The organism is Neptunomonas sp. ABH4_499 (assembly GCF_056160565.1).
Window position 1 is genome coordinate 1 of sequence record NZ_JBSWXK010000019.1, and the last position, 57,671, is coordinate 57,671.

General features: G+C 49.3%; 52 protein-coding genes, 1 pseudogene and 1 riboswitch (1 of these 54 running past the window's edge). Of the genes and pseudogenes, 12 read left to right on the forward strand and 41 right to left on the reverse strand.

Annotated features, from left to right (window positions below):
* Window positions 1-363: 363 nt before the first annotated feature.
* From ACXAF9_RS15835 to ACXAF9_RS15905, 15 genes are all read right to left on the reverse strand, one after another.
* Window positions 364-825, reverse strand: a complete 462-nt coding sequence (locus ACXAF9_RS15835) for a hypothetical protein (RefSeq protein WP_475075712.1) — start codon at window positions 823-825, stop codon at window positions 364-366.
* The gene (locus tag ACXAF9_RS15840; RefSeq protein WP_001088242.1) at window positions 818-1,345 is read right to left on the reverse strand and encodes a type II toxin-antitoxin system MqsA family antitoxin; all 528 of its coding nucleotides are present in this window, start codon (window positions 1,343-1,345) and stop codon (window positions 818-820) included. Before ACXAF9_RS15840 ends, ACXAF9_RS15835 begins: the two co-directional genes overlap by 8 nt.
* Window positions 1,346-1,354: 9 nt before the next feature.
* Window positions 1,355-1,786 carry a hypothetical protein gene (locus tag ACXAF9_RS15845; protein WP_475075714.1) on the reverse strand — a complete coding sequence of 144 codons (432 nt, stop codon included), beginning with the start codon at window positions 1,784-1,786 and terminating at the stop codon, window positions 1,355-1,357.
* Between the two features lie 38 nt (window positions 1,787-1,824).
* On the reverse strand, window positions 1,825-4,386 hold the full coding sequence (locus tag ACXAF9_RS15850; protein ID WP_475075716.1) for a DUF2357 domain-containing protein: 2,562 nt from the start codon (window positions 4,384-4,386) through the stop codon (window positions 1,825-1,827).
* An 85-nt stretch (window positions 4,387-4,471) separates the two neighbouring features.
* A complete protein-coding gene (locus ACXAF9_RS15855) occupies window positions 4,472-6,235 on the reverse strand; it encodes an McrB family protein (protein ID WP_475075718.1) in 1,764 nt (587 codons plus the stop codon).
* Window positions 6,236-6,240: 5 nt separating this feature from the next.
* Entirely contained in the window at window positions 6,241-7,494 is a 1,254-nt protein-coding gene (locus ACXAF9_RS15860) for a DNA cytosine methyltransferase (RefSeq protein WP_095481610.1), read from the reverse strand.
* A complete protein-coding gene (locus tag ACXAF9_RS15865; protein ID WP_475075723.1) occupies window positions 7,484-7,816 on the reverse strand; it encodes an HVO_A0114 family putative DNA-binding protein in 333 nt (110 codons plus the stop codon). The genes ACXAF9_RS15860 and ACXAF9_RS15865 overlap by 11 nt, the downstream gene beginning before the upstream one ends.
* A gap of 32 nt (window positions 7,817-7,848) precedes the next feature.
* Window positions 7,849-8,148, reverse strand: coding sequence for a hypothetical protein (locus ACXAF9_RS15870; protein WP_475075726.1), 300 nt, complete (start codon window positions 8,146-8,148; stop codon window positions 7,849-7,851).
* A gap of 209 nt (window positions 8,149-8,357) precedes the next feature.
* Entirely contained in the window at window positions 8,358-8,831 is a 474-nt protein-coding gene (locus ACXAF9_RS15875) for a hypothetical protein (protein ID WP_475075731.1), read from the reverse strand.
* A gap of 275 nt (window positions 8,832-9,106) precedes the next feature.
* The gene (locus ACXAF9_RS15880) at window positions 9,107-9,622 is read right to left on the reverse strand and encodes an MFS transporter (RefSeq protein ID WP_475075734.1); all 516 of its coding nucleotides are present in this window, start codon (window positions 9,620-9,622) and stop codon (window positions 9,107-9,109) included.
* Entirely contained in the window at window positions 9,562-10,275 is a 714-nt protein-coding gene (locus tag ACXAF9_RS15885) for an MFS transporter (protein WP_475075736.1), read from the reverse strand. The genes ACXAF9_RS15880 and ACXAF9_RS15885 overlap by 61 nt, the downstream gene beginning before the upstream one ends.
* Before the next feature lie 147 nt (window positions 10,276-10,422).
* Entirely contained in the window at window positions 10,423-11,736 is a 1,314-nt protein-coding gene (locus ACXAF9_RS15890) for a Na+/H+ antiporter NhaC family protein (protein WP_475075740.1), read from the reverse strand.
* Window positions 11,737-12,002: 266 nt separating this feature from the next.
* Window positions 12,003-12,797, reverse strand: a complete 795-nt coding sequence (locus tag ACXAF9_RS15895) for a glycerol dehydrogenase (protein ID WP_475075744.1) — start codon at window positions 12,795-12,797, stop codon at window positions 12,003-12,005.
* Window positions 12,798-13,133: 336 nt separating this feature from the next.
* Window positions 13,134-14,552, reverse strand: a complete 1,419-nt coding sequence (locus ACXAF9_RS15900) for an aspartate ammonia-lyase (RefSeq protein WP_475075746.1) — start codon at window positions 14,550-14,552, stop codon at window positions 13,134-13,136.
* Window positions 14,553-14,676: 124 nt separating this feature from the next.
* Window positions 14,677-16,155 carry an alanine/glycine:cation symporter family protein gene (locus ACXAF9_RS15905; protein WP_475075748.1) on the reverse strand — a complete coding sequence of 493 codons (1,479 nt, stop codon included), beginning with the start codon at window positions 16,153-16,155 and terminating at the stop codon, window positions 14,677-14,679.
* 210 nt (window positions 16,156-16,365) lie between these two features.
* Here ACXAF9_RS15905 and ACXAF9_RS15910 point away from each other — a divergent pair, with 210 nt between their 5' ends.
* A complete protein-coding gene (locus tag ACXAF9_RS15910; protein WP_475075751.1) occupies window positions 16,366-17,181 on the forward strand; it encodes a helix-turn-helix transcriptional regulator in 816 nt (271 codons plus the stop codon).
* Window positions 17,182-17,219: 38 nt separating this feature from the next.
* Here ACXAF9_RS15910 and ACXAF9_RS15915 read toward each other — a convergent pair whose 3' ends face one another.
* From ACXAF9_RS15915 to ACXAF9_RS15970, 12 genes and pseudogenes are all read right to left on the reverse strand, one after another.
* Window positions 17,220-17,696, reverse strand: a complete 477-nt coding sequence (locus ACXAF9_RS15915; RefSeq protein ID WP_475075753.1) for a 6,7-dimethyl-8-ribityllumazine synthase — start codon at window positions 17,694-17,696, stop codon at window positions 17,220-17,222.
* A gap of 118 nt (window positions 17,697-17,814) precedes the next feature.
* A riboswitch (FMN riboswitch) is annotated at window positions 17,815-17,953 on the reverse strand.
* A 127-nt stretch (window positions 17,954-18,080) separates the two neighbouring features.
* Window positions 18,081-18,662, reverse strand: coding sequence for a hypothetical protein (locus ACXAF9_RS15920; protein ID WP_475075755.1), 582 nt, complete (start codon window positions 18,660-18,662; stop codon window positions 18,081-18,083).
* A 178-nt stretch (window positions 18,663-18,840) separates the two neighbouring features.
* Window positions 18,841-19,398, reverse strand: coding sequence for an ankyrin repeat domain-containing protein (locus tag ACXAF9_RS15925; RefSeq protein WP_475075757.1), 558 nt, complete (start codon window positions 19,396-19,398; stop codon window positions 18,841-18,843).
* Window positions 19,395-19,631, reverse strand: a complete 237-nt coding sequence (locus ACXAF9_RS15930; protein ID WP_475075759.1) for a hypothetical protein — start codon at window positions 19,629-19,631, stop codon at window positions 19,395-19,397. The genes ACXAF9_RS15925 and ACXAF9_RS15930 overlap by 4 nt, the downstream gene beginning before the upstream one ends.
* Window positions 19,632-19,920: 289 nt before the next feature.
* A complete protein-coding gene (gene gntR / locus ACXAF9_RS15935) occupies window positions 19,921-20,922 on the reverse strand; it encodes a gluconate operon transcriptional repressor GntR (RefSeq protein ID WP_475075763.1) in 1,002 nt (333 codons plus the stop codon).
* A 46-nt stretch (window positions 20,923-20,968) separates the two neighbouring features.
* Window positions 20,969-21,460, reverse strand: coding sequence for a gluconokinase (locus ACXAF9_RS15940; protein ID WP_475075766.1), 492 nt, complete (start codon window positions 21,458-21,460; stop codon window positions 20,969-20,971).
* Between the two features lie 9 nt (window positions 21,461-21,469).
* A pseudogene (locus ACXAF9_RS15945) lies at window positions 21,470-22,134 on the reverse strand (TRAP transporter large permease subunit); the annotation flags it as partial.
* Complete coding sequence (dctP, locus tag ACXAF9_RS15950) at window positions 22,122-22,676, reverse strand: TRAP transporter substrate-binding protein DctP (protein WP_475075769.1); 555 nt, start codon at window positions 22,674-22,676, stop codon at window positions 22,122-22,124. The pseudogene ACXAF9_RS15945 and the gene dctP, both read right to left, overlap by 13 nt.
* Window positions 22,624-22,794: a hypothetical protein gene (locus ACXAF9_RS15955; protein WP_475075771.1), complete on the reverse strand. Its 171-nt coding sequence runs from the start codon at window positions 22,792-22,794 to the stop codon at window positions 22,624-22,626. The genes dctP and ACXAF9_RS15955 overlap by 53 nt, the downstream gene beginning before the upstream one ends.
* A 190-nt stretch (window positions 22,795-22,984) precedes the next feature.
* Window positions 22,985-24,295, reverse strand: a complete 1,311-nt coding sequence (locus ACXAF9_RS15960) for a DASS family sodium-coupled anion symporter (RefSeq protein ID WP_475075773.1) — start codon at window positions 24,293-24,295, stop codon at window positions 22,985-22,987.
* 177 nt (window positions 24,296-24,472) lie between these two features.
* Complete coding sequence (locus tag ACXAF9_RS15965) at window positions 24,473-24,949, reverse strand: pilin (protein ID WP_475075775.1); 477 nt, start codon at window positions 24,947-24,949, stop codon at window positions 24,473-24,475.
* Window positions 24,946-25,767 (reverse strand): hypothetical protein, encoded by an 822-nt coding sequence (locus ACXAF9_RS15970; RefSeq protein WP_475075777.1) that lies wholly within the window; start codon window positions 25,765-25,767, stop codon window positions 24,946-24,948. The genes ACXAF9_RS15965 and ACXAF9_RS15970 overlap by 4 nt, the downstream gene beginning before the upstream one ends.
* 180 nt (window positions 25,768-25,947) lie before the next feature.
* On the opposite strand from ACXAF9_RS15970, the gene ACXAF9_RS15975 reads away from it, so the two are divergent.
* Window positions 25,948-26,709 carry a response regulator gene (locus ACXAF9_RS15975; RefSeq protein ID WP_475075779.1) on the forward strand — a complete coding sequence of 254 codons (762 nt, stop codon included), beginning with the start codon at window positions 25,948-25,950 and terminating at the stop codon, window positions 26,707-26,709.
* Here the strand turns inward: ACXAF9_RS15975 and ACXAF9_RS15980 are convergent.
* Window positions 26,706-27,146, reverse strand: a complete 441-nt coding sequence (locus ACXAF9_RS15980) for a hypothetical protein (protein WP_475075781.1) — start codon at window positions 27,144-27,146, stop codon at window positions 26,706-26,708. The two genes, ACXAF9_RS15975 and ACXAF9_RS15980, sit on opposite strands and share 4 nt — an antisense overlap.
* A 145-nt stretch (window positions 27,147-27,291) precedes the next feature.
* Window positions 27,292-28,419 carry an FAD-binding oxidoreductase gene (locus tag ACXAF9_RS15985; protein ID WP_475075783.1) on the reverse strand — a complete coding sequence of 376 codons (1,128 nt, stop codon included), beginning with the start codon at window positions 28,417-28,419 and terminating at the stop codon, window positions 27,292-27,294.
* A gap of 365 nt (window positions 28,420-28,784) precedes the next feature.
* On the opposite strand from ACXAF9_RS15985, the gene ACXAF9_RS15990 reads away from it, so the two are divergent.
* A complete protein-coding gene (locus ACXAF9_RS15990) occupies window positions 28,785-30,047 on the forward strand; it encodes an aromatic ring-hydroxylating oxygenase subunit alpha (protein WP_475075786.1) in 1,263 nt (420 codons plus the stop codon).
* Window positions 30,048-30,108: 61 nt separating this feature from the next.
* On the opposite strand, the gene ACXAF9_RS15995 is transcribed toward ACXAF9_RS15990, so the two are convergent.
* Entirely contained in the window at window positions 30,109-31,044 is a 936-nt protein-coding gene (locus ACXAF9_RS15995) for a helix-turn-helix domain-containing protein (RefSeq protein WP_475075789.1), read from the reverse strand.
* 159 nt (window positions 31,045-31,203) lie between these two features.
* Between ACXAF9_RS15995 and ACXAF9_RS16000 the strand changes: the two genes are divergently transcribed.
* From ACXAF9_RS16000 to ACXAF9_RS16015, 4 genes are all read left to right on the forward strand, one after another.
* Window positions 31,204-33,204, forward strand: a complete 2,001-nt coding sequence (locus ACXAF9_RS16000; RefSeq protein WP_475075791.1) for a TonB-dependent receptor — start codon at window positions 31,204-31,206, stop codon at window positions 33,202-33,204.
* A complete protein-coding gene (locus tag ACXAF9_RS16005) occupies window positions 33,204-34,244 on the forward strand; it encodes a class I SAM-dependent methyltransferase (protein WP_475075794.1) in 1,041 nt (346 codons plus the stop codon). Before ACXAF9_RS16000 ends, ACXAF9_RS16005 begins: the two co-directional genes overlap by 1 nt.
* Window positions 34,241-35,467, forward strand: coding sequence for an MFS transporter (locus ACXAF9_RS16010; protein ID WP_475075796.1), 1,227 nt, complete (start codon window positions 34,241-34,243; stop codon window positions 35,465-35,467). The genes ACXAF9_RS16005 and ACXAF9_RS16010 overlap by 4 nt, the downstream gene beginning before the upstream one ends.
* Before the next feature lie 124 nt (window positions 35,468-35,591).
* A complete protein-coding gene (locus tag ACXAF9_RS16015; RefSeq protein WP_475075798.1) occupies window positions 35,592-35,903 on the forward strand; it encodes a hypothetical protein in 312 nt (103 codons plus the stop codon).
* Here the strand turns inward: ACXAF9_RS16015 and ACXAF9_RS16020 are convergent.
* The 6 genes from ACXAF9_RS16020 to dgcA all read right to left on the reverse strand — a co-directional run bounded on the left by ACXAF9_RS16020 (window position 35,881) and on the right by dgcA (window position 44,299).
* A complete protein-coding gene (locus ACXAF9_RS16020; protein ID WP_475075800.1) occupies window positions 35,881-36,132 on the reverse strand; it encodes a hypothetical protein in 252 nt (83 codons plus the stop codon). The two genes, ACXAF9_RS16015 and ACXAF9_RS16020, sit on opposite strands and share 23 nt — an antisense overlap.
* A 97-nt stretch (window positions 36,133-36,229) precedes the next feature.
* Window positions 36,230-37,816, reverse strand: a complete 1,587-nt coding sequence (locus tag ACXAF9_RS16025) for a BCCT family transporter (protein WP_475075801.1) — start codon at window positions 37,814-37,816, stop codon at window positions 36,230-36,232.
* 221 nt (window positions 37,817-38,037) lie between these two features.
* On the reverse strand, window positions 38,038-38,850 hold the full coding sequence (locus ACXAF9_RS16030; protein WP_475075803.1) for an electron transfer flavoprotein subunit beta: 813 nt from the start codon (window positions 38,848-38,850) through the stop codon (window positions 38,038-38,040).
* 21 nt (window positions 38,851-38,871) lie between these two features.
* A complete protein-coding gene (gene etfA / locus ACXAF9_RS16035; RefSeq protein ID WP_475075806.1) occupies window positions 38,872-40,158 on the reverse strand; it encodes an electron transfer flavoprotein subunit alpha in 1,287 nt (428 codons plus the stop codon).
* Between the two features lie 9 nt (window positions 40,159-40,167).
* Window positions 40,168-42,204, reverse strand: a complete 2,037-nt coding sequence (locus ACXAF9_RS16040; protein WP_475075808.1) for a (Fe-S)-binding protein — start codon at window positions 42,202-42,204, stop codon at window positions 40,168-40,170.
* Between the two features lie 34 nt (window positions 42,205-42,238).
* The gene (gene dgcA / locus ACXAF9_RS16045; RefSeq protein ID WP_475075810.1) at window positions 42,239-44,299 is read right to left on the reverse strand and encodes a dimethylglycine demethylation protein DgcA; all 2,061 of its coding nucleotides are present in this window, start codon (window positions 44,297-44,299) and stop codon (window positions 42,239-42,241) included.
* A gap of 354 nt (window positions 44,300-44,653) precedes the next feature.
* On the opposite strand from dgcA, the gene ACXAF9_RS16050 reads away from it, so the two are divergent.
* Window positions 44,654-45,352 carry a tetratricopeptide repeat protein gene (locus ACXAF9_RS16050; RefSeq protein ID WP_475075812.1) on the forward strand — a complete coding sequence of 233 codons (699 nt, stop codon included), beginning with the start codon at window positions 44,654-44,656 and terminating at the stop codon, window positions 45,350-45,352.
* 63 nt (window positions 45,353-45,415) lie between these two features.
* On the opposite strand, the gene ACXAF9_RS16055 is transcribed toward ACXAF9_RS16050, so the two are convergent.
* The 3 genes from ACXAF9_RS16055 to ACXAF9_RS16065 form a co-directional block, all read right to left on the reverse strand.
* The gene (locus ACXAF9_RS16055; RefSeq protein ID WP_475075814.1) at window positions 45,416-45,946 is read right to left on the reverse strand and encodes a DUF5943 domain-containing protein; all 531 of its coding nucleotides are present in this window, start codon (window positions 45,944-45,946) and stop codon (window positions 45,416-45,418) included.
* Window positions 45,947-45,960: 14 nt separating this feature from the next.
* A complete protein-coding gene (locus ACXAF9_RS16060) occupies window positions 45,961-46,941 on the reverse strand; it encodes a dipeptidase (protein WP_475075816.1) in 981 nt (326 codons plus the stop codon).
* A 254-nt stretch (window positions 46,942-47,195) separates the two neighbouring features.
* Entirely contained in the window at window positions 47,196-47,546 is a 351-nt protein-coding gene (locus ACXAF9_RS16065) for a hypothetical protein (RefSeq protein ID WP_475075818.1), read from the reverse strand.
* A 283-nt stretch (window positions 47,547-47,829) separates the two neighbouring features.
* On the opposite strand from ACXAF9_RS16065, the gene ACXAF9_RS16070 reads away from it, so the two are divergent.
* On the forward strand, window positions 47,830-49,947 hold the full coding sequence (locus tag ACXAF9_RS16070) for a TonB-dependent siderophore receptor (protein WP_475075821.1): 2,118 nt from the start codon (window positions 47,830-47,832) through the stop codon (window positions 49,945-49,947).
* 95 nt (window positions 49,948-50,042) lie between these two features.
* Here ACXAF9_RS16070 and ACXAF9_RS16075 read toward each other — a convergent pair whose 3' ends face one another.
* Complete coding sequence (locus tag ACXAF9_RS16075) at window positions 50,043-50,654, reverse strand: MFS transporter (protein ID WP_475075823.1); 612 nt, start codon at window positions 50,652-50,654, stop codon at window positions 50,043-50,045.
* 197 nt (window positions 50,655-50,851) lie between these two features.
* On the reverse strand, window positions 50,852-51,991 hold the full coding sequence (gene gbdR, locus ACXAF9_RS16080) for a choline metabolism transcriptional regulator GbdR (protein ID WP_475075827.1): 1,140 nt from the start codon (window positions 51,989-51,991) through the stop codon (window positions 50,852-50,854).
* Window positions 51,992-52,348: 357 nt separating this feature from the next.
* Here gbdR and ACXAF9_RS16085 point away from each other — a divergent pair, with 357 nt between their 5' ends.
* The 3 genes in view from ACXAF9_RS16085 to ACXAF9_RS16095 are tightly spaced (at most 42 nt apart) and all read left to right on the forward strand, a layout consistent with a single transcriptional unit that may run on beyond the window.
* Complete coding sequence (locus tag ACXAF9_RS16085) at window positions 52,349-54,349, forward strand: type VI secretion system Vgr family protein (RefSeq protein ID WP_475075829.1); 2,001 nt, start codon at window positions 52,349-52,351, stop codon at window positions 54,347-54,349.
* A gap of 42 nt (window positions 54,350-54,391) precedes the next feature.
* Window positions 54,392-57,505, forward strand: coding sequence for an HET-C-related protein (locus ACXAF9_RS16090; protein ID WP_475075831.1), 3,114 nt, complete (start codon window positions 54,392-54,394; stop codon window positions 57,503-57,505).
* Window positions 57,502-57,671: the 5' end (the start) of a DUF7738 domain-containing protein gene (locus ACXAF9_RS16095; protein ID WP_475075833.1), read on the forward strand. The gene runs 517 nt beyond the window's last position; 170 of the gene's 687 nt are visible here — the first part of the coding sequence; its start codon is at window positions 57,502-57,504; its stop codon lies off the right edge, out of view. The genes ACXAF9_RS16090 and ACXAF9_RS16095 overlap by 4 nt, the downstream gene beginning before the upstream one ends.

The window sequence follows — 57,671 nt, forward strand, 5'->3', positions numbered from 1 at the left end:
GTGAAGGGCAAAAAAAGCGGGTTTTCCATAATCGAACCGCATTATAAACCACTATAAATCATACGGTTACGTATTTTTCAGGGGCGACTAAATAGCTTGATATTTGTGATGATGAAAACCACAATTTCACTCAAGCTCTTTAAAGCTGGTTGAGCCTTTACCTAGTGTTTTGGCTCGTGGCTGCGCCTCAGTCGCCGTTAAGACTGGGGCCTATCTCTTACAAACTACTCGAAATCACAAGCCCCAGAAACGAGTAACCCCTCACAGGGCGCTGATCTAACGGGTAGCGGGAGGGGTGTTGTTGACGCGATTTTAATATCAAAAGCGCCAAATAGCGCGATATTATTTGATGTCGCTTTTTAGTTACTGTTTGCTAAATTGCACAGTTGGTAAAACAACTCTTGGCAAACGCAGTCGTTCACATTGAGTACTCAAAAACTCGCGCCAATAAGGCCAAATATGGTAGCTAGCATTTTTCAGTGCAAATTCATCAATCGCTGCCTGTTCTAGTTCTGCTGCGACTTGGTATTCTGCAATAAAGTCTGCTTCAACAAAGGCTTTAATATCAGGTTCGCCATTTTCCTTAGGATTCACCCAACGAGTCCCCAAACGGATATAAATGCGTACCAGATGGCCATCGCCATCAATATCGATCAATTCACTTCGAAGAACAACATGCATTTGTTGCACTAACAACGCTTCAAGTTCCGTGGATTTTGGGTCAAAGTCTTCAATACACTTAGCTTGGCACGATTTAACGTATACATCCTGTATCACTAAAGCATCAATAGCCTGTTGTAACGATTTTGATACTTTTTTAACCATAACACGCCTCTAGTTCGAGTTCGTGCGATGCAACAACTCTCGTCTTTCGAGCAGTCGATGAGAAATCCACTACAGCTACATTTTTCCAGCTTGTCTGGATATTACGCTCAACACCCGCATCCAACATCAACTTATCTAAAGCAGCTGGCACTTCCGCCGCTAAACGGAGCAGTTTATCCATTGCGTCTGATTGCATCACATCGTCTGATTCGTACTTGGAAAAAGCAACAGGGCCACCACCAAACACTTTTGCAGCATCAGCCTGTTTTAAGCCCCAGCGTTTACGCAAGACCTGGAGTTCATTACCCGTTAACAAGCCTTGCACCTGCTTTTTAAAAGCAATCATTGCACGCTTGTTAAAGCGAGCTTCAGCAGTACCAGTCTGTTCACTGCCACAGCAATCACACACTGCATACTGGCTTTCAATTTGACCTTGTTGACCTAAATGCTCAACTGTAACCCTCTCAGTATGGAGAGTTAATTGGCCCATCTCACAAATTGGACAAGTTTGACTATTCATCACATATCCTCAGCGCGACAAATGACAAGAAACCAATAATAACAATTTACCTGTCTTGCCTATCGCAAATTTCACATAGTATTCGTAGCGCATTTCTTTGTACGCATACTCCACCCATTCATCCCGAAACAAGCGGTAACCATCGCATGCAGCCCAAGGTCCAGTTGGTTTTTGTACACACCATTGCGAATTCACATACTGACCTTGAGTAATAGCTTGCCTTATAAGCTTTTGCACATCAGCTATCTCATACGACAGCTGCTGAACATGACTTTTACACTGCCTAGTCCATAAAATAGTTGCACTCTCACCTACTTCCAATAGGTTTAATACATCTTCTACCGGATATAACGGCCCGTCAGAGATATAATGTCTGTCATGCCCAACTTCGCTAGGAGGTAGGCCTTTATAGGCGCTTACATTTATCACATTATTTACCATAGTGGTAAATCAATCCAGTTAAAGTTGAACATTTAACCTCACACCATTGCCTCTTCGTACACTTTTTCAACCTCGGTAAACTTAGTGACGCTCTCTAGGCGCGTTAAGGTTGTGAGTTTCATCGAGTTTTTCATTGGACGATGCGGCACATTGGTCACTGGCGTTTGCAGTGACAGTGGTTTGCCTAACTCAAATAAATAATACAAATCAGCAGAACCTGACTTCTTACCCGCTTGATCTTCGGTAATGGCGTAGCGTGGTAACACTGCAACTCGCTTAACCGGCCAAAGTTTGTCAATTTGCTTGCTTGAGCTTTGGGTATCAGAGGTAGACGCCAACGCTAAATATCGGATTTCATCGGCAATATGCTGCTTAAATTTCTGCAAAAACGTGCTTTTCGGCAGGTGATACCACTGCGCTGTGCCTTGCTCAAATTGTTCAAAGTAGCCATTATCTCGGCCACGTTGCCCACCCAGTGCCACCGTCATCGTCAAATCAGGGTACAGCACTTGGCGCATGCCATAATACGGTATGCGTGCGGCCTCTTGTACATAGAGCCTTTCCGCCATGTCGGTTACTGGGTATGCTTGCACTGTCTGTGTATTCGGCTCTGTGCCAATTTGCGCTTTCAAGAAGTCTAGTAACCACTGATGACCGGAATAACAACTCTTAGTCTGGTTTGTATCAGCTTCACTAGACTCATTTTGGCTAGGCAAGAGGGCAAAGGCACCAATACCCACTTCTTCTATCGCGGCTGCGTAGGGGTTGGTTTTTGCGGCTTGATCAAAAAAGCCTGGGTATAAAGCAAACGCACCAAAAACTGGGCGGCTTTTTTTGCTGGGTTGTCCTGCGGAATTGGATGAAGAGTCAGATAAACGGATGAGAGCATCCCGATAACGGTGCATTTGGTTGATAGCATCGTCTGGTACGTAATCCGTATTTTCAATATCTTCATTGTAGTCATCAAAGCGGTTTTTCTCGGTTTTAATGCGATACTTGGCATCAAACAACCAAATAAACTGCTTTTCTTCTGATGAGTCTGCTTTTGTTAAATGGGCGCTTTTGGGCAGTGTCACTTCCAGCACAATATCCGGTTCTTGGTTAACCAAGTACGAGCGTATAGATTGGCCCTTTTTGGTAAATTTAGGCTCGTGTGCCAGCCTAGCTGTCACGCCATCGCTGCGTTTGAAACGAAAGGCACCGACAAAACCATCTTTTAGTTGGTACTCAAAAAAGTCATTTTGGGTGAGCTTAGTCGCACTGTTTTCCACCAATTCAAAGCCGAGATCCTGCTCTAAAAGCTGCTTCAAACACAAAAAGCACCACACTTCGTAAATCTCAGCCACCGACTTCATTGAAATGCTCGACTGATTGCCAAACACATCTAAATAAAATTTCAGCTCCTGCCAAATACGATACACCGCGCTGTAACCGGTTTTTTGCTGAAGCACTAACGACTCACGGCTTAACCCTGTGTATGCACCCACCTCTTTTAAAAAACTCTGACCTAACACTTTTTGCAGCGGCTGCTGCCAACTATGCAGCTCATTTAAAAATGAATCAGACAACCGTTGCCGTTCTGGTGCTTGGTTACTCTGCCTAAGCTTTTGTTCAAACTCCGCTAATTGCCGCTTACTTTTACTCACCGCCATTTTGATAAAACGGTTTTCTGGGGTATCGACACTCAGTTGCTTTTTTTCGACTGCATAGCGCTTATCGTACTGGCCATTCGCAAAGTCTTGCTTAACTTTCTCGGCTAACTTATGTGGCAGGCGGCCTTTTAATTTGGCCGCTTTAATATTGGCTACCGTCGGTTGCAAACGGCTATGGGGTGCGGCACAAATCACTTTCAAGCCTTGCTCAAAACGCTCCCGTAACGCGGCAAAATTAGCCAACCACATCAGTGGAAAATGCCCACGTTGCTGGCTTGTCGCTGCATCTTGCTCGGTTTTTTCGACCAAACTAAAGCGCCAAAGAGGGTAAACTTTGTCTATAGCTTGGTACATGGCGGGCAAGTCTTGGTGAAGTGCCATTTTGGTTGGCAACACTTCAAAGGCAATATGCTGAGTCTGTGTTTTGCCATTAAGCTCAAACGTGAGTGGTAAACGCAACCACCCCACATCATTGCCGGTATTAATCGTGCCGGTTAAACGTGCAGGCACCACGCCCCTTAACGTTTTTACTTCGGGAGCAAAACGAAATGCCTCATTCACGCTTTGGCTGCGATGGGTTAACCGCGCATTAGTTACTTCACTAAAAAAGACCCACTCAAACTGGTATTGAGTATTCTCAAAAAACAGCGGGGAATTTAATGTCAGCTCAGCGTGTTTCGCTAAGCCATTGGCAACAAGATCGTTTTCGGCTAAGTCACTTTCATCTAACCCACTTTGTACCAAACCATCTGCAACAAGCCCCTGCGGTTCAATAGCATTGCTCAGCTGCGCCGCAGGCGCAAAGCGCAATTCGTAGCTAGGTTGTACATCATTAGCGCTCCCCCTGTGCGCCATTGTATTCTGGTACACACTCAACCGCTGGCTAATATCATTCGCCCAGACCGAAAACTCAAAGTCAGGGGTTTGTAATCGTATTAACTCTGGCATTCCCTACCACTCCTTACACCATCACTGAACGGGTTCTGCTTATAGGTTGCATTCATTGCAGAAGGCATCAAACAGCAACGACTCATTAAGGCCAGAAACTGGTAAAGGTGGCACTGGCTAATCGCTCGCTCATCCACTTCAATTTTGTTTTTGAACGGCAAGGTATACGAAGTACTTTTTCCTCATCAGTAGCACCATCAGCCACGATTTTCTCACGATACAAGTCAGGACGTTGGTTTGCTTCGTCTGTGTCAGACGCTAACCAAATGGGGGCTAACTGGTCTGAAAGCACAGCGCTAAGCTCTTCCAACAAATCCTTACGATTTGATGTAGTCAGTTTGTCGGTATCGCCTTCGATACGCGGCAGAACCTTACACATCATAAAGTCGTCCCATACGGCTTTTAAGGTCAGGTCATCTTGTGGTTGGCTGCTGGCCACCGCAAGTAGCAGTTCATTGAGCGCACGGAACGCTAATTCAAACGGTGTATTTTTTAGCACAGTGTTGACTGCCGATAAAAACGCAACTGTTTTTGTGCCATCCGCATCAAAGGTATTGTCTAAGTCTGCTTTGCTGGCGTTTGACCAAATGGGGTAACTAAGGCGCTTATTGCAGCTAGTTGGGGTGAAAAAGTCGTGATAGTCATTAGGGAAAAACGCACCAAAATCAAAGCTCAGCGCTCGGTCAATCACTTTGCGTGAAAAACCATGGGTGGTTTCATCCATATTCACTGTGCCCGCAACAAGCAGATTAAACGGAATACCTAAACCATATTGGCAAATGAGTTCCCAAAGTTCGTTATACTTACCATCATCAGCGCTACCAAAGCCTAGTGCTTCGCGCAGCTTTTCTTTGTCCGCAACTTCTTTAATGGTGGCGGGTTTTAATAGCGCATCACTGCTGTAGGTAAAGCTATCACCCGTCCAACACCATTCGCGGGTTTCCAGCACCGACAAATAATCAGCAAAATACTGCTCAACAGGGGCAAGGTTCATTTCATCCAAACACAGCCAGTAAGGTAATACCTGTTCAAGTGCATCACGCTCACCTGATACCACTAAGCGTTTACCTAGGTCTTTGCTCTCTTGCACTGCAACGGTTAAGCCGCTATCAGCAATGGCACGCCAAGCTTTGGCGATAAACTGCAATACATCAGTAGTGATATATTCGGCTTCGCCGTCTTTTGCAAGGCGAGAAATATAACCAAGCAAATCACTTGGCTCATGCCAGTCAGGGCGCACCGAGGTTAAACAATAGGTTTCAGCAAACTGCTGTGATGTTTTTGCTTGCTCACGCACAAAGCGGGTTTTGCCTGTGCCTGAGATACCTGCGAGAAGGAGGAATGGTTTGGATAAAAGCTGCGCATCTAACGGCTTTACTGCATTTATTCTTCTTTCCTTTTTTGCATGCTCATTTGGTGAAAAAGACAAAGCTAAATTTTCTATTTTTTCTATCGTTACGTTTAGCGATTCTGGGCTTAAGTCAATTACATTGTCGTCATAATCAGAGAAATTTTTCTCAGTTGCCCAATTGATTATTTTAGAAAATGTAGTAAAGCATGGCTTCGTTTGAACCGTAATCATTGAATTAAGAATCAAATCAGTGAAATATTTAGAACCATTATCTCGCCATTCCTTTTCAACATAACGAGTCATCGAACTAAATTCTTTTACATTAGACCTTATATCTTTTAGCCCACTCAAAATTGACTCTAAAGATAATGTAAACTCTTTAACACTTCCACGCTGACCGCTATTTCTGAAGTTTACAAAACCACCTAAACTCCCGAGACTACAAGGAAACTTAGATTGCCCTGAAACTGAATCGAAGTAAGTATTTAAATCTGTCATATTTCCTATTCCATCAGTGAGCGTATTTGACGTGCAAGTGCATTAATCACGTTGACTGTAACACTATTGCCGAATTGTTTATAAGCTTGTACTTTTGAAGAGCTTGGCTCAAATTCATCAGGAAATCCCTGCAATCGTGCCGCCTCTCTTGGGCTAATTTTCCGAGGGTTTTTTCCAGCCTGCTCAATCAACACTTCACTACCATCTTTATAATATCTAGCCGAGATAGTATTGGTGTAAGGTGATTCTTCCGTAACTAAACCAAAGCCAAAGCCTTTGCCATTTTTCTTGTTTTCAATTTTTCGACGTTGATGGCCTTCCCATAATCTATCCGAAATAGTTAATTTAGGATCTGGGTTTTCCTCAAGCTTATCTCCAACTTTAACTTCAATACCTAGTGGTTTTGGGTACTCAAAGCTTTTAACTTCGCCATCACGCCATAAAACAATGTATATGCGCTGTCTATTCTGCGGTATTCCAAAGTCCACTGATTTAAGAACCATTTCTTTGGCTAAGGTTTGAATTTCCTTTGTAGAACCATGCTCAATAACACTTTTAGGAATATTACAGCTATATCCCATTTTGGTTAACGTTTTTAAAATAACCTTGAGCGTATAGCCTTTATCATGGCTAATTAAACCTTTCACATTTTCAAGCAGCGCAAACTTAGGCTTTTTCGTTTCTAGAATATTGGCTATGTCATGAAATAGAGTACCACGGGTATCTTCAATCCCTAGTTTAAGGCCTGCATGCGAAAATGGTTGGCATGGGAAGCCAGCCAAAAGAACGTCATGATCAGGAATTTCATCCGCAGGGATCTTTGTAATATCACCAAAAGGAATCTCGCCATGATTATTTTTGTAGGTTTGCTGAGCATGCTTATCAAATTCGGAAGAAAATACACAAACGCCGCCATTTTGTTGGAAACCGAGTCGAACCCCGCCGATACCTGCAAATAAGTCGATAAAACGAAATTTGGCGTCAAAATCAGGCTTTAGTTTTAAAGCACCAAATACCTCATTAAAGAACGCGTTACGCGTTGTGTATAAACCATTTTGCTGTAGCAGACTGATTACACGTTCTTTCAGTTGTTCTGGCTTGCTGATTTCTGGATTACAGTAAAACTGGCTATCAGTCGAGATGGCGTGTAACCATTGATCAATTACCGCTTCAACGTCACTGTCTTGTGGCACATGCTCGAGTGCTAAGGGTTTAATAATTTCTTCTGCTTGTAGAAGGACGTTGGTTTTATTGCTCATTATTAACTACTACTAAAAATTCTTGATGGATGACGGTAGGGCGAAGCATGTTTTTTGTACTTTGCATTTCAACTAAGTTGTACTTGCCCAATGTTTTTAATGTTCTCGACACATTACTGACCGCTCGACCTGTGAGCATGGCCAGCTCAGTGACCGATTGCGGCTGTTGCTCGGCAATTACTTTTAACAACTGCTGGTTTTCTTTCGACAGCACATTGGCCACCGATTTCAGCGAGTCGAACCAGATATCAACAGGGTAATCAGGGTCGGGCGTTTGCCCTTTAATGCCAATCACGCAGCGCGATTGTTTGAGGTTTTTCATATTTCTCTACTGACTAAAATTGAAGATGAAACCTAAGAATGGAAATAAGCGATCAAGTCTTTAACGTCATCGGATCTAAAAATATCGTTCTTGGATGTGTCGCTATAAATTTCGGGATTTTCATCATCCCCTTCGTTGATGGCGCAGCTTATGGCATATCTTGGTAAGTCATCACGCTCTCGATACTCAGCATTTTGGTGCTCAACCCAAAGCAGATAGTACTCACCATCCTGACGAAAGTAGAACGACGCGCAAGCATCGTTTGGCGATGTATTGTTAACCAGCGTTACTGGTATATCGTGAGAATTAAACCCAAATTTAAGCTCTTCCATTACATGGCCCTTGATAACTGTTCATTTATACATGCCCGACATCTTATCATCTACTGATTAGATCACAAGGTTATTTTCCATCATTCAGTGCAATGGTCATTTTCGATTGCTGTGATTGCACTAGCTGAACCCCGCCGACCAGAGGTCTACACAAAGTTACTCCATAGGTGACAATCTGTAGACCTGAAGGCGGAGATACACGTTTTCAGCTAAAGGCTCAAAGAGGTCTCTGACCCCATAAGAAAAATACTGTCTTTAGAACCATCAGAATCAATCACTACCTCTGAGATACCGCTATCCCCATAGACTGATTTGAAATCAACCGCACACTCATGATCAATCTTGCATCGAATTACTTCAATGTAGGTGCTGCCTTCTTTCTCAATCAGCTTAATACCGGGCGAAAAATGAAGGCTCTCCAAAGGTGTTCTGTAGGTCAGAAGGTAACCACGGTTTGTTACCGATAAGCTGATACCACTCAGCTGCTCTGGTTCGTACCTGGTGGGGTTACCGGCGGGTGAAGCGTAACTGGTCGCAGCAAAAACGAGTGTGATGAGAAGAGTGAGGTATTTCATTGGTTCGGCCAGATAGCGGTGTGCTTCTGCGGTCTTCTTTAATGCTGCCCTCGTTTCGAGCTGAATGAGATTGGGCAAAGGTAGCTCGGTGGTTGTGTATTCACTCATCGATTGCGTCCCTGATGTGTTTCGTCCGTGATTATGTATAGATTTATGCCGAATTCTATACATGTAACGGATGACATATATAGAAAAACTGATTTTCTATACATGTCGAACCCAGTAGGAATGATCAGGAACGGTTCAATATAAGCCGAAACTAATTTACCGCACTTCGAGACTTCGACCCTTGCGTATCTGGTAACGATTGAGAGCAAGCCTTGCCGGTTAGGCATCAAGGCGGCGCAAGGCTTTTTGTTTGCGCGCCCTGCGCGTTTTTAAGATTAGGCTCCGCACATCACCAGCTCGCGCTGGCGTTTTTGGCGGTTAAACAGCATCAAAAGGATAATGCCGGCTACCGAGGTCGCCGCACCCGCAAGGGACACCGCCGGTAAACCAAGGCCAAGGTGAATAACCGCACCCCCTAAGGCCGCGCCAATCGCGTTACCTAAATTGAAAGCACCGATGTTCATGGCGGAGGCCAGATTCGGTGCATCGCTTGCTTCATCCACCACCAAACTTTGCAGTGGCGGTACTACGGCAAAACTTGAAATCCCCCAAAAGAAGATCAGCGGTGCCACGATGTAAGGGTTTTGCATCGTAGCGGCGAACACCAGCAACAATACAACGGTACTGATCAGGGCGGTCATCAAGGTCGCGGTCAGGTTTTTATCGGCCATTTTGCCCGACACCCAGTTACCCACGGCCAAGCCAGTGCCGTACAGTACCAACATGACCGTCACAAACAGGGTGGATTGCTGAGTCTCATCCTGAAGGATCGGGGTAATGTAGCTGAACACGGTAACATCGAGCTGGCACCCACAACGGTCAGCAACAGCGCAAACATCACCGGGCCTTTGGTCAGCACTTTAAGCTCATCTTTCATGCTGGTTTGCCCATCGACTTCCAGCTTAGGCAGAGATACCCGAAGAGCCTCTAACGTGATCAAACCAAGAACCGTCATGCCGCCAAACGCGGTACGCCAGCCGATAGTTTCGCCCACGTAGGTGGCTAAAGGTACACCGCCTATGTTGGCAATGGTCAAACCCGAGAACACAGCCGCCACGGCGCTGGCTCGTTTTTCCGGCGGTACCAACTGGGCGACAACAGCACCTACCCCAAAGAAGGAGCCATGGTTAAACGAGGTAATGATGCGGCCCACCATTAAGCTTGCGTAGCTGTCGGCTAAGGCAGAAACCAAGTTACCGAGGGTGAAGATGCACATCGAGAGCAGCAACAGATTGCGACGGGACATTTTGGCAAAGCCCAACGTCAGAATCGGTGCGCCCACAACAACGCCAAAGGCGTAGGCACTGATCAGCATGCCCGCGGTTGGGATGCTGACGTTTAAATCATCGGCGATCACCGAGAGCATCCCCATCGGGGAGAACTCCGTAACACCAATACCAAAAGCGCCAAGCGCTAGGGCTAATAGCGGTGCGTTTACATTCATTTGGATGTCCAAGACAGTTAATAGTTGATCAGAACGATCAGGAATTACGCCTATGATGAGGCTTTTACCGTCGCGGTGACAGTCAATTGAGTGTTCGCAAAATCAAAAGGGAAGACGCGCGCCAGAGAGCACCGGCGCGCACGGGGGTTAGGCTTTCGCTTTTGGCCAGCCGATCAAGATGCTGATTAAGGCGGTGATGCCCAAAATCCAGCTGTATTGAACATGGCTGATCAGCTCCAACGGAGATACACCGGCAAGCGAGGAGGCCAGCAAAATCTGAGCGCCATATGGGATCAAACCTTGCACCACACACGAGAAGATATCCAGCAAGCTTGCGCTGCGCTTAGGGTCCACGTTGTAGCGATCGGCGATGTCTTTGGCAACCGAACCACTGATCAAAATCGCAACCGTGTTGTTAGCGGTACACAGGTTGGTCAAAAAGACAGAGCTACTGATGCTGAGTTCACCAGCACGGGTGGAGCCTTCTTTGGCGCCTAGCGTGCGGCTGATCTTCTCGATGCTCTGTACGATCCAATCCAGACCGCCTTGGGTTTTCATCAGCGCACCTAAACCACCGATCAACAGGGACAGCACCATGATCTCCAACATGCCGGTGTAACCGTTGTAAATATCAGAAGACCACGTCGCCACGGTGTACTCATCGAGTTTGGATAGGCCCAGTAAACCTGCCAACAAAATACCTGTCATCAAAACCACAAGGACATTTACACCCAGTACCGCCAGTACCAAGACCGCAACGTAGGGCAGAATCATCACCACATCGTAATCGCCGATCTCGTTGATCTGCGCTTCTGAGCCTTGGAAGAATAACCACACTAAAGCAATTAACGCAGCAGGCAGGGCGATCTTAAAGTTCATGCGGAATTTATCGCGCATCGCACAGCCTTGGGTACGTGTCGCGGCAATGGTCGTATCGGAGATGATCGACAAGTTATCCCCAAACATCGCACCGCCTACCACAGCACCCACCGTGACCAGCAGCGGTAGGTCCGTAGCCGTCGTTAAGCCCACAGCAATCGGCGCAATCGCGGCAATGGTACCCATGGATGTCCCCATGGAGGTCGCCACAAATGCGGTAATAACAAAGATACCTGGCAAGATGAGGCTGGATGGGATAATGCTCAAGCCAAAGTTAACCGTGGCATCCACACCGCCCACCGCTTTGGCGACCGAAGCAAAACCGCCAGCCAATAGGTAGATCAACACCATGGTGATGATGGTCGGGTCACCCACACCTTTCATAAAGGTGTCGATGCGCTCGTTAATAGCACCACGGGCAAGGAGGATGGCCAAAACCAGAGCCGGCAAAATCGCTACCGGTGCTTGCAGTTGATAAAACGCGAAATCCGTCCCTTGGCTTTGGTACCAAAGGCCGCTGCCAACAAACAGCGTTAAAAAGAGGATCAAAGGCAATAATGCCAGAGGAGTAGGCTTAGTCATGTTGTCTGATGTTTCCAGATCGTTATAAGTAGGGCTTGTGGCCACGATAGAGGCGGGCATGATAAGGGAAACCCGAACCTGACTCCATATCAAAAAATCATTTATAAAATCGGTTTTGTTATAACCAAATGATCTTACTGGTTTTGCTGAGCCTGTTTTTAGGAATATGGTGAGGCGGTTGTGCGGAGCAGTAAAGAAAGAAGGATCACTCCCGAGTTAGGAGCGATCCTTCTGGTGACGTTATCGTCGTGATTAGAAGTCTGAAATTACACTTCTGCTTTGTAGCGTTCGGCCATCGCATTGGCGGCGCGCATCGCTTGATACACATCGTCCTCGGTCAGGTTCATTGGCATGTTGCCCATGGTGTCGCCCTCGGCGCAGGCGATTTTGGCAACGGTACGCCATTCGGATTCCACAAAGTTTTTAAGACCCATGTCTCGTAAGGTCAATGGAAGACCGGCAGTTTTGATGATGCGCACGACCTCGTCGATCTCTTCGGTCGGGGCGTTCTCAAGGACCAGTTGGGTCAGCAAGCCAAAGACCACTTTTTCGCCGTGCTGGACGTGGTGCAGCTCCGGCACCGCCGACATACCATTATTCACAGCGTGTGCAGCGGCAAGTCCGCCGGCTTCTGCGCCAACGCCGCTCAGGTAGATGGTCGCTTCAATGGTTTGTTCAAGCGCTGGGGTGACCAGTTTGTTCTTAACCGCATCCATCGCGGCATCCACATTCTCGCTCAGCAGTTCAAAGCAGAGCTGCGCCAAACCAAGGCCGGTTCGGGATGGGCGCTTCAGCACTAAATTAACCCCATCGGAGCGATAGCACGCGCGGGCTTCAAAGTAGGTGGCCAATGCATCGCCAATGCCGGCGGCGAAAAACTTCGCAGGTGCTGCACACAAAATCTCGGTATCGGCGATAACAGCATCGGGGTTTTGTGGCAGGAACAGGTACTGATCAAACTCACCTTCTGCGGTGTACAAAACCGCTAATGCCGTACAAGGTGCATCGGTAGAGGCTATGGTGGGGTACAGCACAACCGGAAGCTTATGGTAGTAAGCCACCGCTTTGGCCCAGTAGGCCTTTGCCGATGACAAACTTTTTAGGGGATGTAACGGTGCGAGGGACAATGTTCATACTTCCTCCTTGAACGGCATCTTGTTTGGATTTTTTATCAGTATTATCTAATGTACAAACGTGAGACCGACCAGTGATCCGCAAAGTTCAGAGCACTTATGTGTTGCACGACTTAAAACAATAAAAGAGGGGATGAAGTGAATTTTACGGGTTTTCCAGCATGAATATTGCAAGTGTAAATCGCGCGATAACAGTCATGTTTACGCGACATAAACGCAAAAAGCCCCCGAAGGGGCTTTTGATAAAGTGATGGTAACGTCTGTCTACACAGATCGCTTTGGCATGATTCGCAGCTTCGGGGCCAACATCGATTGTGGGCTGAGCAGGTCGTCCAGTTCCTCTTCTGACAATAAGCCTTCAGCAAGGATTAAATCGCGCACGGTGCTGCCAGTGTGCAACGCGGTTTGCGCAATGCGGCTGGCGTTGGAGTACCCGATGTGCGGCACCAAAGCGGTGATGCTGCCGATGCTGATGTTCAGAAGATTCGCGCAGCGCTCGCGATCGGCTTCGATCCCTACGATGCAACGCTCTTCCAGCATGGTGCAGGCTTTACACAGCATGCGCATGGAGTTAAGCAAGTTGTAGATGATCAAAGGCTCCATGGCGTTTAACTGTAACTGGCCCGCTTCGGCGGCCATGGTAACGGCCAAATCGTTCGCGATCACTTGGAACGCCGTTTGGTTAACCGCCTCCGGGATAACCGGGTTTACTTTACCCGGCATGATGGACGAGCCAGGTTGCATCGGTGGCAGTTTGATCTCGCCAAAACCGGTGCGTGGGCCGCTCGATAGCAAACGTAAGTCGTTGGCGATCTTGCTCAGTTTGACCGCAAAGCGGCGAAGAATACCCGAGAACAGGACAAACGCGCCCATATCCGAAGTGGCTTCCACCAAGTTGGCGGCAGGCACCATGGGCTTACCGGAAAAGTCAGCTAAGTAGCGTACCGCGAGTTTCGCGTATTCTGGGTGGGTGTTGATGCCCGTACCGATCGCGGTGCCGCCTAAGTTCACCTCGCACAGCAGAAGGCAGGCTTCTTTTAAGCGGTCGATGTCTTCCCCAAGGTTTACGCCAAACGCGTCAAACTCTTGGCCAAGTGTCATCGGAACCGCATCCTGTAACTGGGTGCGGCCCATCTTGACCACATCGGCAAACTCAGTGCCTTTGGCGTGGAACGCATTTACCAAAGATTGAATCGTTTCGATCAAAGGCTCTGCGGCAAATTGAATCCCCAAGCAGGCAGCGGTTGGATACGCGTCGTTGGTGGATTGGGAGCAGTTCACATCATCGTTAGGGTGCAGTTTTTTATACTCACCTTTAGGGTGACCGAGCTTTTCCAGCGCCAAGTTTGCGATCACTTCGTTCGCATTCATGTTGGTGGACGTGCCCGCGCCACCTTGGATCAGGTCCACCACGAATTGATCGTGCAGGTGGCCTGTGCAGATATCATCACACGCGTTCATGATGGCATCGGCTTTGGTTTGATCCAGTGTGCCCAGTTCCGAGTTGGCTTTGGCCGCGGCTTTCTTTACCAGCGCCAAGGCTTTGATCAGCTCTGGAAAGTGGCTGATAGGGACGCCCGTGATGGAGAAGTTATCCACAGCACGTTGTGTTTGGATGCCATACCAGGCGTCGGCTGGGATCGCCATGTCACCCAGCAAGTCGTGTTCGATTCGCGTATTCATGTGTTTGGGTTCCAACAATTAACGCCAGGGGACGACCTTATCGTGCCCTGGCGGGGTTACACGGCTACAAAACGACCTGAGCCATGTAGGGCTAAGGTCGGTTGAGTCGGTTAAGTCGGTTAAGTTACGAGTGTGTTTGCGCTTGCGTGCGGCTCTCTTTTGCATCGGTGGTGTTGGCCACACGATCTTCTGGTTCCAGCTCCCACGCGGTTGCATCGATGTTCAGGTCAGGGAAGCGCTTAGCATCAAAGGTTGGGTTTTTGATGCCGGCTTTAAGCTGATCATCGTAATCACGCATGATGCGAAGGCCCGTCTTAAACAGCATAGCAAGGGCAAACAGGTTCGCCAGCGCCAACAGACCCATGGTCACGTCGGCAAAGGCAAAGACAGTACCTAAGTCCATCAGGGCGCCCCAGCAGCACAGACAGATCACCATCACACGGAAGCCGTTAAACAGGTTCTGGTTCTCTTCGCTGAAGAAGTTGAGGCTGTTCTCGCCCAGATAGTAGTTGTACAAAATGGTGCTGAAGCCAAACAGCAGCAGCGCCACGCTGACAAACATACGACCCCATTCGCCCACATGATCGGCCAGTGCCATTTGCGTCAGGGCAACACCGCCGTGGTCTGCAATGGTGGCAGGGTCGTAGATACCGCTCAGCAAAATGATAAATGCGGTGCACGAGCACAAAATTAACGTATCAATAAAGACAGAAAACGCTTGCACGATGCCTTGGCTAGCTGGGTGCGGCACATAGGCTACCGCCGCCACGTTCGGTGCAGAACCAAGACCAGCCTCGTTCGAGAACAGACCACGCTTTACACCCATCATAATCGCAGCACCGATGCCGCCGCCGACAGCCGGTTCCAGGCCAAACGCGCTGTTAACGATCAGCATAAAGACATCGGGGATACGATCCACATGCAGGCCTAGCACTACGACTGCAATCGCAAGATAGCCAACGGCCATCACTGGTACCAAAATTTCAGAGACACGAGCGATGCGCTTAACTCCGCCAAAAATAATCAAGCCCACAATCAGCGCGAGAGCGATGCCGGTGTAGTAGGTCGGTACGCCAAACGCATCTTCAAACGAGGTCGCCACCGAATAGGATTGCAAGGCGGTAAAGCCGAAGCCAAACGTCACCAGCAGCAAGACAGAATATAAAGCACCCAGCCATTTCCAGTTGGTGCCTAGCCCGCGCAAAATGTAGTAAGCCGGGCCGCCGCGGTAAGTGCCGTCTTTTTCGGCCTTTTTGTAGGTTTGTGCCAGCGTACATTCGAAATAGCTGGTGGCCATGCCCATTAAGCCAACCACCCACATCCAGAAAATCGCGCCAGGGCCACCTAGTGTAATCGCTACTGCAACACCTGCGATATTACCGCCGCCAACGCGACCAGCGACGGACAACAGCAGGGCTTGGAATGAACTTAAGTGGCCGTGTTGATCCGGTTTAAAGGCTTGGTTAGCGCTCAGGATGGCAAACATACGGCCAAAATAGCGAAATTGAACAAAGCGAGAGGCTACTGTGAACAGCAAGCCAAGGGCGATCAGCACAGCGATGAGGATTTTGCCCCACAGCCAATCGTTGAGTAGGTCCAGCATGGTCTTCTCCGTTGCGACGTACGCCGCTGTTATTCTTGTTAGAAAGAGCGGTATTGAAACAAAGGAAAATGAGCGATCCTATTTGGCGATGTAGCGCTAAATGGTGTTGATGTTTGCTAAATAAGCATCATGTAGCGCTAACGCTGTGATGGGTTTTCGCTGAGATATCCCGTAACATGCTGAAAAATCGATCAATCAGGATGGAAGGTCATGCGAGAGGATTTCTCCCGAAATCTGAAGCTTTTGTGCAGTTATTACAAGTCGATTGCCGAGGTGTGCCGTCGATTAAAAATCAATCGCCCTCAGTTTAATCGCTATTTAGCCGGTGCCAGTAAACCTTCGGCCAACACCATGCTGCGTATTTGCGATTTTTTTGGGGTTGAGGAGTACGAGATCCTTCTGCCGCACGATCAATTCCAGCGCTTAATTCAGGTAAGGCCACGCACCCCAAGTGCCCAAACGCCCACCTTACCAGAATATGATCACATCAAAAAGCTGCGCCAACTCACCGGTAACGAGCTGGATAAGTACCTTGGGTATTACTTTGAGTATTACCAATCGATGGCATGTCCCGGCAAAATCCTACGAACCTTGATCTGCATCGAGCGCCAAGGGGATGCGGTGTACTATCAGCGCACCGAGCGCCTGCGCGAATTTCCCAGCGAGAAGGCGTACCACGGTATCTATCTTGGGTCGGTTAATTTCCTGACGGATCGGATCTTTATGGTCGATTACGAATCCCTAACCGGCAACGAAATGACCCAAACGATTCTGTATCCCTCCTTCAAAAATCGAGTATCGCGCTTAACGGGCCTAAAATTGGGGGTCTCTGGCAGTGGCGAGCGCATGCCGTGTTGTGCACGTGTGGTGTATGAATATCTGGGGGCTTCTGTCGATAAGCAGCGCGCTTTAGCGCTGTGCGGTTTGTATGATCAAGACTCGGACGAGATTGACCAATCCACAAAAGTGGCCATCCGCAATCAGATCGACCCCAGTGATTGGCATTTTCGAGCGCGTTTAGGATAGGAAAGCGGCCGACCTGTGATCGACCGCGAGCGGGTTCGTTACGCTTTAGCGGCTGCGGTTAAGCGCATCGCTGAGTCAGCGGCATTAGCTAGCTCTTTGCCCTTAATCACGAAGTGACGGCTAAAGTACTCTTTGTGCTCATCGTGTTCGTGGAAGTTATGCGGCGTGAGTACCGCAGTCAGCACCGGCACTTCGGTTTCTAGCTGGACTTGCATCAAGCCATTACACACCGCTTGCGCGACAAAATCGTGGCGGTAGATACCCCCATCGACGACTAATGCGCTGCAGGCAATCGCATCGTAGCGACCCGTTTTGGCCAGCAACTTAGCTTGCAGTGGGATTTCATAGGCGCCTGGCACCGGAATCACTTCGATTTTGTCGTAGTCATATCCACGCTCAACCAGCTCGGCACGAAAGCCTTCTAAGCAGTTTAAGACGATGTCGGTGTGCCATGAGGCATGTAAAAACGCGATGCGTTTAGAACGAACGGTAAATTCAACTTGGCTCTGATTCATGAGAGTTCCTGTAAATACTCAGATTGTCATGAGATCAGGGCGAACGGGCAGGCGTACGCGATGTGAGTCCTTACTACGCGGCTAAGCGTTGTAATAGAACACATCCTTGATAAGCCTGTCACGCTCTCTATCATCCGGACTATGACCGTCGGCTTCGGAATTTCACCGAATCTGCTGACCCTTACCACGTGTATGTGGCAAGGCGCTCGCGGGCTATCACCGCCGGTGGGGAATTTCACCCCGCCCCGAGAACGATGTCGATTCAATCGACACCGTCCAATATAGTGAGTGGCGAGGGGCGAGTAAAGGTACTTATTGGTCCAGAAACGGCATAAAACTGTTCATTTACAACGTTTGAGGTTTTCTCGCTAGTGATGCAGCTGTTCACTTAGAAATATTATTTTCGTTCACTCTTTCAGAGTCGGCCGTAGGGTTTTGCAAAAACAGAAACTCTCCGTTATTCATTTTCGGCCCGAACATTCCAAGATAGGGGAACACACTTGAGCGGGTGTTATAGACCACAAGAATGACACCAACAGGAATGATCAAGCCGACGATTGCAATGGGGTCGCTGCCAAGTGCAGGTAAGGTCTGAAGGATACCTAAACCGGTTAGCAGCATAATAGAGTTATACATTGGGCCTATATCAGCCCAAACACCCCACAGCATTACACTTGCAAACAAGGCAATAAAGCCCATAAAGAATACAGGCGAGATATCATGCTCAACGGCCATCTCCCAAGAGATCCACAACCCAATGAGAAGTTGGGCAACTAAGATAGCCAACACCAAGTTCACTTTACCCGCGTGTTCTTGACGAAGCTTAGGGTCGCAAAATTGTGAGATAAAAATTGCTGCCTTTTTCGCTGGGACATCCTTGTCGATTAAAGAGTGATAGATGTCGGGTTTGGATACACCAGCGGCGTGCTGATCACGAATGTAGGATTTTATGTCAGAATTGTTCATTTACAGTCCTTGTTAATGTTATGCCGACCGTCCTGGTCGGATTGCATGTGCTTTATGGGCGAATGTCAGCGTTAAATCGATTGCCTTTTTCTTTTTGGTAAATGTGATAAACAGACTCTAGCGTCTCTTTAGAGTCCAAATCTAGCTCTGCAGACTTGATGGCTATCATAGAAGATAATTAAAAGAAATCCTCACCTGAATCGTTTTTCAAATATGGGTTGGCACCTTTTTCATATAAAAAATTCATGGCGCCGGTATTTAGTGACATTAATGCCAGCATAATGGCAGAATTCCCACGGATATCTTGGTGGTTGATATCTGCGCCTGATGTTATCAATGCTTTCAAACAATCTAAGTTTTCTTGTTTATTTGATACTGCTATGTAGATAGCAGACCAGTCGTCAACAACCAGCTTAGAGCCATTGTTGATTAACAATTTTACTTTTTTAGGGTTACAAGGCGTTTCATATAAAGCGACGCCCAATGGAGGTAAGCCAGATAAAATCTCTTTATTTGTGTCTAGGCCCTTATCAATCAGTTTCTGGATATCATCTAAAGATCCATATTGAATAATGGCGAACTCAAGCGGTAAATCAGTACCGTCAATAGCATATAGAGGTGTTTTATCAGGTGAGTAGGTTTTTATATCCTTTGAAAAATCATAAATTGCTTCCGAAAACGATGGTGTAGAAAATAAAATGCAGCATATGATTGAAAGGAGAGAGAAGGGCTTCATTGTCTGCCTTTTCCTTTTAAAAGTTCAAAAACATTATGAAATTCACATTTTTCTTGACTAGCTATTGTAATTAAAACGCCAGCATAGTCTTTTGCTGATAGCATGTTTTTTGCTTTAAGAAAGAAATCAATATCACTATTGTTTCTGAAACAGTTTTTTATGTTTGTGTCTAATATTGCTAACAGAAAACCTTCATTCGCATTTTTGTCCAGAAGCGCGATGGCCGGGCACAATTAGTGCTCCTGATGCTTTTGACAATGAAGCTCTAATAAATGGACGTCCATACTTATTTTCTCTTATAAGAAAATAGCCATCTTGTTGAATTCCGAGAGATATACCATGTTCGGCTTTTAAGTACTCGCAAGCTAGTGTACCTGCAGTTCTGCCCATGGATTCATTAATCATTTGGTTAATTTCTTGATCTGTGCATACGCTCGTTGACACCTAAAGCTCCTTTTTAGATGGTGATTAGTGCTAAGGATGATACCGATAGAGGGGCTTTTATCAAGAGTGTCAAATTGGCTACAACGTTTCACCCAACTCCAATGAAAACGGCAGCGATATCACCTTTTGATCAACGGTTTCGCCTTTTAGGCGTTTAAGGAGCTGTTCGGCCGCTTGTTGGCCCATCTGTTCTCGCGGGGTGATGACGGTGGCGAGTCTTGGCACCATGGCTTGGGAGATATCATGACCATGGAAACCTGCGATGGCGATCTGATCGGGGATCGAGATCCCTTTGCGTTGGCAGGCGTAAAGTGCACCGATGGCAAGGTCATCGTTGGTGCAAAAGATGCCATCCATGTTGGGCCACTCGTTCAGTGCTTGGTCCAGCAAGGTTGCGCCGCGCGAGAAGGAGGACCCCGCTTCGGTTTGTACGCTGTGGGGTTCTAGATCGTGCGCGTGCATCGCTTTCTCGTAGCCGCGAATTTTTAGGCGGGTGCGCAAATCCATACGGGCCGCAAAATAGACGATATGTCGACGGTCACGCTTGATCATAAGGTCGGTCATGGCAAAGGCGGCGGCTTCGTTATCAAAACCGATGGCTTGCTCCATGGCGGGGGTCACGCTGTCCATCATCTCAACCACGGGGATACCTGCGGTTTTAATCATTTTACGGACGCGTTCGGTGTGGACACTTTCAGAGAGGATCAAACCATCGACGTTATAGCCCAACAAAGTCGCAATGCGGGCTTCTTCGGCGCTTTGGCTGTAGCCATAGTGAGCCAGCATGGTTTGGTAACCCGCGTCCTCTGTGACGGATTCAATCCCACGAATCACTTCGGCAAACACTTGGTTGGTCAACGAAGGGACCAACACACCAATCGCATAACTTTTCGATTTGGAGAGGATGTCCGGCACCCGATTTGGGATGTAACCAAGCTCATCCAATGCCGCTTGGATGCGCTCGTGCAGCGATTCCGATACCTGCTCGGGATTTTTCAGATAGCGGCTGACCGTCATCTTGGTGATGCCGACCTGGTCTGCTACATCCTGAAGTGTGGGGCGCTTGCCTTTACTGGTCATAAGTCATTGATCTGATTCAGTAGCGATAACATAGCACACTTGCCACCTAGGCCGAGAGTGCCTTGATGATAGCCTCGACAATGGCCTCTTTAGATTGGCGTATATCGATGTGGATCGCTTCGGTGGAATCGGGTTCGATCAAATCGCGGAATTGACTTTCGAGCATGCTTTTCCCGGCAAAGAAGTGGCCCTCACGCGCTTGGTGGCGCGACCAATTCGTTTCTATATCGCCCTTCAGATAGACGATGGTGGCGTCATTGCCGTCGGTCAATTGGCGACGATAGTGGGGTTTTAACCCTGAGCAGGCCACCACGGCGCGCGCTTCCTGATTGAGCAAGCGGTTGAGAGTGGCCAGCCATTCAGCGCGGTCTTCATCGTTAAGCGGTCTGCCTTGGCTCATCTTGGTAACGTTTTCGATGGGGTGAAAATCATCCCCATCGAAAAAGCGCAGTCCAAGTTGCTCGGCTAAGCGGGCACCAATCGAGGACTTCCCGCAACCGGAAACGCCCATCACGATGATTTTATTGGGAGTTGGCATCGGCATCTCCTATTTCCACCAAAGCGCCAGTTCTGGGAAGAAGATCACCAACGCCAGCGCCAGAATCTGCAACCCAATGAACGGAGTGAGTGCCGAGAAAATCTCGCCAAGTGAGATCTCTTTTGGCGCGACCGACTTCAAGTAAAACGCGGCTGGACCAAACGGCGGTGATAGGAGTGACACCTGCATATTGAGGCAGAACACCACACCAAACCAAATAGGATCAAGGCCAAGCCCTGTGATGATCGGCACAAAGATCGGCATGGTTAACAGCACAATGGCCACCGTTAAACCCGGTAAGAACAGAGCCTTGGCGTAGTTGATGTTTCGGGCATCGTCCTTGGCGATCTCCTCGGCGCTTGGCAGTGGGGCCAGCGATGGATTTAAGTAGCAGCGAATTAGCACGTAGGCGGCGTAAAGCCCAGCCAAAATGGCGGCGGGTAAAAAGGCGGCTTTGAACAGATCACCAATCGAGACGCTCGCGGTCTACCGTAGATGATCAACACAATGCTGGGGGGCATCATGGTGCCGAGCGCACCGCCTGCACAGGTCGTACCGATCGCAAGTTTACGGTCTTACCCTAAGCGCAGCATCTGCGGCAGCGCCAAAATGCCGAGTAGGACGGTTTCACCACCAATCACGCCCGACATGGAGGCCAGAATCACCGCAACGATACCGTTAGGATCTCTTGAAGATCTTCTGGCAGCTTATCCCATTTCTTTTGACTGACCGAGATATCAATCAAAGGCAGCGAGTGGAAGCCCGGTTGCACAGGGTGGGGGGGCACATCGTTCATGCCGGCTTTTTGGGTGGTCGAGAAGACGGTGTAATCAGCCGCGTCGATGACGCCTTTACTGAGGCCTGTGAACACCTCTGAACCCGGTAAGTTAACTGGTGCAGCGCCTGCAGCGGCAAACACTTGCTGAACCAAGCCTTCGGGTGCACGCAGTTTTAAGCCTTTAAGGTCATCTACACCATCCAGCGGTACTTTAGAGACAAAGGACTCAACACCTGTGGTCGAGCCACCTATAAACTTAACGCCATAAGGGGCGTAGAGTTCGGTCATCAATTCGTAACCGCCGCCGTAATTGATAAATTGCAGCAATTGTTGGGTGCTGGACCAGGCCCCTACGGTGTTACCGATTAAGCCAAAGGCTGGGTCCTTACCCGAGAAGTAGCCCGTTGCGGTCTTGCTGAACTTGGTAGTTTTTATCACCCGCAGGGTCCGACGATTGGATTTTAAAGGTGAAATCGGCAGCGGTGGCGGACAGTGAAATCAGTCCCGTAACCGCGGCGGCCAAAGAAGCTTTAAGGAGCGTAGTTGGAAGTGCCATAGTCTCGTTATCCTGTCTTTATTGTTGTTCAGTGATGACTAAAAACCGATATGTTACCGGTAACAAATAAAAATGTTACCGGTAACTAGGTGCTTTGGCAATTCATTTGGTTAAAAAATAGCTAACGGAAGAAAACGCAAAAGCCAGATGCGATGATCTGGCTTTTGGCGGGTGACAGGGATGTCAGGGCTTACCAGAATAGGTAAGCGAACCCTGTGATCACAACAATGCAGAGGATGTTCAATACCATACCAACCCGCATCATCTCGCTCTGCTTGATGTAACCTAGACCAAACACAATGGCGTTTGGCGGAGTGGCCACAGGCAGCATAAATGCGCAGGACGCCGAAATGGCGATCACAACCGACAGCACGATTGGCGACAGCCCCATGCTTTCAGCAATGGCGGCAAACACCGGGATCAAGATAGCGGCGCTGGCGGTGTTACTGGCAAACTCGGTGAGGAACACCACAAAGGTGGTGATCGCAATCAGGGTCAAGAATAGCCCAGCGTGATCTAAAAAGAGGGAGAGCTCTTCGGCCAAAAACTGGCTTGCGCCTGTGGCTTTTAGGACGCCACTTAAACAGATACCGCCACCAAACAGGATCAAGACGCCCCAGTCGGTGTTCTTCTCGATCTCTTTCCAGCTGACCACACGACATGCACACAAGAGCACAATCGCAGAGACGGCGATGACGGTGTCTAGGCTGGCGATACCGCCCACCCAAACTTTGATTTTGCTGCTAAAGATCCAGCTAAAGACCACGAGCACAAAGATCAGCATCGTAAGAATACGGGATGTGGTCCACTCAAGAGGCTCATAGTCCGTGCTAAAGCGGGTGGAGAGATTAGGTTTTGTTAGAAAATACAAGGTGGCTACCGCCAGTGGCAGAAGGATCAAGGTCACAGGTAGGCCAAGCTTCATCCATCCGGCAAAATCGAGTCCTGCTTCGGCGGCGGCAATGGCGTTAGGTGGGCTACCCACCAAGGTTGCGATACCGCCGATGCTGGCACAGTAAGCGATACCCAGCAGAATAAATAAGAAGGTTGGGCGATCTTTTTCGCCATCCATCTTGTCCATGATACCCAGAACCAAAGGCAGCATCATCGCCGTTGTTGCGGTGTTACTGATCCACATTGAAAGACCCGCGGTGACCGCAAACAGCATCAAGACAGCAACGCTCATGCGCCCCTTTGCCAACGAAACGACCTTACCGGCAATGGCTTTATCCAACTGCTGAACGTGCAGTGCAGCCGCCAACGCAAAGCCGCCTAAAAAGAGAAAGATAATGGGGTTAGCAAAGCTGGCTAGGGCGGCCTTTGTATCGTAAACGCCCGTCACAATGGCTAACAGTGGCACAATCAGGGCGGTGACGCTGACGTGCACGGCTTCGGTCAGCCACAAAATGGCAGCAAAGATTAGGATGGATAAGCCCGTTACAACATTGGCTTCAAACGGCAAGGTGTTCATCAAAATGGCAAACAAAACGATGTCTGCCACAAGAATCACAGGATTCCTGAGGTTAAGGGTCATTGGTTTCGTTCCGGCTCACAAAAGGTAGGCAGTGTAATGGAAATAACACATACAAATTGTGGATTTAGGACAACAAAACAGGAAATGAGTTTTGCCCACAGGCCCTTTGGGCGTACACCTTTAGTCGAAGTACGCCCATAAATTTTATCGGCAGCTTGACGGTAAAAAAGTGCCATCAAGATCGGTTCTGTTGATCCCCACGGCACTCATCCCAGGGACCGGCGTATCAAACCCACATAGCCAGCTCATTGGGCTTTGTGGGCTGCCATCCACCACGGCAGGACGCATGGTCAGAATTTTCCCCTTCATGGGTGCTGGGGACTTAAACCCAAAGGTGACATGAATGGCGCCGCCCTCGACTTCTACCGAGGATATGTAGTTGGAGATCAACTTATCCTGCGGGGGCAGTCCGGCTTCTTCGTTGTTGAGGGGGAAGGCCATTTGGTCTTTGTAGAACTCCTCGATGGGTTTTTGGGCGGATTGGGCCATCGAGAAAGCGTCTACAACACGCGTTCTGTTCACATAGTTGGTGTACTGAGGCAGGGCCATAGAGGCCAAAATACCAATGATTGAGACAACAACCATTAACTCAACCAAGGTAAATCCTTTTTGCTTGATCATAGAATATTTCCGGTCATAAAAATGGGTGAGTAAACACTTACAAGAAAGAGCGCAATCGAGATCACAAGATAGATCCCCAGCGCCGCAGCCATCCAGCGCATCTGCTGCTCGCAGCGATAATTCAGGGTCTGCGTTTCTAATAGAAGAATGTCGTTGATCTCTTCATGGATGGGGTAGCCATCTCGGTCGAGTGCGCAAAGGTGCTCGGTAATCCAGTTGTTGGTTTGACCTCGCGCCTCGGACGATAAAATCGGGTAATAGAGCAGATCCAACACATGCCGATAGTGGCGACGGATGGATGGAAACAACAGGGTGCGAAAGACCCAAGAGCGAGAGGCCTCCAGCTCGAAGCGTTGAAGCTTTCGAAGCGTATAAGCGATCCAAAAAGCGAGCAGTAAATACGCGAAGATAAACATGGACAGTGATGGCGTCAGCACTCGATATACGGCGTAGTCGGATGCGTTCCAATCCTCTTCAAGTAGCATCAGCATCATGGACTCAACTTGCGGTTGAACCTTGGCTTGATAAATCGCCAGAGTCACAAAAAATACAAAGCTGACGTACGCCATATACAGAAAGGCGCGCTTAAACTGTGTGCTTTCTTGAAGACTTCGATAGAGTGGTAGCTGGCTGTAGAGTCCTGCGGCTGTGATGCGCTCCCTAGGGGATAATTGAGTCAGGCGCTCGTACAAGGTGTACGCCAACCGAGACGGCGGCTCACTGTGGCCCAAGTGAGGGTTGATCTTTGGGTGTGCTGAATTTTGGCCTTCCAAGGCTTTATATTGACGGCACACACTGCGGAACTGAATCCAGTTCATACGTGTCATCCTAATTACATCCATGTGGTGCACCGTAGCTTAAAAGAGGGAGAAACCCAGCGCAAGCCATTAAAAATACACAGTGTATGCTAAAGATTTCTCGAAACTGAACGATGTATTAATGCGCGATGCGCTCGTTCGGCGTATTTATCCATCTGTGCTTGTCACTAAGGAGTGGTTTTGAAAACCCTGAGTTACTTGGTTGTTGATGATAACCTGTCGATTCGCAATCTGGTCAGCGCGACCTTAACCAATAAAGTGGGTGCGAAACACGTTCAAACCGCTGGTAACGGTGCTCAAGCCTTAAAAATCATCCAACAAGAGAAGATTGATATCGTGATCTCCGATTGGGAGATGCCCGTCATGGATGGTAAAGAGCTGCTTAAGGAGTTACGCACCAGCGAGAAATTTAAGCACTTGCCGTTCATCATGATGACGACCAAAGGCGGGAAAGAGTCGGTGGTCGAGGCGATCCAAAGCGGTGTTACCCATTACATGGTAAAACCCTTCTCGGTCGAGAAGCTCGAAGATACGATCCGAAAATCGTGGAACAGTGCAACCCAACGTCGCTCCGCGCGGGTATCCAACTTGCCTGATCACCAAGTGGTGGTGCAGATGGACGAGCAGTTTGTGTCCGGGCAGATTGGCGATATCAGTATGTCGGGTACGATGTTAGAGTTGCCGTTTGACCCTGTGCTTCATCTGTTTAAAGAGGGCAAGTTGCTGATCAATGTCGTCATGAGCGCTCATGAGTCGATCCGCATCACAGGCCTTGTTGGGCATATCATTCGGATGGATACGGATATCGATTGCCTCAAGGACAAGAGTCGCTGCCGCGTCGCCATCCACTTTGATGAGGATGCCAATCGCGGCCGCGCCGACCGTATGCTCGGTATCTTGATGAATAAGCTGATGGCCGCGATGCCTGATAAGGTGGGCTAAAGCGCCGACGCTTCCTTTTGGTCGTCTTGCATCAAGCCTTTGAAAGTGTAGATATTGATCTCGCCTTCAATCCATCTTTTTTCGCAGACGCCGTTTTCGTGCATCTGTTCTAAATACTTGCGCGCATCTTCGATCGAGAAGTGCCCGGTGGTGGCCAGTTCCGACGGGGTGATCTGTCCCCCTTTGCTGGCGGCAAAGCTCAGTATCTGACCATCGCGGATGGCCGCTTTAGAGCGCTTATCGCCGCCACTTTTAGTCATACCTTTAAACAAGGCATATGTGCACAACATTACGATGGCACCGATGACGATACCGACTATCAACGTAACTTCGCTTTCCCCTTTTTGAACCTCACTGTAGCCATAGATGATGATAAAAAACGACCCTAGGCACAGCATCGAAAAGAACAGAAATAGTAAAAACTTTAAAAATCGCACAAGTACATCCTGTATTAATGGCGGTTTATAAAAGGCGGGAAGGGGTGAGTTGCTTACTCACGTCATTAAGGCCAGCAATCGCTGGCCTTGGGGTCCATCCCAAACAGGGTTGGGATTTTAGTATGCCTGTGGCGACGATACAATTTTAGTATTCGATCACCACATCGCCTTTGGGCGTTGAGCAGCAGGAGAGTACATAACCTTCGGCCACATCCTCTTCGGTGATGCCGCCGTTATCAGACATCTCAACCTCACCTTGGACGACTTTTACTTTACAGGTACCGCAAATCCCCATACCGCAGGCTTTTGGGATGTGGAGCCCAAGTTTCGCTGCAGCAGCATGTACGGTTTCGCCAGGGGCGATCTGCACGGCTTGATCGGTTTCTGAGAACATCACATTCAGAAGCTCGCCTTCGGAGATAGCTTCGATATCTTCCTGAGCTTGCTCTGCCGATTGAACCGCTTCTTCCTCCACCGCATCCGGCGTCGCGCCAAAGGACTCCTCATGGTAGCGGGCCATATCGTAGCCGGCGTCTTCCAGCATACGTTTGACGGCTTTCATGTAAGGGGTTGGGCCACAGCAGAACACCTCTCGCTCCATAAAATCGGGCGCGATGATGTTGAGCATATGGATGTTCAGAAACCCTCGATAGCCATCCCATGGCTGGCCAGACTCAAAGCGTTCGCAAATGGTATGGACTTGGAAATTCTCGATACGGGCCGACATGGTTTCCAGCTCGCGGCGATAGATGATATCGCGAGGCGTGCGAGCGCTGTGCACAAAAACGGTATCCACATTGGCATTGGTGTCGTAAGCCCATCGAGCCATCGACATCACGGGTGTGATGCCTACGCCGCCGGATAAAAATAGGACTTTCTCGGCGGGGAAATCGATGCTGTTGAACTGCCCAACTGGCCCGTGCACGGCTAAATCCTGCCCTTCGATTAGGTTGTCGTGCAAAAAGTTAGACACCAAACCACCGGGTACCCGTTTCACGGTGATGGAAAAGCTGTACGGCACCGAAGGGGAGCTTGAGATGGTATAGGATCGGAACACCGGTTCGCCTTCGATTTCCAATTCCAGTGTCACAAACTGACCGGGTTTAAAGAAAAACATCACAGGCTGTTCTGCCATAAAGCAGAAGGTTTTAACGTCCCATGTTTCGTTGATTACTTTAACGCAACGCACCACATGACGGCCGTTGGTCCAGACTTGTGTGGTTACCGGAACAAACGTATCGGTATTCACTGGATTGATGGCAGGTTCGGTCATCTTTAAGGCTCTCGACAGCTGGTTATTCTTCCCCGGCCTGTGTGGTGAGTGGCATCGGGCTGTTTCGGCCATTTTGATCGTAAATCGTGAGTGGATTTACTCATAAACGACACGAAATGTCCTATCTCAACTGCGCCAGATCAAAACCTTAAAAACAGCGTCTGTTTCAGCATGTTTCGTGTCGTGAACAGGACAATTTAACAAGGGTGCAAAGAGCACTATTTGCGAATCCACAAACCCATACAGAGGGCAGGGCTTCCTGAGCTGATCTGAAGTGGTTGTGCGGTGTGTTGCCGAGCGCACATGAGCGAGCCATCAAGCGTAGCGGCACGTCGTTAAATCTTACAATTTAGGAGTGTGGCCTAATGAGCCAGATCGATTTGCTGAACACGACATGTTCGACCGTGAGTGAAGCCAAAGCCGAAATGAAGCGTTTGCTGACCGAACGCGACGCCGATTATTCGCTGTCACGAGCGCTCTACAATGACCCGATGCTGTTCCGTTTGGATATGGAAGAGGTCTACCAAAAAGAGTGGCTGTTTGTGGGTATGACCAGCGAAATCCCGAAAAAAGGCGACTACTTTACGTTAGAAGTTGGCCAAAACCCGGTGCTGGTGGTGCGCGATGCGGACGGTTCGGTTAATGCGTTCCACAACACCTGTCGCCACCGCGGTTCTCGCATCTGCACGGCACACCGTGGCAAGGTGGCGAACCTGGTGTGTCCTTATCACCAATGGACGTACGACCTAAAAGGTAATTTGCTGTTTGCCGGTACCGAAATGGGCGATGGTTTCGATCAAAAAGCCCATGGTCTTAACAAAGCGCATTGTCGTACCGCCGGTGGCTTTATCTTTGTGTGCTTGGCAAAAGAGATACCCGAAGGGGACTTTGAAGCCTTTTTGGCGACTCTGCACGAGTACATGGAGCCATACGATGTAGAAAACACCAAACTGGCGGTGGAATCGAACATTGTGGAGCAAGCCAACTGGAAACTGGTGCTGGAAAACAACCGCGAGTGTTATCACTGTGCGGGCAGCCATCCTGAACTTCTGAACACCCTGCTGGAATGGGATGACACAAACGATCCACGTGCAACGCCTGAGTTTTTAGAGCACTACAACGCCCAAGCAGCGGAATGGGATGCCGAGAACATCCCCCACGAGCACAAAAGCTTTGGTGTACGAAACCGCATTGTGCGGATGCCGCTGAAAAAGGGCACCGAGGTCATGACGTTGGATGGCAAAGCCGGATGCTCAAAATTGCTGGGACGGATCAAAAACCGTCAGTTGGGCTCAATGCGTATTTTGCACCTGCCTAACTCTTGGAACCACATGCAAAGTGATCACTTTATCGTGTTCCGTGTTCTGCCGATCTCGGCACAGGAAACCTTGGTGACCACCAAGTGGTTTGTCCACAAGGATGCGGTGGAAGGGGTTGATTACGACCCAGAGCGCCTGCGTAAAGTATGGGATGCCACCAATGATCAAGATCGAATCTTGGCCGAAGAGAACCAGCGCGGTATCAACTCCTTGGCGTACACACCTGGCCCATACTCGAAAACTTATGAGTTTGGTGTGATCAACTTCCTGGATTGGTACAGCGAAGCGGCACTGAAAAACCTGAAGTAGTGTACGCTGTCTAACGCGTATCTATAAGCCCGCCGTTGCGCGGGCTTTTTCGTGGGGCAAGCTAAGATCGACTCGAGATAGCTTTAGGTGAATGCCCAAAAAATTGACGAAAGGCGGCGCTAAAGTTAGATGGGTGTTCGTATCCAACGGCATAAGCTGCTTGTGCTACGTGGTAGCCAGATTGAAGTAATTCCCATGCTTTTTGCATGCGCGCACTTAATAAAAACTGGTACGGGCTTTGGTCAAACAGTGCTTTAAAGCCATTGTGTAATTTCGTTTCACTGAGCCCTACTTGATGCGCAATAAAAGCGACGCTTAAGCGCTGCTCCATGTTTGCCAGCATGAAGGTTTTGGCTTTATGAAGCTTCTCTTCATCCAATTTACCTGATGATCTTTCAGTATCGTTTGGAAGCAGAGCGAGTTGTTCGCTCAGTAATGTGAAGGTTAGGATGTGTTTCTCAAGAGGGCGCGCGTTTCGGGCCGATTTTGACAATAAAAGTAATCGGCGCACAAGATAATCGGTACTGGGTGTTGTTGGTCTATGGTCTTGCTTTAGAGGTCGTTTAAGAGCGTCAGCATTGGCCGAGAAAGGGATTTGGTAGTGCTCGAACAAGCGCCCATCGACAATGATACGCAACTGTTCCACACAATCGCCTGCTGAGTAAACGCGCTCGCCCACGCTGTTACCAAATGTGGTCATCGTGCTGTGATTTGGCTCAAATACAAACTGATCGGCATCGAAGGTTTGACCACGAAAGTATGATCGACCAGAAAGTCCAAAGGTTAAGCTGAGCGTACTGGTGTCCTTCTCCACGATGCTTTCTTCAATCAAGTCTTTTGAAGGCTGGTAATACGAGTAAGCCACATTCAGGCCAGGCTCTAGGGCGATACGATCGGTGTAGCATTGCCCAAATTCTGGTATTAAAGCGCGCCTTTGCCATCCGTCTTCTCGTGTCACATCGGCTTGATAATGATCCGCTTGTGTCCTTTGCTTCATGATGTGTCCTACTGCTGGCCTTTAAAACAGGAATAAATATGTTTTAAGGGGGAATGCATACAAAAAGAAATGATAATCACTATCAATAAAGAATAGCATTTTTACTTTCCTGGTAAAGACTCTTTGAGCAGTGGGGGCAAAGTAAAAATGACGCAAGGTATGTTTTCAAAAACGGGCCAGCTAACCGGGGTGGTCGTGTTGTGCGGTTTTCCGTTATTAGGCGTGGCGCAGCAGAGTAATGATGTGGTTATTTCGATGCCGGAAATAACCGTCACGGCTGACAAAAAACTTCGGTCGATCAGTGATGTGCCAGCCCATGTCAGTGCGCTGGATGCGGAACGTGTACAGCAAGAAGGGGTGAGTAGCCTTGCTCAGTTAGAAGGACGATTCGCTGGTCTGAGTTTTCAGCCGTTCGGTATGTCGGGGATTAACTCCCCAGTAATGCGAGGATTAACGGCCAATTTTAATGCGCTGTCCAGCTCTACTCTGTTACTGGTTGATGGCGTACCCACACTAACCGCACAAGGCTTTGACGCCAATCTTTTGGGTGTCGATCGGATTGAGCTGCTTCGAGGACCAAGAACGACGGTCTACGGTCAGAATGCCCAGACAGGCGTAATCACCGTTGAGAGCCATGACCTTGAAGGGGAAGATCGAACCCGTTTAGGCGTTGAGGTGGGTTCGCGAAACAAACGAGTTCTGCAGTTGGCTACGGCGCGATCTTTGATGGAGGATACGTTGCGCCTTAGTCTTACAGCGGAAAAGAAACGACAAGACGGCTTCATTGATAACACATCGGCTTCAGGGCATGAGGATGATCGTGATCGCCAAAGTATGTCTTTTGGGCTTCGCTGGCTTCCATCAGACGAGACTGACCTCACCCTGCGCTATCAAGATACGTCATACGATGACGGAGGCGCATTGTGGGGGGCTGTCAGCAGTGAGCGTGCGACAGTGGCCTCTGGGACGTCCAGTTGGAATCACTCTCGTGGCCAAACTTACTCTGCCAGTGTTGTTCACCAATTGAGTCCGAATACTGAGCTGCATTCCGTGACGGCCTACAATCGATTTCAAGATAAGGTTCAGCAAGACACGGATTTTCAGTTGCTTGATCTGACTCATATTGGACGTGATCATACACTACGAACCTTGTCGCAAGACCTCCGATTACAAGGGGATTTCGGTGCGACGGAATGGTTGCTTGGGGCTTATCTGGAAAAGCAGGATCATGATCTTCGTACCTATGCTAAAACGTATTTTGGCTCGTCCGACTTACAAGCGGATCTTAAGGGAGAAAACTATGCGCTATACACTCACTGGACGAGCGCTTTAGGTGATCAATCGCGCTTGATCTATGGCGTACGTTGGTCTCACAACACGCTTAATCTTACACCGCAAGGGAGCCATCAGCGTAGCCAAACATGGACGCATACATCGCCACAACTGACGTTTGAGCACGATCTAAACCCACATCACGTTATCTATGCCAGTTATGCCAATGGGGTTCGCTCTGGAGGTTTTAACACCCTATCTCCTGTGGTCGATTTTTCCGCATTTGATCCCGAAGAAAGTCGCAGTGTTGAACTGGGTTTGAAAGGCGAGTTTGAAGGCGCTGGCCTGCGATACAGTTTAAGCGCATATCACATGAGCATTGATGATATGCAGGTCATGCAGATGCCAACCATTGGGGTTATTTACCTAACAAACGCGGCTAAAGGTACCTCTAAAGGGGTGGAAGCATCCTTACAATACTACATCGATGCTCAATGGAGCACAGAGCTTGGTTTAGCCTGGAATGAAACGACGTTTGATGAGTTTCAAGATGGAAATAATGACTACAGCGGCAAGCGAAACCCGTTTGCCCCTAAGCTCAATGGTCATGCCGCTGTGCGTTACGAGGCCTTAAGCGGTTGGTCGGCATCGGCCAGTGTGGTGGCTAATAGCTCTATCTATCTTGACGCAGCAAATACATACGAACAGGCCGGTTATGCCATGGTGAATTTGGCAGCCCAATACCCTATTCGTGAGGGGCTTACGTTATCGGCGTACGCGAATAATGTTACCGATAAAGAATACGATGCTGTTGGCTATCAAAATGGTTATGTCACTGTGTACAGCCCGCCTCGGGAGTTCGGTCTGAAACTGGTATGGGATCTTTAATGATGGAGCACATGATCCCTTTAGTCCGACACGAACTGCAAGACGCTTGGAACTTGGCCGGCGCTGCTGTAAAAGCGAACGCTCTCAGTGTGGCCCTAGAGCGCCAACTCTTCGAATGGCTGACTCGACCTCGCTCATTGGTATTTATCTGTAATCAACTTAAGGTTAACCCGATGGCAGCCGAACCGTGGCTCGAGCTGCTGTGGAGTATGGGATATCTAAAGAAAACGCAGCATAACGAGTATGTCGTAAGCTCGATGACTGCAAAGTACCTTCTTATCGATGCCGAGCTCAGTTGTGCACAATCGGTGTGTTTTCGCTTAAACAACCTTAAGCATTTTAGCCAGCAATTTGACCAACTATTGGATGGAAAAGAGACGACCCGTGACCCCAAAAGTCTTTCTCAAGCATGGGCTCAGGCCGCTCGGGCGCAGATTTTGGAGGAGCAGCGTGCTGTCACTGTGCCCGCGTTCGAACGCCTGATGGACCGTCTAAGCGAGCGGTACATTGATGCGAGTGTCGCGATGCGATGGTTGGATATTGGAGCAGGCGCTGGTTTGATTTCGATCGCATCCATGCAGCGTTTTCCAAAGGCTTCAGGCGTGGTTTATGATCAGCCTCCGACTGCTGATGTTGCTCAAACGCACATCCGTACAGCGGGCCTGGATCATCGTTTGAGTGTGCAATCAGGAGATCTTAATACGGATTTTCCTGATGGAAAGTTTGATCTGGTGTGGTGCTCGTCGGTGATTCATTTTCTAGACGACTATCGCCGGTTTATAGAGCGCCTCTCTTTACATCTCTCATCTCATGGCATTGCTGTGCTTGTACATGCCGAGCAAAACGACTCCGTTTCTGAAAGCGAAAAAGTGCTGCCTTTTTATTCTCCAATGATGATGAAAGGAAACATCCTTCCTAAACGGAGTGAGCTGATGCTTGTTTTTCACCAAGCGGGCTTGGAATGCATTCACACTCAGCAACTTAATGATTTTCCAATGGCGCCTGTTTGGGTGCATGTGTGTCGGAGGATGGAATTATGAAAGCGCCTTATATGTTGCTGCATATGGTGCTGGGGTGGTGCAACCTGACGATCGCGGCAACGTCGATCTACATCTATTTGGGCATCCCTTTGATCATGCGTGAACACGGATGGAGCGGTACTGAAATTGGGCTATTTCAGGTCTCGGGTTTGCCTATCGTTCTTAAATTCTTATTAGCATCCCCTGTGGATAAGTTTCGGTTCCAACGCGCTAACTACCTAAAATGGGCTGGAATGCTTTGTGTGGCCTACATCCTGTGTTTGTTCGCCTTTGCTTGGGTGGCTGAACAGGTCTCTTTTCAAGCTCTTTTTGCAATTGCTTTGTTGATGACCTTGGTCAGTACTTGGCTGGATGTACCCGTGAATGCGTTTGTAATAAAACGCCTGCCTGAATCTGAACGGACGAAAGCCGGGGGGATTAGATCGTCAGCTACGGCACTTGCATCTGTTTTAGGGGGCGGGCTGATGTTATTGCTATACGCTCAATGGGGCTGGGCTTGGCCGTTTATCGCGTTTGCTGCCATGACTCTAATGGGCGTTGCAGTCATGTTATGGGCTTATTGGTATTTTCCGGCCGATTTCGACCTTGAGGCTAAGCCGGTTACTACCTCGTTAGTATCCATGTGGGTAAGTTATTTCAAACGCTCAAATATGCTGTGGTGGAACCTAATATTGATGCTGCATTTTCCTTTTGTTGGTGCAGCATGGTTATATCTAAAACCCACTTTGCTGGAGCTAGGTGTAGGAATGTCGGATATCGCTTGGCTTTCTGCTTGGGCTGGCGTAACCGCTTCCCTTGCTAGTTTTATGTACGCTCAAAGTACACACAGGCTTCCACCTTATAAAGCGTTGCCGCTCTTCTCGGTTTTGAATGTGCTAGCACTGTGGGTTATGTACAACGCGACTCAATGGGCATGGAGTGACTGGCAGTTGATAGCTGCTGTGCTTCTGGTGGCGGTTGCACTGGGGTTGTCTTCTGGTGTGCTGTTTGGTTTGGTCATGCGTTATTGCCGAGTCGATTTATCAGCTAATGATTACGGTGTGCAAACAAGTTTGTTTTCACTGTCGCGCATACTGGTGCCTATATCGGCAGGCGTTCTGTTGGATAAGGTAGGCTTTGCTGGCATGTACTTCGTGTTGACCTGCTGTGCACTGCTGGTTGCGCTTGTATGCATCGCCAGTGTGTTTAAAGGAGGGTTTGAAACGTTGGAGTCGGCCAATTAAAAGCGTTGCTCGTTACTAAATGAGTTAAGGCTGCGTTGCAGGCTTTTGTAACCACCGTGCGCGTGTCACACTAGCGTTTTCTTGCACGGATACGCCCTCTATTGAAGCGTTTCGGGCGTATATCGTGGGTTGGTTACGTTCTAACGCGACTCCGATTCAGCTGTGGGGCGGTCACACGCTAAGGGGGCTTGGTTATGTGTTGGTGGGTACGGTGATTGATGCGCTTGCCGCCGTGCAGCTGGCCAAACGTGATGGTCGTCAGCCTTCGACGGCGTTTGTTGAAAAGCTCTACACCGAGTTCAATGCGCTGAAAACCAGTTTCACCCAAGTGGTGTTTGCGCAGGTGCGCATTGCGGCCATTAATGCGGTTCTGACAGGCGTGTTTTTACTCGGGATTATGCCGTTGATCGATCTTACATCGCAGGGGATGGATTGAGTAATCCTTTCCATTGGGTCAGATAGGCTCTTACCTCGGGCAATACTAGGGGGGCTTTCTGATCGAGTTCATTCATCAGGTCGTTTAACGCAGCTTTTTGCGTGGGGTGGCCGCTTAGGTAATCGGCTATGCGTTGATCGTCGTCTTGAAACAGAACATCGGATTCGATGTGACTCTCTTTGAAGGCGTTGCGCAGGTCTTCCATATCGACCAGATCAGCAATCATCATGGTAACTCTCCTTTGAGTGGTTAAGCACAACAATAAGAGCGACCTTGTGATCGCTCTTACCGGTCTGACAGAACCTCGGCTGAAAAGTGCCGGTTGATCAGTGACGATGCACTTCTTGCTGAAGACCTCGATACAAGCTTAGACACATCACCACCAAGACCACCGTAAAGGGTAGGCCGGTTGTAATGGCGCCAGCTTGCAGAGCGGTTAAGGCCTCGGAGCCGCCGCCCACCAACAAGGTACCTGCAATGATGCCCACCAGTGTGGCCCAAAAGAGGCGCTGTAGCATCGGTGCATCGGTTTTACCGCCAGCAGTGATGCTATCAATCACCAAAGAGCCTGAATCAGCGGAGGTGATAAAGAACACCATCACCAAAACAATGCCGATGAAGGACAACAGCTGAGTCAGCGGTAAGTTATCAAACATCTGGAACATCGCCAGTGATACATCACCAATGCCGTTGGCCAGCTCGCCAATGCCTTGGGTTGCTTGATCCATCGCGGTGCCGCCCATTACGCCCATCCAGAACACGGTGACCAGTGTCGGGACCAGCAAGACAGCAATCACAAATTCGCGTACGGTTCTGCCACGAGAAACACGTGCGATAAACGTGCCAACGAACGGTGACCAGCTTACCCACCATGCCCAGTAGAAGACCGTCCAGCCGTGGAACCAGGTGGTGTCTTCACGGCCGACCCAGTTAGAGAGCGGAATGATATCGGTAACGTATTGGGTCAGTACCGTCCCCATGGAGCCGAAAATCGCAAGCGTTGGACCAACCGCAATGATGATGGCGATCATGCACGCTGCCAGAATCATATTCACGTTACTGAGCAGCTTAACACCGCCATCCAAACCACGTGATACCGAGAACAGCGCAATGGCCGTCACGACAATAATCACCGCCAACTGAGTGCTGATCGTGTTGTCGATACCAAACAGGTAGTTAAGGCCGCCCGCCGCCTGTTGCGCACCCAGCCCTAACGAGGTTGCCAAACCAAAAATGGTCGCCAGTACCGCCAAAATGTCGATGAAATGCCCTAACACGCCCCATGTTTTTTCGCCCAACAGTGGGTAGAACGCAGAACGAATCGTTAGCGGTAAGCCTTTGTTATAAGAGAAAAACGCCAACGCCAAGCCAACGACCGCATAGATCGCCCAGGGGTGTAGACCCCAGTGGAACATGGTGGCGCCCAACGCCGCGTCAGCACCGGCCGGTGTGCGTGCTTCAGCATTCAGCGGTGTGCCGTACCAGTCGGTGTAGTACGCCACAGGTTCGGCCACACTCCAGAACATTAAGCCGATGCCCATGCCTGCGGCAAACAGCATCGAGAACCATGAAATGGTTGAGAACTCTGCGGTGGCTTTTGCCCCGCCTAAACGCACTTTGCCCACAGGCAGCACAATTAACGCGATACAAAACAGCACAAACAGGTTACAACCGATCATAAAGAGCCAGTCGAAGTGTTCAATCGACCAGCCACGGGCGCCGGTCAATGCGCTTTTTGCCCCTTCTGGGAAGAGTAGGGTGGCAACGATAAAGAGTAAGATCAGTCCGGCACTGGTGCCGAAGACGGGGTTGTGGATATCAAATCCTAAAATGCGGACATTGTCCTGACCGACCGTATAGTCGGTATCGTACGGGGAATCCGCAACAGGTGCGGAAGTGGTTTCACCAGACATCGTAGTTATCCTCAGAGCTTGTTTGATTGTGGGATCACGGCTTTTTTTATTGTTCAGAAAAGAGGAGCGTTCGGAGCGCGTGACCGGTGAGATCAACTCCATACTACTGGGACGGTAAGGATCAGATGTTCTGGGAGCGACCGGAAAGCAAGGAACGGCTAGTCAAAAGCGACATGGTTTTAAAAGGGCCGTTTTACCTGCGTCTTAAATGGAAAAAGAGGTTATAAAACCCCCTCCTGTACCAAACGATCCACTAAGGTGGTAGCCATTGCTTCGGGCGATTGATCTTTAATGATCTGACCGCCGCTGGATTGGGATTTGGCCGTGGCGGCCTTGAAGCGGTCAGCCGCTGTTTTGGCTTTCACCTTTTTCATCCGCTTTGGGCGCGGTTTCGCTTCGGTGATCGTCCAGCTGGCGCGTTCTTGATCGGGCTGGGTGCTGATGGTTTCAAGTACAAAGCCTGTTCGCTGGCCAGGGCCAAACGCCGACTGACGTGGCGCTGGCGCGGCGCTGTCGATGGTTAGCACGCATGGTCGACGTACCTGCACCTTGCGGCGTTGTCCGCGAGGTAGGGCTTGCAGCACTTCGACGGTTTGATCGTCCATGGCCAAAATATCGGCCACGTTATTCACAATCGGATAGGCCAACTTCTGCGCCAAAAGATAAGGCAGTAAACCGGATGATTCGCCGGATTCGGCCCGTACGCCACACAGAATCAGATCCGCAGGGTGCTTTAATAGGTGCTGGGTTAGGGTGATCAGCGCATCGTCATCCGTCTTTTGCGTTAAGACGGTCAGTGATGACAACCCCATCCCTGCGTACTGGCGAAGCGCGGGCTCCTCGGTGCTGCCGGCGTGCAAAGGGGTCAGCTGAATGCGGGTTTTATTCGCTAAGGTCAGTGCCATCTCTAGAGCGCGGCTGTCTTGGTCAGCCCGACGACTGCGCGAAGAGGTCGGGTGAAGACCCGCCGAGAGCAAGGTAACCACGTGCGTGGTGCCCAAAGAGGATGGCGTAGGCTGAGTGAGTGCGTTCATGGCAAAACTCCTAAAGCGGCTTTAAGCCGCAACATCCGGTAGCGCAGGTTGACGTTCTGGGAAGCGCTTAGCCAACTCTTGATTGAGCGCATCGAGCAGCACTTGGCTTTCGATGATTAGGCTTAAGTCAGCGCGTTTCACCATATCGCAGCCTGCATCCGTGTTTACGGCGATCACGGTTCGGCATTGGCCAATCCCCTGCAGGTGCTGAATCGCACCGGAGATACCCACCGCCAGATACACATCGGCCGTTACCCAGGTGCCGGTTGCGCCGACTTGGCGGCTGCGTGGCATAAAGCCATCATCCACTGCCACACGACTTGCCCCTTCGGTGGCACCAAGTACCGCCGCAGCTGAGTGGAACTGATCCCAATCGGTGATGCCGTTGCCGCCTGCCAAAATGAACGGCGCTTCGGCCAACGGGATTGCGTTAGGGTCGACATCTACCGAACCTAGATCTTTGATCGAGGTGCTGGTGGCGTTGCTCTCATCCAAAAGGTGCTCAAGGTCGATCTCATCCAAGGCGAGACGGTGCGCTTCGTGGCGCGTTTCATCAATGGGGTCGTGGCATTCAGCACTTAACAGCAATAACCGCGGTGTTGTGCGTTGTGCATCTTGGGTTTGGCCGTTGATGCGGGCGATGATGTAATCCTCGCTCGCTTTCCACACCTGGGTGGCGGCACGCTCATTTAACGCTGCGCTCAAGCGACAGCCCAGATCGAACCCGCCCATCACACTGTCTGGGAACAGCCAGTGATAAGGGTGTAGATGACGCTCAATGGCTTGCAATGCAGACAGTCGAGCTTCTGGGGCAAACCCTTCGTAACGCTCGCTGTTCAGTTCGATCACACGGTCAGCGCCGGCCGTATCGAAGTGCGTTTCTTGGTGCTCACCAAAGGTCACCACCAAAACCGCCCCTGTGTTGCCTTCTTGAGCTTCAATCTGACGGGCCAAACCGTGTGCTTGGCCGATCACATCTTTATCGTGACTGCTTAGGAAACCGCCCGGAAGGTCCGGTACCACGGCAATGTAAAAGTCAGGAGACGCCACACTGTGCAGCGGCAGTTGCTCCTCTACCTGAGCCGACTTGCGATGGCCAGACCCTGTATCGGCGGCATTACCGGCTAAACGGTCGATCCGTTTAATACCATTTGGGCCAATAAAACCGACGGCGTGCGGGTTCTTGCGCAGCAGGCCGGTTGGGCCGCGGACTTCGGCTTGTGGCGCGGCGTAAACAGCGTGTTCTGGGTGTAGGCGGTTGCGTTTGATCCATTCAATCCGCGGGTCGCGGCGTAAAACATCACTCATGATTCTCTCCTACACCGCTTCGGCCGGTTCTTGAGCGGTACGGCGCTCGGTGGATTTCACAGCCGCTTGAATCTCGACAGGGGCGGTCTTAGCGGGTGTACCCTTTTGATGATGCGCGGGTTGAGGTGCGTTCTCGGATTCAATAAGGACCTCGGCAACCATCTCGGCGATGTCTTTTACTTCTGCGCGTGGCTCAACCACACCCTCTAGCATCGCGGTGCACTGCTGACAGCCAACAGCCACCAGTTCAGCCCCTGTTTCAGTGATCTCGGTCATACGCAAATCCGCAATACGACGCTCCCCTGGGATGTCCGTAATCGGTGCACCACCGCCGCCACCGCAGCAGCGAGAGCGAAATCCGGAGCGCTCCATCTCGGCCAACTGGATACCCATCGCACTCAGTAGCGCGCGTGGAGAGTCATATTCGCCGTTGTAGCGGCCCAAATAGCAAGGGTCGTGATAGGTAACTGTACCGGCTTTAAAGCGATCCAACGTGAGCTTACCTTGCTCAACCAGCTCGTTAATGAAGGTGGTGTGGTGAAGCACCTCAAATTGAGCGCTTGGATCAAGCTCTGAGTACTCGTTGCGTAAGCAGTGAAACGCGTGTGGGTCGGTGGTCACAATGCGCTTGAAGCGGTATTTTTTGAGTGTTTCGATGTTGTAGCGTGCCAAGGTTTGGAAAGTCGCTTCATCGCCTAAACGTCGCGCCACATCACCGCTGTCGCGCTCCTCGTTGCCGAGCACCGCAAAGTCCACATTCGCCGCTTTCAGCACTTTAACGAAAGCGCGCAAAATACGTTGGCTTCGCATGTCAAAAGCGCCGTCACTGACCCAGAAGAGCACATCCGCTTCTTTCACATCAGCAAAGAGGTTCAGGTTTTGATCCGCCGCCCAGTTCATCCGGTTACCTGGGTTCAGGCCGTTCGGGTTATCGGTGGCGATCAGGTTTTCAAGGACTTCAGCCCCTTTGTTCGGCGTATTACCTTTTTCCATGGTCAGGAAGCGGCGCATATCGACGATCGCATCAACGTGCTCGATCATCATCGGGCACTCTTCGACACACGCACGACAGGTTGTGCACGACCACAGGGTTTCGTCACTCAACACGCCATTAACGATCGGGTTGTGCGCGCCACCTTGAGCGTGACCCACTTCCTTACCTAGGTAAGGGCTGCCGGCGTATTTCGCATCACTACCGCCTGCGAATGACACCACCATATCTTGGATCAGTTTTTTCGGATTCAGTGGCTGACCCGCCGCAAACGCTGGGCACATCGCTTCACAGCGACCGCATTGCACACACGCATCAAACCCTAAAAGCTGATTCCATTTAAAATCGCTGGCCGTTTCGACGCCAAGCTTAGCCGCGGTTAAATCCAGTGCTTTTAAGCCGGTAGAGCGACCACCGCCAAAACGCTCTGGACGGCGGTGCCACGCCAAGTGTAAAGCACCCGCGAACGCGTGCTTCATCGGGCCTTCCCAGCCCATGCCGATCAGCATTTCACCCAGACCCCAAACGATACCGGCCATCAGTACAGCGGCCATAATCCAGCTGCCCATACTCTCTGGAAAGAGGTTCTCAGGCAGAAGATCGGTTGCAGGCAAGGTGATTAAAAAAAAGCTCACCGCAAAGGCGATCAAGCTTTTGGGCAGGCGCATCCAAGGGCCTTTGGATAGGCGGCTTGGCGGTTGAACACGGCGTAGGAAAACAAACACCGCACCCACACCCATCATCGCGGTGGAAGCCAACAGCGCCCAGCTTAAAAGTTGTGGCGCCACACCAAAACCATGCACTAAGATGATCAAAACCATCGACAGGACAAAGCCGCCGGCCGTTGCCACGTGGGTGTTGGACATCTTTTTATCGCGACCAACCACATGGTGAAGGTCCACCAAATAGCGGCGAGGCATACTCAGCAAACCGCCGATCAGATCGACCTTTGATGCCGTACCTTGGCGCCACAGCATCGCGCGGCGCAGCATCCCTACCGCCATGACGCCAAGCGCCACGAGCAACAGGATGGGTAAAACAGACTCCACGTTCATTAGGCGTCTCCTCTAGAACCGATCAAGGTCAGACTTACAGGTCTTTACACAGACGCAGTGCATCGTAGATCGCCGCATGCGTGTTACGTTGAGAGACGCAATCACCCAAGCGCCAGAGGATCATCCCATCGCCCGATTCGCTAAGCACCGGTTGAGCGGTAGCAGCAAACAGAGCTTCGTTGTCGATTTGGCCTTTGTTGCGGGAGTCTTCTTTGAGCGCGTAATAGAGGGCTTCGTTGGGACGAATGCCGTTTTCGACCACGATTTGATCGACCACGCGCTCTTCTTTCTGGCCGGTGTACTCGTTTTCAAGCACGGCCACCAGTTTGTCGCCCTCTTTGTAGACCTTTTCAAGGATCATATCGGAGGTCATGATCACTTCGCGCTCGTATAAGCTGCGGTAATAGGTCGGGAAGGTTGTACCGCCGATACCAACACCCGGTTTGATGTCGTCGGTAACCAGCTCCACCAACGAGCCTTTGCTGGCCAAGTAGTCGGCTGCCGACATACCTGAAAACTCACAAATGGTGTCGTAGATCAGTACGTTTTTACCCGGCTCAACCGTGCCGTTTAGGATATCCCATGTCGAGACCACTAAACCCTCTTCTGCGCCCCAATGTGGGTTTTGAGAGAGGAACGGTTTGCCGCCGGTGGCCAAGATACAGACATCGGGTTTTAGATCTTTGATCATATCGACGTTGGCTTCTGTGCCAAGGCGAAGATCCACACCTAAGCGTTCGATCTCCATCGCCAACCAACGGGTGATCCCCGCCATTTGGTCGCGCTGTGGTGCTTTGGCCGCAATCGAGATCTGACCACCCAGCTCCTCGGCTTTCTCGACCAAGGTCACATCGTGGCCACGCTCGGCCGCAACGCGCGCCGCTTCCATACCACCAGGACCACCACCAATGATCACTACCTTGCGTTTTGGCCCTTCGGTTTTCTCGATGATGTGCGGCATACCCATGTGCTCGCGCGAGGTTGCCGCGTTCTGGATACACAGCACATCCAACCCCATGTACTGGCGGTCGATGCAGTAGTTGGCCCCAACGCATTGGCGGATCTGATCCACTTGGTTCATTTTGATCTTAGCGATCAGATGTGGATCGGCGATGTGCGCGCGGGTCATCCCAACAAAGTCCACGTAACCGGCTTCCAAAATACGCTTGGCCTGGTTCGGGTCTTTGATGTTTTGGGCGTGAATCACAGGAACTGTCACCACTTCTTTGATGCCTGCAGCCAAGTGTAGGAAAGGCTCGGGTGGGTAGCTCATGTTCGGAATAACGTTGGCCAGCGTGTTGTGGGTATCACAACCGGAACCCACCACACCGAAGTAGTCGACCATGCCTGTGTCGTTGTAGTACTTGGCGATCTGTTTCATATCGTCGTGGTTAAGACCGTCTGGGTGGAACTCGTCACCCGTAATGCGCATACCCACAACAAAATCAGGCCCCACCGCTTCACGCACGGCTTTCAGGACTTCCATACCGAACTTCATGCGGCCTTCGAACGTACCACCCCATTCGTCGGTACGTTTGTTGACCCGCGGCGACCAGAACTGATCAATCATGTGCTGGTGGACGGCCGATAATTCAACACCATCAAGGCCACCCTCTTTGGCACGAACGGCGGCTTTGGCAAAGTCACCAATCACACGCCAGATCTCTTCCACCTCAATCGTTTTACAGGTTGCGCGGTGAACCGGCTCACGAATCCCAGAAGGGGACATCAAGCTTGGCCAGTTTTCACCATCCCAACGGGAGCGACGACCCATGTGGGTGATCTGAATCATGATCTTGCCACCGTGCTTATGCACAGCGTCAGCGAGGTTTTGGAAGTGCGGAATGATGCGGTCTGTGGATAAGTTAACCGAGCTCCACCAGCTCTGAGGACTGTCGATGGACACGACGCTAGAACCACCACAGATGCACAAGCCGCAGCCGCCTTTGGCTTTCTCTTCGTAGTATTTCACATAGCGGTCGGTCGTCATCCCGCCATCAGTGGCGTAGACCTCAGCGTGAGCGGTACTGACAACACGGTTACGGATGGTCAGCTTGTTGATGTTCAGCGGCTGAAAAAGGATATCAAAAGACATCGTAGTACCTCAGACGATAGGGCGGAGGTGGTCGCTGGGCATGTTGCTCAAATTTTCAACAATGCTTTATCCACAGCTCACGCACAGTTTCCTGTCATGTTATGAAGAGGTTTCTCCACAACGTTCCGAGTGCTTCTTTGTAGGCACCCTGGTGTTCGTGCAACGCTTTCAAAAAGCGAATAACTTGAGAGTGAGCATAGGGCGGGGGGCGTGTCGCCAGTGTTCTAAAAACGTCACTGGCCTAGTTTGGAGCGGTAAGGTGGAAAAGCACTATGTCGATGAATCAATGAAGTGCTCTAACCGAGTGTGTAACATACCAATGAGTTACACGGTTCATTGGCAAAAGGATAAGCCATGGGTTTCAAACATCTGACTCAATTGCTCTTTTGTATCAGCGGTTTATTAACCGCGCAGCTTGTATCAGCCAGCGAGGCTGGTCACCAGCGATTTAATCAAGCACTCACTCTGTTTTATAACGATCAGCTCGATGAGGCGGCGCATATCTTTCGCGAGGTTCAAGGCTGCTGTGACGGGCAAGCGAAGTATTACCTGGCCCGTACAATGCCGGACTCAAAGACCTCTGAATCGATCACGCTAATGTTTGAGGCCGCAAATATGGGGTCGTTTATGGCGATGCAAAGCCTCGCATCACGGTACAGAGATGGCAGGGGAGTAAAGGTTGATCTTTTAAAGGCGACGGATTTTGAGAGGGCTGCTCAGGAAGCACAGATCGCACAGTGGGGGAAAAGCGAGATGGTGGCTTATGATGAATCAGGTGAAGAGGTTGACCTTGCGCTGACCCTCAAGCAGAAAACCGATGATGGGGATGTAGCCGCCATGTACGGCTTAGCACGTTTAATGGATGCCGCTGGCGTCGAGGGAAAAGGTGTAGCTGATGCAGCCAAACTTTATGAGAAAGCCGCCATGTTAGGCCATCAAGAGTCACAATACATGATTGGCTATTTGTATTGCCGGGGCCTAGGCGTTCATCAAGATACGAATCAGGCTAACCAGTGGCTAGGCTTGTATCAGCTGGGGCTGGAATGCGAGTGATTGTGATTCCGCAAAGTATTAAAAAGGAGATCAATGGATCTCCTTTTATTCATACCCCTTAATTTACTTAGGGCTCACCTCAAAAATACCGTAGTCACAGCCTTCTTCGGCTTCGCATTGGGTTTGAACCGATACGGTTTTAACGCTAATGCCTTGGCTTTCGGCGATCTGGTCCATCGCACCTGCAAACCAACCTGTGAACATGTAGTCGATTTTGCGGTTTACCTTACCTTGTTGGTAGACAAAGCAGGAGTGATCCAAACGGATGCGCGCGGTGCCTTGTTCGATGTCCAGCTGTTCGATGGTAAAGAGGCCCCAACCGCGCTGAGATAAGCGTTTTAGGTAGTGCTCAAAAACCGCCGCACCTTCGATGCCGTGTTCGGCGGCTTCTTTTTCACACCAGTACCATGCCGATTTATAACCGGCTTTGTACAGAATATCGGCGTAAGCTTCAGCGCCCAGTGCCTCTTCAACAGCAACGTGGTTGTTGACGAAAAAGTGGCGTGGCACGTACAACATTGGCAATGCGTCGGAGGTCCAAACGCCGGTTTCATCGTCAACTTTAATCGGTAGTTCTGGGGCGTGGTATCCCATGGTGTTACTCCTAATTATTGTTCGTTCCATACGTCAGCTAAGACGCGCAGCCAGTTTTCACCCATGATTTTGCGCACCTGTGTTTCGGTGAATCCGTGGCGCAGTAGGGCTTCGGTTAAGTTCGGGAATTCGCCCAGTGTGCGGATGCCTTCTGGGTTGATGATCTTGCCAAAATTGGTCAGGCGGCGGGCGTAGCCCTTATCGTGTGTGAGCCATTCGAAAAACGGCTGGCCGTGGCCTTGGGTAAAGTCGGTACCGATGCCGATCTGATCTTCGCCCACCAAGTTGTAGATGTAGGCGATCGCTTCGACGTAATCATCAACGGTGGAGTCGATCCCTTTTTTCAGGAAGGGGGCAAACATGGTAACGCCCACAAAGCCGCCGTGGTCAGCGATGAATTTAAGCTCTTCATCGGATTTGTTGCGCGGGTGATCTTTCAAGCCGCTTGGCAAGCAGTGTGAGTAGCACACGGGCTTCTTAGAGGCCAAGATCACTTCTTCCGAGGTTTTTGAACCAACGTGAGATAGGTCGCACATGATGCCAACGCGGTTCATCTCTGCAACCACCTCGTGACCGAAACCGGACAGACCGCCATCGCGTTCGTAGCAGCCGGTGCCGACCAAGTTTTGCGTGTTGTAGCACATCTGCACAACGCCAACGCCTAGGTCTTTAAAGACTTGCACGTAACCCAGTTGATCTTCAAAAGCGTGGGCGTTTTGAAAACTCATTAGGATGCCGGTTTTACCCGCGGCTTTGGCATTTCGGATATCGGCGGTGGTTTTGACCTTGGTGACCAGATCACTGTTGGTTTCGATCAGTTGGTTCATTTCAACGATGTTATTCACCGTGTTCTGAAATCCTTCCCACACTGATACAGTGCAGCTGGCCGCCGTTAAGCCGCCTTTGCGCATATCTTCAAACAGTTCTCGATCCCATTTTGCGATCACCAAGCCATCCATAACAATGGCATCATCGTGCAGCTCTTTTGCGTTCATCACGTTACCCTGATTGTTCGTGACCCAGCCAATATGGCGGTTATCTTTGCAAGAGCATATTTCGCACGCCGAATAACGGGTGTTCTAAAAGCGTCATCGGCCTAGTTTTGAGCGCGTTTGACCTAAGAATGGGTACCCAATAGTATGCTGTGTCGATCAAACGTATTGATCAAAAGGCATATGAAAGTAAGGGAATGATGAAGCACTGAAAAAGCCCTGAGGTTAGGGCTTTCATAGATTAACCATGTGGTGGATTACTTCTTGATCCACCACCGATTATCTTTAAATTCCATGTCAACGTTTGCGTTTACCACCCAGTTGGTGAGTTCTGTACTACCAAACGCGCCTTCTGCCACATCGACGGTCACTTCAGGGTGCTCGGGTAATGGGCCTTGTTCGGCCAAAGCTTCGCTGATTTGATCCACAAAGTCCTTGCGATCTTCCTCAATGACCAGCGTTTTAGCGGTCGCAAAATCTTTCTCGGCTAGCGCTTGCCAAAATGCCGTCGCGACTGAGTGAGCGTCTTGATAATTAACCTCTGCCGCATTTACAGAAGACATCATCAACAGGGACGCAATGGTGAGCAGTGTTTTTTTAAAGTGCATACGATTCCTTTCGGGTGTTTTGATAGAAATGAGAGGTTATTAACCTATTTATCTATCAAGTTGTTTGCAAATTTCTGTACATAAAAACGATATGTGCCGCTTAGTTTAATGGCTTTTCATTCCAACCCTCCGCATTGCTGACGATAAAGCTCCGACTAAAACCGATTGTCCAGAGTACGCAGTGTTTTCAACTGGCGCATATTGCCTACAGAAATAAATATTATTAAAATAAAAATGATAATAATTCGTATTACATGAAATCCCTAAGAAGTTGAGACCTATCATGAAACCCAACCGTTTAACCCAGGCCATCGTGCTCAGTCTGATCGCGTCGCAGAACTCCTCGTTTGCTAACGATAACCAAGAGGCTGTGAGCCTTCCCTCCATTGAGGTAGAAGGTGTAAGTGCACGCAGTAGCGGCTCCTCCGAACAGGTTGGAGGATATTCGATCCAGAACAGTGGGGCGGCGACACGACTCGATTTAAGCGTTAAAGATACGCCTCAATCGGTCACTGTGTTAACGCGTGAGGTGTTGGATGATTTTGGTCTGGATACTCTAAATGATGCCTTAGATGCGACCCCGTCCGTTACCGTGGAACGAACCGAAACGGACAGGACTTACTACACATCGCGAGGCTTCGCGATTACCAACTTCCAAGTTGATAGTTTGTCCATGCCAACGGCGTTTGATTACCCTCTGATTCAAGGTGATGTGGACACGGCGGTGTACGATCGAATTGAAACCTTGAGAGGCGCAAATGGCCTCTTGACCGGTACAGGTAACCCGGCTGCGACCATCAACTATATTCGCAAACGGCCGACCGATGAGTTCCAAGGCTCGCTTAAAGCGTCGGTTGGATCGTGGGATAAGTACCGTGGTGAGCTGGATGCGTCCGGTAGCTTAAACGATAGCGGTACTCTTCGTGGACGTGTGGTGGCCGCTTACGAAGACAAAGACTCTTATTTGGATCGATATGAAAAGCAACGGGAAGTCTTCTACGGTGTCATGGATTATCAGATCAACGATAACAATGTATTAACGGTTGGGCACACGTATCAAAAGGACGATCCAACGGCCAACTTGTGGGGGGCTTTACCTCTGACGTACACCAACGGTGAAGCCATTGATTACCGCGTCGGCGACAGCACCGCGCAAGATTGGGGCTTTTGGACGACAGACACCAACAACACTTTTGTGGAGTTGAAATCTGAGTTTGGTAACGGTTGGCAATCCACGGCCCAGCTAACGCGCATCAAAACCACATCAGATGGCGAACTCAACTACTTATGGGGCTTTGTTGATCAACCAACAGATGGCATTGCGTACTTTGCCAATAAATACTATTCAGAAAAAACGAATTACGTCGCTGACGTTTTTGCCTCGGGTCCTTTTCAGCTTGCGGGTAAAGAACACGAGTTAGTCCTGGGCGCTCAGTGGGCGAAGTCCGATGAGGAAAACAAAGCCGGTAACAGCACCTATGCGCTGACAACTTTGACGGATACGCTTAATAACAACATTCCGCGTCCTGATTTTGGTGAGTTCAGTGATGCTGGTGATACGAATGCGAAGCAAAAAAGCGTGTATTCGGCTGCCAACTTTACGCTGACCGACAACCTAAACCTGATTGCTGGTGCGCGTTATATTGATTATGACATCCAAAGTACCGCTTACGGTGCCTCCAATACCGGTGAAGCCAATGAATGGATCCCATACCTTGGTACTGTGTATGCGTTAACCGACCGCTTAAATGCGTATGCTAGCTTTACCCAGATCTATCAGCCTCAAAGTAAGGTCGATAACCAGCTTCGTTTGTTGGAGCCGGCTCAAGGCCAAACTTTTGAAGTGGGTTTAAAGCAGGAACTCAATGACGGCAAAGCGATCGCGACGTTGGCGTTATTTAAAACGGAGCAAGATAACCTCGCCGAATCCGCCGGATATGTGGGCAGCACTCAGGTTTACTCAACCGTTGACGTACAAAGCAAAGGTATTGAATTGGATCTGATGGGAGAGGTTTATCCTGGCTTGAACGTCATTGGTGGTTATACCTATATCGATGTTGAAGACAAAGAGGGTGAACGTGCGGCACTCTATATTCCTAAACAAAGCTTTAAGCTGGGTACGACCTACCAATTGGCATCGGCGCCTAACTGGAAAATCGGTGCAAAAGTGAAGTGGCAAAGCGAGATCGAAAATTCAAACCCAAGTGCCAACCTGAAACAGGGCTCTTACGCCGTATGGGATGCGAATGCCATTTATAACATTACCCCGAACCTGACGGCTCAGTTAAACGTCTACAACATCTTTGATAAGCAGTATTACACGACCTACTACAACAGCGATGGTCAGTCTTATTACGCGGCGCCACGCAGCGTAGTTCTGTCGGCGAAATATAAATTCTAAATCGGTTTCGTCTTTAGCCAAAAAGGGTCTGTTGAATACAGGCCCTTTTTATTGGCATTTATTTGCTCTTCTGAATATAACGGATGTGAGCGCCGTTAAATCGGGGCTTTTTCGTGAAAGCGGCGCTGCTGACGGTAGCGGTAATTCAGTGCCAGCGCGACCACCACGCCCATGATTCCGATCTCTGTCCAAAGGGCCGCCGTCACGGCCGATAGGTAATCGTCGGTTTGTTTTAAGACTTGGTACATCACTGTACCCAGTAGGGCAGCACCTAAGCCAAACGCGGATTGCTGTACGGTGGTCAGCATCGCGCTGCCACTGCCGGCATCGGCGGCGGGTACTTCGGATAGGGAGATGCGGAAAAAGCTACTGACGATGAAAGCCTGACCAAAACCGATCAACACGGTTGGGATTAGTAAGGTGATCGGTTGTACATCGGGCCACGAGCTTTGAAAGCTCACGATTAGGTAGATCAACCCAGGGATCTGGATCGCGCAGCCCATCAACAGGGTATTCATAAACCCAAGTTTGGCTGTAACTTTGGCGCTGAGTAAAGAGCCAACAAAGTAACTGATCCCCATGCCAATAAAGGTGTTACCCGATTGCAACGCCACGTTCACGATGGAGAAATCGATGGTAGGCAAGGTTTGTACAGACAATAACAGGCATAACCCCAAAGGGCTTAACCGTGCGGATGGCTCGCTCATGATGATCTCGTTATGGGGCCTTTACATGCTTGGGGTAAATCAGGCCGTGATTAAACCCTCATCCTAACCAATATCGGGGCTGAAAAATCACCTGCAACAATGCGTTCGTGACTTCGAACGACAAGATCGATTCCTGGGTATAAAAAAGCCCGGTAAAGACCGGGCAACTGAGAGCTAACGGGTGAGCTTGCGTTGAATCAATGCGTGGTTAAAGCGACTGACCCATAAGAGGGCTCAAACTGAGCCTCTTGCAGAGCGTGTGTGGATAAAGAGTGTTTGATGACCAGACTGCTGACTTGGCGAGCTTCGCGCGCGGTGGCGATGTGTGTGACCACAGGGTTGGTCGCACTGCCCGCGCCGATGCGCTCTTCGCGCGGCGGAATGCCAATGTGCTCGCGATAGCATTTACTGAAGTGCGGCGTCGAGACAAAACCACACGCCGAGGCGATCTCGATGATCGACATGGACGTTTGTTTCAGCAACTGACGGGCGCGCAGCAAGCGCAGTTTTAAATAGTACTTAGACGGTGAGCACTGCAGGTGCTTTTGGAATAACCGCTCAAGCTGACGACGTGATAAGCCTACGTAACCGGCTAATTCATCCAACTCGATGGTTTCTTCTAAGTTGGCCTCCATCAAAGAAACCGCTTCAACCAATTTTGGCTGCGTGGTACCCAGTACATAACGCAGTGGTACGCGTTGGTAATCGGCGTGGTTGCGCACGCGATCACAGATAAACATCTCGGAAATACCGGAGGTCAGCTGATAGCCGTAGTCGCGCTGAATCATGTTCAGCATCATATCCATCGGCACTGTGCCGCCGCTTGACGTCATGCGATTACGATCCAACACAAACAGATGATTGGTGCAGCGCACTTTCGGGAATTTCTCCTGCAGGGATGCGATGCACTCCCAGTGTGCGCTGCAATCATAGCCATCCAGCAAACCAGCATCGGCCAGTGCGTAGGCACCTGTACAAATTGCACCAATATTGCAGCCGCGGCGGCCCATGCGTTGCAACCAAGCAATTTGGCGTCGCGAATAACTACGTGTGATGTTGACGCCACCCACTACAATGATGGTGTCGAGGTTAAGTGGGTCGGTCATGCTCGCATCGGGTGTGATGTTAATGCCGTCGCTGGCACTCACCTGCTGACCCTCTTCGGACAGGGTGTGCCATGTGTAGAGCTCCTTGCCGCTCAACTGGTTGGCCATTCGCAATGGCTCTACAGCAGAAGCCAACGCGATCATGGTGAAATTATCAAGCAACAGAAAACCGATGTTTTGCATTTTAACCGGTGCGCTTGATTCGGGTTGACGTGCGTATGTATCAGTCATCACAGACACTCCTATGACGTAAATGGTCCTTATTTTTGTTTTAGCAATTGGTGTGCCTAAATTTGGATAAGGCTTACATTTTATTGTTTTTATTGAATAAGCGTTTAATAAAAAACGGGAGATCCGTTTCGCGACACAAATATGTCGTATTTCCGACATCTTGATGGATGCATTTACGTCATAAAGTGCACTAAAAACGAACTAAAAGCCACACTTCGCACCTTCGTATTGCATAAGTAGTTGTCCCTAGATTGGAACCATTACTTTAAAGTAGAATCAGACACACTGTATGTGAGCGGATGGCGAGAGGATTGCGCCGGATTGCATACCCCTACTTGAACAATAACAGGGATGTGTATGTTTGGATCTGATATCAGCTCCAGCCTAGGGCTGGGAATGGACTATTCACAGGACAACCGTTTGTTGTCCATCGAAACCCCTCTTGGTAAAGATGTGATGCTGCTGACCCGGCTAGACGGTGAAGAGGCGTTATCCAATCTTTTCGAGATCAACATCGAGATGTTCTCGCAGCGTAAGGCGATCGACCCCAGCGAGCTGGTGGGTCAAAACGTCACCTTACAGATCAACGATGCCGCCGATGGCTTTCTTGAGCGCCTTATTACCGAACCCCGCTACATTAACGGCTACATCCGTTATTTCCGTCAAGAAGGCCGACAGCTACAGGACTTGCGCAGTTACACCGCCGTGGTTGTGCCTTGGCTGTGGTTTTTAACCCAAACCAGCGACTGTAAAGTCTTCCAGAATCAAACCGTAGAAGAGATCGCGACCTCCATCTTCTTGGATAACGGTTTTAGCGATTTTCAATTTCGTTGTGTGATGCCGAAAAACACCCGCGAATACACGGTGCAGTATAAAGAAAGCGATTTTGACTTTTTGTCCCGCCTGTTCGAAGAGGAAGGCTTCTACTATTACTTCCAGCACGAGCAAGGCAAGCACACCCTGATCATCAGTGATCACATCGGTGGCTATGGCAAGTGCAAAGATGGACAGGTCGAATACAGCTCGGGCTCCTTAGTCGCGGCGCACACCATCCACACATGGCACCATACCTACCAGTTTATGACGGGCCAGTGCACCCAGCGCGATTACGACTTTACCCAGCCGCGCAACCGATTAAACACCTGTACGGCGGCACAAATGAAAGTGCCGGGTGTGCAAAAGTTTGAGCGTTTTACCTACCCAGGTCGTTACACCGATAAAGCCTTGGGCGAGCGCTATACCCGCTACCGGATGGAAGCCGAAGAGGCTGAACACGATGTGATCATCGGCGAGAGTGGTTGCCGCTCCTTTGTTGCCGGACACAGCTTTACGCTCACCCGTCACGATGATGACCTCGATCAAGTTGGCGACTATTTACTGATGTCGGTGGCCCACACCGCGCAGGATTACTCGTTTACCAACGATGATGAGCAGATCAAAGAGTACAGCAACCATTTCCGTTGCATGGACAGCGACACCATCTATCGTCCGCCGCTAAAGACTGGCTGGCCGAAGATGCAAGGCCCGCAAAACGCGATCGTGGTAGGTCCAGCAGGAGAGGAGATCTACACCGACGAATACGGCCGAGTCAAAATCCAATTCCCGTGGGACCGCTACGGCCAATACGACGAAAACAGCTCGTGCTGGGTACGTGTATCGCATGCATGGGCCGGTAAAGGCTGGGGTGGTATATACATCCCGCGTGTGGGGCAGGAGGTGATCGTTGATTTTATTGATGGCAACCCCGATAACCCGCTGATCACAGGGCGTGTTTACAACGCGGATCAAATGCCACCGTTTGGCCTGCCTGCCAATAAAACCCAAAGCGGGTTTTTATCGCGCTCCTCCAAGGGGGCGGGTGCCTCGAACGCCAACGCGCTTCGCTTTGAGGATAAAAAAGGCGAAGAGGAGATCTGGCTACACGCCGAGCGCAATCAGCGAATCGAGGTGGAGAATGATGAGTCGCACTGGGTGGGACGAGACCGTCAAAAACGAATAGATGGCAATGAAACGGTAGAGGTGAAGCTCTCCAAAACTACGTCAATTGGCGAAAACGAAGGCGTCTCTGTTGGTAAGAGCCGCACAACCGATATTGGCGAAACAGAGCAGATAAATGTGAAAGAAAACATGAGAGTTCATGTTGGGAAGCACATAGAGTTTATCTGCGGAAGCTCCCGTATCGTGATGACGGAAAACAGTATCCATTTAGAATCTCCAAACATACATATTCAAGCACCTCAGTATGTGCACATCGATGGTAATTCTGAGATTAACTTAAACTCGGGTACATCAAGCTCAGGAAAGTCCGGGCCCGCCGTTAAAGCCCACCCAAAAATCACTTTTGACCCAAGCGCCTAAGGCCTTGGGTTGTTAAGCAACTAAAGCAAGGAAGCTTTACACATGGGATCAAAACAACCTTCAGCCAGACTGGGTGACATTGATACAGGCCACCCAGGTGCGGGGCCAACGCCCATTATTACAGCCAGCAGTGATGTAAAAATTAACGGGATACCTGCAGCACGGAAGGGAGATCAGTTAAAAAAACATCACAAAGGCATTCGAGTCATCGTTCAAGGCTCATCAAATGTAAACATAAATGGTCGGCCTGCTGCTCGTGTGACGGACAACATTAACTGTGGTGGAAAGATCAATGTAGGGGCCCCTAATGTATTTGTGGGGTGTGAATCATCGGTAAAAGCGCTCCCAATCAAAGCTGTTGCATTTGAGTCGGCACGTACAAGTCAATATTTAGAGCTTGAAAGTATATTTGCAAGAGACGAGCTGTTTAAGTTTGCCAGAAAGTGCAGCGAAGTCTTATTTATGAAGGTGATGATGGAGGTTTTTGGTTTAGAAATCCCCGCAAGTGCCTATCATAAGCTGTACCAAGATGCGCAAAAAAAGGCCGATATTCTTACCATAGAGCACCTTGTGCGTTATGGTTTTGGAGGCTTCGCATTGTTTCATAGCCCTAAAGAGACGCAAACCATTTGGGTAGATGAATACGAATTACTGAAAGCGAAAGAGGATAATGAGCAGCGTGGCATCTTGATGGTTGCGTTAGTTGAGGAATACGGGCATTACCTCGATTATCTTCTACGGTTTTATTATTCCGATGTTGGTGGGGATGCGGAAAATGACGAGGGTGCAAAATACAGTTATAACATTATCGACATCAGCGCCCTTGAAGATAAAGATCAGTACTTTGCTGACTTGATCGAGAATGGAAATAAAAGCCAACTCATCTGGGATTTTGAAGAGTTCCATGTTTCATTAAAAGCTTACGTCAGCGAAGAAAGACAAAGACAAAATGATCGTGTAGGTGAGTACGAGTTCTTTAAAGCCGGCTTTTTTAACTTGTCTGGAAATTTGAATATATATGGGCATGGTGATATTGAGAACTTGGTTTTTCAATCCTTAATAAGGTCTAGGTTAAACAGACCAGGCCTAACGGCTATAAGTATCGATAAAAATAAAGTCAATGAAATTATTCATACCATATATTTAGGAAATTGGTTGAGAGATTACTCGCAGGTGATAGATGCGGGTTTAGTGCGGCCTGTGTCTTATGGGATCGGCAGTATAGGAGGGTGGACGGAATCTAGCGGGGTTGAAATACAAGATGTTAAAGTTGAGATTAATATAGATGATGTACTTAAAAAGCTGAATGTCTATGACTATGCAGGTGGTTTGAAAGATAAAAAAATAAAGTTTAGGCCGGTAACGTTAACGGTTGAAGCACTAACCACAGTCGTGGAATTAATGGCTGTCAAGGAGTTTGTGCATGAGAGACAAGATGAAGAAGAGGGAGAAAAGAACGAAGGTGAGGATGCAGTAGAGGATTACCGAGGCTATCGTGACTATTTTAGGAAAAACTATTTGGATATAACCCCCGAAACGTTAGGCCCTTATCGGCCAGAGGAGCATATCGACAACCCTAAAGGTATAGGGCACGATGAAAACGGTCAGGATGCAGGGACAAAAGCGATCTATAATAAGTTTGTTGGCTATGTACCAGATGACAGCCCCTTACATAAGGTCAACAAACGTTACGGAATGAAAAACTACATAAGATCGGATTTTGACGCTACTTTCGATGTCCAGGGCGATAATTATCCAACGGCCTTTCAATATATCGTCTCGCAACTCAAGAAAAGTGCTGGACCGGGTGGTTTTGAAAATCCGCAACAAATGATAGATTTTGGAGCAGCGCTACACACGCTCGAGGACTATTTTGCACACACCAATTATGCAGAAGTGGCCTTGATAAAATCGGTACAACCTCTTGTTTTTCCTTGGATAACCTCTGTTGAGGATACAGGTTTTGAGTATGTGTACGCAGAAATCGAACAAGGGATAGGCTTTGACAGAGAGTTCGAGGTGTTTGATGATCCCTCAATCGCTGAAAACTTAGCCGGGAAGCATAAATTAGCTGCGTGCATACCGATTGTTACAGGTACTTTTGGTATTGTAGATACAGCGGCGTCGGTACTTCCGGTAATCAATGAAAAAGTACTGTCTGTTGAACCAGAGGCGTGGGAGAAGGAAGGTGCGCCCGGGCAAAGGTCGTTTGCGGATATACTGGTACTTGAGTTATTTAAAGATATTGATAGAGCCCAAAGTGATGAATTCGATAACACAGGTGAGAATGATAAGTTCTTTGAAGAGAAGTTTGAACTGTATCTTTTCATAAGGGATCTATTAAGGAGGGATATTAAGTGGTGGGCGCCCGATTTAGTTCATAGTTTTCTTCATAATATTGAAGAAATATATCATGCCCTTTTTGACTTTATACCCTATGAAATTTGCCGTTTTTCAATAACGTTGCTTAATGATGCACAAGTTGCATTAAGTAAAGATTTAGACCTTATGTATGAAGGCTCGTTTGATATTGGAAGTAATCCTTCGCATACTCAAGTCGGTAAGGATGACCCTCATCACCCACTACATACCCTTGCAGCAAAATTAGCTATGGAAGCAGTAGAACGAGTTTCAAATAAAATGTTTGATGTCTGGCTAGGTGAAAGTGATATAAATGAAGTTATAGCGGAATTAGATATCATTATGAGGCACCCTGCAGAGACGATATGGCAAGAAGAGGTTTTAACTCAGTGGGCTGTATCAAATAAAAGGAATGTGTGTAGCGCTGTATCACCCAGCACAGCCATTGATACCGTGCTGCACCAGCTGGAGGAACAAGAAAAAATAATTAAAAATATTGAAGGTTATTTATCATCGACCTCCGAAGAGGTTATTAATAAAATTAATGCCTATTTTTCAGTCGATGAGCAAGTGAAGAACGACCCTAATATGATGACTAACTTCGTAAAAGAGGCAAAGACTATTCAGCAGCAACTTAGGGATAGAAGTGAATACCTCAAAGATATTTGGCATTGTAAGTTTGCAACCCCAAGTGAGTGCCAAGTTTTCAGTAAATACTACGAGAATGAAGATGGTTCTTGCGGTGTGAGAGTTGTTCCTGATTTTAGGCCAGAAAAAACAAAGGTATTTAAATGAGATATTTAGTTTTTTTAATTTTTTGCTTTAGTTCTTTTGTGTCTGGAGTGGAGGTTGATGAAAAAAATAGTAAAAGTGACTTGTTGTCTATTAACGGATGTAAGTTTTATTTTGACAATAAGGAGTTTGATTTTGAACAACCTTTAGAGGAGTTGTTTAAAACCTT

Bases quoted from the DNA above. Each gene is read 5' to 3' on its own strand.
- ACXAF9_RS16020 (WP_475075800.1), bottom strand. From the start codon at position 36,132: ATGATGATTGCTGATCTGGTCGATATGGAAGACCTGCGCAACGCCTTC.
- ACXAF9_RS15995 (WP_475075789.1), bottom strand. From the start codon at position 31,044: ATGAAGCAAAGGACACAAGCGGATCATTATCAAGCCGATGTGACACGA.
- ACXAF9_RS15940 (WP_475075766.1), bottom strand. From the start codon at position 21,460: ATGCCAACTCCCAATAAAATCATCGTGATGGGCGTTTCCGGTTGCGGG.
- ACXAF9_RS15955 (WP_475075771.1), bottom strand. From the start codon at position 22,794: ATGGCACTTCCAACTACGCTCCTTAAAGCTTCTTTGGCCGCCGCGGTT.
- gbdR (WP_475075827.1), bottom strand. From the start codon at position 51,991: ATGACTGATACATACGCACGTCAACCCGAATCAAGCGCACCGGTTAAA.
- ACXAF9_RS16030 (WP_475075803.1), bottom strand. From the start codon at position 38,850: ATGAACGCACTCACTCAGCCTACGCCATCCTCTTTGGGCACCACGCAC.
- ACXAF9_RS16050 (WP_475075812.1), top strand. From the start codon at position 44,654: ATGGGTTTCAAACATCTGACTCAATTGCTCTTTTGTATCAGCGGTTTA.
- ACXAF9_RS15915 (WP_475075753.1), bottom strand. From the start codon at position 17,696: ATGAATCAGAGCCAAGTTGAATTTACCGTTCGTTCTAAACGCATCGCG.
- ACXAF9_RS15905 (WP_475075748.1), bottom strand. From the start codon at position 16,155: ATGCTGGACCTACTCAACGATTGGCTGTGGGGCAAAATCCTCATCGCT.
- ACXAF9_RS15865 (WP_475075723.1), bottom strand. From the start codon at position 7,816: ATGAAAAACCTCAAACAATCGCGCTGCGTGATTGGCATTAAAGGGCAA.
- ACXAF9_RS16010 (WP_475075796.1), top strand. From the start codon at position 34,241: ATGAAAGCGCCTTATATGTTGCTGCATATGGTGCTGGGGTGGTGCAAC.
- ACXAF9_RS15850 (WP_475075716.1), bottom strand. From the start codon at position 4,386: ATGCCAGAGTTAATACGATTACAAACCCCTGACTTTGAGTTTTCGGTC.
- etfA (WP_475075806.1), bottom strand. From the start codon at position 40,158: ATGAGTGATGTTTTACGCCGCGACCCGCGGATTGAATGGATCAAACGC.
- ACXAF9_RS16065 (WP_475075818.1), bottom strand. From the start codon at position 47,546: ATGCACTTTAAAAAAACACTGCTCACCATTGCGTCCCTGTTGATGATG.
- ACXAF9_RS15925 (WP_475075757.1), bottom strand. From the start codon at position 19,398: ATGAAGCCCTTCTCTCTCCTTTCAATCATATGCTGCATTTTATTTTCT.
- ACXAF9_RS16060 (WP_475075816.1), bottom strand. From the start codon at position 46,941: ATGAACGCAAAAGAGCTGCACGATGATGCCATTGTTATGGATGGCTTG.
- ACXAF9_RS15900 (WP_475075746.1), bottom strand. From the start codon at position 14,552: ATGAATACGCGAATCGAACACGACTTGCTGGGTGACATGGCGATCCCA.
- ACXAF9_RS15890 (WP_475075740.1), bottom strand. From the start codon at position 11,736: ATGACTAAGCCTACTCCTCTGGCATTATTGCCTTTGATCCTCTTTTTA.
- ACXAF9_RS15965 (WP_475075775.1), bottom strand. From the start codon at position 24,949: ATGATCAAGCAAAAAGGATTTACCTTGGTTGAGTTAATGGTTGTTGTC.
- gntR (WP_475075763.1), bottom strand. From the start codon at position 20,922: ATGACCAGTAAAGGCAAGCGCCCCACACTTCAGGATGTAGCAGACCAG.
- ACXAF9_RS15970 (WP_475075777.1), bottom strand. From the start codon at position 25,767: ATGAACTGGATTCAGTTCCGCAGTGTGTGCCGTCAATATAAAGCCTTG.
- ACXAF9_RS15990 (WP_475075786.1), top strand. From the start codon at position 28,785: ATGAGCCAGATCGATTTGCTGAACACGACATGTTCGACCGTGAGTGAA.
- ACXAF9_RS15910 (WP_475075751.1), top strand. From the start codon at position 16,366: ATGCGAGAGGATTTCTCCCGAAATCTGAAGCTTTTGTGCAGTTATTAC.
- ACXAF9_RS16000 (WP_475075791.1), top strand. From the start codon at position 31,204: ATGTTTTCAAAAACGGGCCAGCTAACCGGGGTGGTCGTGTTGTGCGGT.
- ACXAF9_RS15870 (WP_475075726.1), bottom strand. From the start codon at position 8,148: ATGGAAGAGCTTAAATTTGGGTTTAATTCTCACGATATACCAGTAACG.
- ACXAF9_RS15835 (WP_475075712.1), bottom strand. From the start codon at position 825: ATGGTTAAAAAAGTATCAAAATCGTTACAACAGGCTATTGATGCTTTA.
- ACXAF9_RS15985 (WP_475075783.1), bottom strand. From the start codon at position 28,419: ATGACCGAACCTGCCATCAATCCAGTGAATACCGATACGTTTGTTCCG.
- ACXAF9_RS16085 (WP_475075829.1), top strand. From the start codon at position 52,349: ATGTTTGGATCTGATATCAGCTCCAGCCTAGGGCTGGGAATGGACTAT.
- ACXAF9_RS16090 (WP_475075831.1), top strand. From the start codon at position 54,392: ATGGGATCAAAACAACCTTCAGCCAGACTGGGTGACATTGATACAGGC.
- ACXAF9_RS15885 (WP_475075736.1), bottom strand. From the start codon at position 10,275: ATGAATGTAAACGCACCGCTATTAGCCCTAGCGCTTGGCGCTTTTGGT.
- ACXAF9_RS16005 (WP_475075794.1), top strand. From the start codon at position 33,204: ATGATGGAGCACATGATCCCTTTAGTCCGACACGAACTGCAAGACGCT.
- ACXAF9_RS15875 (WP_475075731.1), bottom strand. From the start codon at position 8,831: ATGAGTGAATACACAACCACCGAGCTACCTTTGCCCAATCTCATTCAG.
- ACXAF9_RS16055 (WP_475075814.1), bottom strand. From the start codon at position 45,946: ATGGGATACCACGCCCCAGAACTACCGATTAAAGTTGACGATGAAACC.
- ACXAF9_RS15840 (WP_001088242.1), bottom strand. From the start codon at position 1,345: ATGAATAGTCAAACTTGTCCAATTTGTGAGATGGGCCAATTAACTCTC.
- ACXAF9_RS16070 (WP_475075821.1), top strand. From the start codon at position 47,830: ATGAAACCCAACCGTTTAACCCAGGCCATCGTGCTCAGTCTGATCGCG.
- ACXAF9_RS16075 (WP_475075823.1), bottom strand. From the start codon at position 50,654: ATGAGCGAGCCATCCGCACGGTTAAGCCCTTTGGGGTTATGCCTGTTA.
- ACXAF9_RS16025 (WP_475075801.1), bottom strand. From the start codon at position 37,816: ATGTCTGGTGAAACCACTTCCGCACCTGTTGCGGATTCCCCGTACGAT.
- ACXAF9_RS15860 (WP_095481610.1), bottom strand. From the start codon at position 7,494: ATGAGCAATAAAACCAACGTCCTTCTACAAGCAGAAGAAATTATTAAA.
- ACXAF9_RS15845 (WP_475075714.1), bottom strand. From the start codon at position 1,786: ATGGTAAATAATGTGATAAATGTAAGCGCCTATAAAGGCCTACCTCCT.
- ACXAF9_RS16040 (WP_475075808.1), bottom strand. From the start codon at position 42,204: ATGAACGTGGAGTCTGTTTTACCCATCCTGTTGCTCGTGGCGCTTGGC.
- ACXAF9_RS15855 (WP_475075718.1), bottom strand. From the start codon at position 6,235: ATGACAGATTTAAATACTTACTTCGATTCAGTTTCAGGGCAATCTAAG.
- dgcA (WP_475075810.1), bottom strand. From the start codon at position 44,299: ATGTCTTTTGATATCCTTTTTCAGCCGCTGAACATCAACAAGCTGACC.
- ACXAF9_RS15920 (WP_475075755.1), bottom strand. From the start codon at position 18,662: ATGAACAATTCTGACATAAAATCCTACATTCGTGATCAGCACGCCGCT.